Annotated in this window: 43 protein-coding genes and 1 tRNA gene (1 of these 44 running past the window's edge); 19 read left to right on the top strand and 25 right to left on the bottom strand. The window is 58.7% G+C overall.

From position 1 onward, the window contains the following. Positions 1 to 802, top strand: the end of a protein-coding gene (locus VFQ24_16930; GenBank protein ID HET9180041.1) for a trehalase family glycosidase. The gene continues 905 nt to the left of window position 1, outside the view; only the last 802 of its 1,707 coding nucleotides appear in the window; its start codon lies beyond the left edge, outside the window; the stop codon is at positions 800 to 802. 59 nt (positions 803 to 861) lie between these two features. Here VFQ24_16930 and VFQ24_16925 read toward each other — a convergent pair whose 3' ends face one another. The 5 genes from VFQ24_16925 to VFQ24_16905 are packed head-to-tail and all read right to left on the bottom strand — an operon-like array spanning position 862 to position 7,602. Continuing rightward, positions 862 to 1,833 carry a fumarylacetoacetate hydrolase family protein gene (locus tag VFQ24_16925; GenBank protein ID HET9180040.1) on the bottom strand — a complete coding sequence of 324 codons (972 nt, stop codon included), beginning with the start codon at positions 1,831 to 1,833 and terminating at the stop codon, positions 862 to 864. Positions 1,834 to 1,883: 50 nt separating this feature from the next. Next, positions 1,884 to 4,592 carry a family 78 glycoside hydrolase catalytic domain gene (locus VFQ24_16920; GenBank protein HET9180039.1) on the bottom strand — a complete coding sequence of 903 codons (2,709 nt, stop codon included), beginning with the start codon at positions 4,590 to 4,592 and terminating at the stop codon, positions 1,884 to 1,886. A gap of 48 nt (positions 4,593 to 4,640) precedes the next feature. Next, a complete protein-coding gene (locus tag VFQ24_16915; protein ID HET9180038.1) occupies positions 4,641 to 6,089 on the bottom strand; it encodes a LutB/LldF family L-lactate oxidation iron-sulfur protein in 1,449 nt (482 codons plus the stop codon). Then, the gene (locus VFQ24_16910; protein HET9180037.1) at positions 6,086 to 6,823 is read right to left on the bottom strand and encodes a (Fe-S)-binding protein; all 738 of its coding nucleotides are present in this window, start codon (positions 6,821 to 6,823) and stop codon (positions 6,086 to 6,088) included. The genes VFQ24_16915 and VFQ24_16910 overlap by 4 nt, the downstream gene beginning before the upstream one ends. 20 nt (positions 6,824 to 6,843) lie before the next feature. After that, the gene (locus VFQ24_16905) at positions 6,844 to 7,602 is read right to left on the bottom strand and encodes an SDR family oxidoreductase (GenBank protein HET9180036.1); all 759 of its coding nucleotides are present in this window, start codon (positions 7,600 to 7,602) and stop codon (positions 6,844 to 6,846) included. A gap of 232 nt (positions 7,603 to 7,834) precedes the next feature. Between VFQ24_16905 and VFQ24_16900 the strand changes: the two genes are divergently transcribed. Continuing rightward, a complete protein-coding gene (locus tag VFQ24_16900; GenBank protein HET9180035.1) occupies positions 7,835 to 9,073 on the top strand; it encodes a metallophosphoesterase in 1,239 nt (412 codons plus the stop codon). A 57-nt stretch (positions 9,074 to 9,130) separates the two neighbouring features. On the opposite strand, the gene VFQ24_16895 is transcribed toward VFQ24_16900, so the two are convergent. Continuing rightward, on the bottom strand, positions 9,131 to 10,390 hold the full coding sequence (locus VFQ24_16895; GenBank protein HET9180034.1) for an MFS transporter: 1,260 nt from the start codon (positions 10,388 to 10,390) through the stop codon (positions 9,131 to 9,133). A gap of 446 nt (positions 10,391 to 10,836) precedes the next feature. Here VFQ24_16895 and VFQ24_16890 point away from each other — a divergent pair, with 446 nt between their 5' ends. Further along, positions 10,837 to 12,477 carry a S41 family peptidase gene (locus VFQ24_16890; GenBank protein HET9180033.1) on the top strand — a complete coding sequence of 547 codons (1,641 nt, stop codon included), beginning with the start codon at positions 10,837 to 10,839 and terminating at the stop codon, positions 12,475 to 12,477. 90 nt (positions 12,478 to 12,567) lie between these two features. On the opposite strand, the gene VFQ24_16885 is transcribed toward VFQ24_16890, so the two are convergent. Further along, positions 12,568 to 12,876: a zinc-ribbon domain-containing protein gene (locus VFQ24_16885; protein HET9180032.1), complete on the bottom strand. Its 309-nt coding sequence runs from the start codon at positions 12,874 to 12,876 to the stop codon at positions 12,568 to 12,570. A 106-nt stretch (positions 12,877 to 12,982) separates the two neighbouring features. Then, positions 12,983 to 13,058 (bottom strand) — tRNA-Ala (locus tag VFQ24_16880). A 66-nt stretch (positions 13,059 to 13,124) separates the two neighbouring features. On the opposite strand from VFQ24_16880, the gene VFQ24_16875 reads away from it, so the two are divergent. Beyond that, positions 13,125 to 14,021: a Cof-type HAD-IIB family hydrolase gene (locus VFQ24_16875; protein HET9180031.1), complete on the top strand. Its 897-nt coding sequence runs from the start codon at positions 13,125 to 13,127 to the stop codon at positions 14,019 to 14,021. Positions 14,022 to 14,241: 220 nt separating this feature from the next. On the opposite strand, the gene VFQ24_16870 is transcribed toward VFQ24_16875, so the two are convergent. The 7 genes from VFQ24_16870 to pilB all read right to left on the bottom strand — a co-directional run bounded on the left by VFQ24_16870 (position 14,242) and on the right by pilB (position 24,520). Continuing rightward, the gene (locus VFQ24_16870) at positions 14,242 to 14,955 is read right to left on the bottom strand and encodes an outer membrane lipoprotein carrier protein LolA (GenBank protein ID HET9180030.1); all 714 of its coding nucleotides are present in this window, start codon (positions 14,953 to 14,955) and stop codon (positions 14,242 to 14,244) included. Next, on the bottom strand, positions 14,930 to 16,963 hold the full coding sequence (locus tag VFQ24_16865) for a tetratricopeptide repeat protein (protein ID HET9180029.1): 2,034 nt from the start codon (positions 16,961 to 16,963) through the stop codon (positions 14,930 to 14,932). The genes VFQ24_16870 and VFQ24_16865 overlap by 26 nt, the downstream gene beginning before the upstream one ends. 170 nt (positions 16,964 to 17,133) lie before the next feature. Next, positions 17,134 to 17,640, bottom strand: a complete 507-nt coding sequence (locus VFQ24_16860; protein HET9180028.1) for a prepilin-type N-terminal cleavage/methylation domain-containing protein — start codon at positions 17,638 to 17,640, stop codon at positions 17,134 to 17,136. Positions 17,641 to 17,968: 328 nt separating this feature from the next. Next, a complete protein-coding gene (locus VFQ24_16855; protein HET9180027.1) occupies positions 17,969 to 19,807 on the bottom strand; it encodes a tetratricopeptide repeat protein in 1,839 nt (612 codons plus the stop codon). 518 nt (positions 19,808 to 20,325) lie between these two features. After that, a complete protein-coding gene (locus VFQ24_16850) occupies positions 20,326 to 21,537 on the bottom strand; it encodes a type II secretion system F family protein (protein HET9180026.1) in 1,212 nt (403 codons plus the stop codon). Between the two features lie 71 nt (positions 21,538 to 21,608). Beyond that, positions 21,609 to 22,739, bottom strand: coding sequence for a type IV pilus twitching motility protein PilT (locus VFQ24_16845; GenBank protein HET9180025.1), 1,131 nt, complete (start codon positions 22,737 to 22,739; stop codon positions 21,609 to 21,611). Positions 22,740 to 22,789: 50 nt separating this feature from the next. Continuing rightward, a complete protein-coding gene (gene pilB / locus VFQ24_16840) occupies positions 22,790 to 24,520 on the bottom strand; it encodes a type IV-A pilus assembly ATPase PilB (protein ID HET9180024.1) in 1,731 nt (576 codons plus the stop codon). A gap of 231 nt (positions 24,521 to 24,751) precedes the next feature. On the opposite strand from pilB, the gene VFQ24_16835 reads away from it, so the two are divergent. From VFQ24_16835 to VFQ24_16825, 3 genes are all read left to right on the top strand, one after another. Continuing rightward, complete coding sequence (locus VFQ24_16835; GenBank protein ID HET9180023.1) at positions 24,752 to 25,537, top strand: endonuclease III domain-containing protein; 786 nt, start codon at positions 24,752 to 24,754, stop codon at positions 25,535 to 25,537. Then, positions 25,524 to 27,782, top strand: a complete 2,259-nt coding sequence (locus VFQ24_16830) for an ATP-binding protein (protein ID HET9180022.1) — start codon at positions 25,524 to 25,526, stop codon at positions 27,780 to 27,782. Before VFQ24_16835 ends, VFQ24_16830 begins: the two co-directional genes overlap by 14 nt. A 122-nt stretch (positions 27,783 to 27,904) precedes the next feature. After that, the gene (locus tag VFQ24_16825) at positions 27,905 to 29,275 is read left to right on the top strand and encodes a sigma-54 dependent transcriptional regulator (GenBank protein ID HET9180021.1); all 1,371 of its coding nucleotides are present in this window, start codon (positions 27,905 to 27,907) and stop codon (positions 29,273 to 29,275) included. 135 nt (positions 29,276 to 29,410) lie between these two features. On the opposite strand, the gene era is transcribed toward VFQ24_16825, so the two are convergent. From era to VFQ24_16805, 4 genes are read right to left on the bottom strand one after another with little or no spacing between them, the layout of a single operon-like run. Further along, on the bottom strand, positions 29,411 to 30,316 hold the full coding sequence (gene era, locus VFQ24_16820; protein ID HET9180020.1) for a GTPase Era: 906 nt from the start codon (positions 30,314 to 30,316) through the stop codon (positions 29,411 to 29,413). Next, positions 30,291 to 31,583: a hemolysin family protein gene (locus VFQ24_16815; GenBank protein HET9180019.1), complete on the bottom strand. Its 1,293-nt coding sequence runs from the start codon at positions 31,581 to 31,583 to the stop codon at positions 30,291 to 30,293. The genes era and VFQ24_16815 overlap by 26 nt, the downstream gene beginning before the upstream one ends. An 8-nt stretch (positions 31,584 to 31,591) precedes the next feature. After that, positions 31,592 to 32,083: an rRNA maturation RNase YbeY gene (gene ybeY, locus VFQ24_16810; protein HET9180018.1), complete on the bottom strand. Its 492-nt coding sequence runs from the start codon at positions 32,081 to 32,083 to the stop codon at positions 31,592 to 31,594. Between the two features lie 57 nt (positions 32,084 to 32,140). Next, positions 32,141 to 33,118: a PhoH family protein gene (locus tag VFQ24_16805; protein HET9180017.1), complete on the bottom strand. Its 978-nt coding sequence runs from the start codon at positions 33,116 to 33,118 to the stop codon at positions 32,141 to 32,143. A gap of 319 nt (positions 33,119 to 33,437) precedes the next feature. On the opposite strand from VFQ24_16805, the gene VFQ24_16800 reads away from it, so the two are divergent. The 9 genes from VFQ24_16800 to VFQ24_16760 all read left to right on the top strand — a co-directional run bounded on the left by VFQ24_16800 (position 33,438) and on the right by VFQ24_16760 (position 38,753). Then, on the top strand, positions 33,438 to 33,860 hold the full coding sequence (locus tag VFQ24_16800; protein HET9180016.1) for a helix-turn-helix domain-containing protein: 423 nt from the start codon (positions 33,438 to 33,440) through the stop codon (positions 33,858 to 33,860). Positions 33,861 to 33,942: 82 nt separating this feature from the next. Then, positions 33,943 to 34,353 carry a VOC family protein gene (locus tag VFQ24_16795; GenBank protein HET9180015.1) on the top strand — a complete coding sequence of 137 codons (411 nt, stop codon included), beginning with the start codon at positions 33,943 to 33,945 and terminating at the stop codon, positions 34,351 to 34,353. A gap of 170 nt (positions 34,354 to 34,523) precedes the next feature. Next, positions 34,524 to 34,958 carry a YciI family protein gene (locus VFQ24_16790; GenBank protein ID HET9180014.1) on the top strand — a complete coding sequence of 145 codons (435 nt, stop codon included), beginning with the start codon at positions 34,524 to 34,526 and terminating at the stop codon, positions 34,956 to 34,958. 162 nt (positions 34,959 to 35,120) lie between these two features. Continuing rightward, complete coding sequence (locus tag VFQ24_16785) at positions 35,121 to 35,549, top strand: hypothetical protein (GenBank protein ID HET9180013.1); 429 nt, start codon at positions 35,121 to 35,123, stop codon at positions 35,547 to 35,549. A gap of 154 nt (positions 35,550 to 35,703) precedes the next feature. Continuing rightward, positions 35,704 to 36,213, top strand: coding sequence for a DinB family protein (locus tag VFQ24_16780; GenBank protein HET9180012.1), 510 nt, complete (start codon positions 35,704 to 35,706; stop codon positions 36,211 to 36,213). An 88-nt stretch (positions 36,214 to 36,301) separates the two neighbouring features. Further along, a complete protein-coding gene (locus VFQ24_16775) occupies positions 36,302 to 37,480 on the top strand; it encodes an exo-alpha-sialidase (protein HET9180011.1) in 1,179 nt (392 codons plus the stop codon). A 79-nt stretch (positions 37,481 to 37,559) separates the two neighbouring features. Further along, positions 37,560 to 37,793, top strand: a complete 234-nt coding sequence (locus VFQ24_16770; GenBank protein ID HET9180010.1) for a CopG family transcriptional regulator — start codon at positions 37,560 to 37,562, stop codon at positions 37,791 to 37,793. A 240-nt stretch (positions 37,794 to 38,033) separates the two neighbouring features. Further along, positions 38,034 to 38,390 carry a VOC family protein gene (locus VFQ24_16765; GenBank protein ID HET9180009.1) on the top strand — a complete coding sequence of 119 codons (357 nt, stop codon included), beginning with the start codon at positions 38,034 to 38,036 and terminating at the stop codon, positions 38,388 to 38,390. Between the two features lie 66 nt (positions 38,391 to 38,456). Then, positions 38,457 to 38,753, top strand: coding sequence for a MoaD/ThiS family protein (locus tag VFQ24_16760; GenBank protein ID HET9180008.1), 297 nt, complete (start codon positions 38,457 to 38,459; stop codon positions 38,751 to 38,753). Positions 38,754 to 38,932: 179 nt separating this feature from the next. Here VFQ24_16760 and truA read toward each other — a convergent pair whose 3' ends face one another. Next, the gene (gene truA, locus VFQ24_16755; protein ID HET9180007.1) at positions 38,933 to 39,694 is read right to left on the bottom strand and encodes a tRNA pseudouridine(38-40) synthase TruA; all 762 of its coding nucleotides are present in this window, start codon (positions 39,692 to 39,694) and stop codon (positions 38,933 to 38,935) included. A gap of 126 nt (positions 39,695 to 39,820) precedes the next feature. Beyond that, a complete protein-coding gene (locus tag VFQ24_16750; GenBank protein ID HET9180006.1) occupies positions 39,821 to 41,881 on the bottom strand; it encodes a glycoside hydrolase family 36 protein in 2,061 nt (686 codons plus the stop codon). 823 nt (positions 41,882 to 42,704) lie between these two features. Between VFQ24_16750 and VFQ24_16745 the strand changes: the two genes are divergently transcribed. The 3 genes from VFQ24_16745 to VFQ24_16735 all read left to right on the top strand — a co-directional run bounded on the left by VFQ24_16745 (position 42,705) and on the right by VFQ24_16735 (position 47,596). Further along, positions 42,705 to 44,624, top strand: coding sequence for a TolC family protein (locus VFQ24_16745; GenBank protein HET9180005.1), 1,920 nt, complete (start codon positions 42,705 to 42,707; stop codon positions 44,622 to 44,624). 524 nt (positions 44,625 to 45,148) lie between these two features. Continuing rightward, complete coding sequence (locus VFQ24_16740; protein HET9180004.1) at positions 45,149 to 45,730, top strand: winged helix-turn-helix domain-containing protein; 582 nt, start codon at positions 45,149 to 45,151, stop codon at positions 45,728 to 45,730. A 195-nt stretch (positions 45,731 to 45,925) separates the two neighbouring features. Beyond that, positions 45,926 to 47,596, top strand: coding sequence for a carboxylesterase family protein (locus tag VFQ24_16735; GenBank protein HET9180003.1), 1,671 nt, complete (start codon positions 45,926 to 45,928; stop codon positions 47,594 to 47,596). A 62-nt stretch (positions 47,597 to 47,658) separates the two neighbouring features. Here VFQ24_16735 and VFQ24_16730 read toward each other — a convergent pair whose 3' ends face one another. The 4 genes from VFQ24_16730 to VFQ24_16715 form a co-directional block, all read right to left on the bottom strand. After that, positions 47,659 to 49,296, bottom strand: a complete 1,638-nt coding sequence (locus VFQ24_16730; GenBank protein ID HET9180002.1) for a hypothetical protein — start codon at positions 49,294 to 49,296, stop codon at positions 47,659 to 47,661. A gap of 82 nt (positions 49,297 to 49,378) precedes the next feature. Beyond that, positions 49,379 to 52,654 (bottom strand): DUF5107 domain-containing protein, encoded by a 3,276-nt coding sequence (locus tag VFQ24_16725; protein ID HET9180001.1) that lies wholly within the window; start codon positions 52,652 to 52,654, stop codon positions 49,379 to 49,381. 298 nt (positions 52,655 to 52,952) lie between these two features. Beyond that, positions 52,953 to 55,709 (bottom strand): CehA/McbA family metallohydrolase, encoded by a 2,757-nt coding sequence (locus VFQ24_16720; GenBank protein HET9180000.1) that lies wholly within the window; start codon positions 55,707 to 55,709, stop codon positions 52,953 to 52,955. Between the two features lie 209 nt (positions 55,710 to 55,918). Beyond that, a complete protein-coding gene (locus VFQ24_16715; protein HET9179999.1) occupies positions 55,919 to 57,307 on the bottom strand; it encodes a DUF4832 domain-containing protein in 1,389 nt (462 codons plus the stop codon). Positions 57,308 to 57,671 lie beyond the last annotated feature (364 nt).

The following is a 57,671-nucleotide window of genomic DNA, read 5'->3' as shown; positions in this document are numbered from 1 at the left end:
CCTGGACTTCACGCTCAACGAGCCGGGCGCCAGGCAGCAGGACGAAACCCTGGACAAATTTGCTCTGACGCCCAGGTTTTACAAGGGCGATCGCAGCATGCGCGAATCGGGATTCGATGTGTCTTTCCGCTTTGGCCCGTTTGGGGCCGGCACCCCGGATTTTGCAGCCGTTGGGCTAAACTGTCTGCTTTACAAATCTGAACAGGACCTGGAGTGGATGAGCGCTGAGCTTGGTCTGAAAGAAGCTTCCATGGAATGGCGTCAACGGGCGGCAACCCGGCGCCAGAAAATCGATAAATATCTTTGGAGCTCTGAATACGGTCTTTATTACGATTACGATTTTACCAGCGGGACCCAATCCCGATATTCCTACGCCACCACGTTTTATCCTCTCTGGGTCGGTCTGGCTTCTCCCGAGCAGGCAAAAGCCGTTTTCAAGAATCTTGCAGCCTTTGACCGGCCGGGTGGAATCGTGATGAGCATGGTGAACACAGGCGCGCAGTGGGACGCGCCGTACGGCTGGGCGCCGATCCAACTGATCGCCATCGAGGGGCTGCGACGTTATGGCTATGCCGCTGAAGCCAACGGCATTTCACTCCAGTTCCTTTCCATGGTGCTTGACAACTTCCTGAAGGACGGAACGATCCGCGAAAAATACAACGTGGATACGAGGTCTTCCGAAACCAACATTCAGGTGGGATACAAGACGAACGTGGTGGGGTTTGGATGGACGAATGGCGCCTTCGTGGCCCTTTACAACGCCCTCCCCAAAGCCGCCCAGGAGCGATTGGCTCAAGAGTAATGATCCATCCTTTCTCAGGAACGCCGCGCCCGGCCGTCGGCTCCAATCGGCAAACATCTTTAAGGGCCGGCGACTGTATTCGTCAGCGTCCCCAAGCCCTCAACTGTAACGCTGACGGTATCTCCTGCCTTCAGGAACACCGGAGGCTTGCGAAAAACACCGACCCCGGGTGGCGTGCCGGTGGAAATCACATCGCCTACTTCCCACCTGGCAGACTGCGACAGGTAACTGATCAGATAAGGCACGCTGAAAATCAGGTTGGAAGTGTTCGAATCCTGCATGACCTCGCCATTTAGCGTGAGAGAAATCCGCAATTTGTGCGGGTCCTTGATTTCGTCCCGCGTAACGATCCAGGGGCCGCTTGGGGCAAAAGTGTCACAGCTTTTGCCGCGAAACCACTGGCCGTCAGAGAACTGCAGATCGCGCGCGCTGACGTCATGCAGGACCATATAGCCGGCAACGTGATCGTATGCGTCCCCTTCGGAAATGCGGCTCCCTCCCTTCCCAATGACCACGGCAAACTCCGCTTCGTAGTCCACCTGGGAAGAATTCGGCGGCAGTTGAATCGGGTCGCCCGGGCCGCAAATCGTATTACCGGACTTGAGAAAAAAGATTGGCGACTTCGGAGGCTCATGCCCCTGCTCGCGGGCATGGTCGGCATAGTTCAGCCCCACACAGGTGATCTTGCCCGGCTTCGGGATGGGAGCGAGCAGGCGTGCATCGGCGAGAGGAGTAAAAAGGCCTCGCGGCGCTTTGGCGGGATCAATCCCTTTTGCCAGTGCTGAGGTGACCACAGCAAGCGCTTTGCCCCAGGCCTGCCCCCGCCCGAGCAGTTCGATCATGTCTTTCGGAGCCGCGCCGGCGTCGAGGAGGCGGCGCGCCGCATTCTTGAAGTTCGCGCCTCCCGCCAGTGCTCGCGGCACCCGCTTTTTCTGCAACAGATGGATCGCCGGACCGACGCCGACGATCCAGTCTTTTACCACGACTCCCAGGGCAGGTTGCTTCCCCGATTCATAAGAGACCAGTTTCACAGTTCGTCCTTTCGTCAAAGCAAGAGTAAGAGCACTTCTCACACCGCAAGTCATTCTCCGGTCAGGAGAAAATGATAATAGCCTGAGCCTGCGCTGAACTCAATGGCGTGTTCCCGCAACGTGGCGCCGGTAATCCCGGGGTCGCCGGGAACGAACTTGCCGTTTTGCCACACCACGTGGTCGCCTTCGCGGACTATCACCTTCGTCATCTCCTCTTCTGGCGGAACCACGATTTTGGCGTCGCTATTGGCCGGAACAACCACCTCCATGGAAACGGCCCCAGCCTTTTTCTGCCAGGAGCAGGACACCTGGCCACGCGGGGTTTCCATCGAAGCGCTTGTCCAGTCGAGGTCCTCAACCATATTGGGTTTTATCACGATGTGCCGGTAGCCTTCGCCGTCAGGGCCAAGATTGATGCCCCCGAGGGCGCGATAAAACCACGCGCCAAGGCTTCCCATCATGATGTGGTTGTGGGAATTCATGGAAGGGCCGATCTTGGACTGCCACAGTTCCCACAAGGTGGTTGCTCCCTCCGCGATCATGTATCCCCAACTGGGATAGGTTGTCTGGGTGGCCAGTTCATACGCCAGGTCAGAGTGTCCATCGCGGGTCAGCACGGGAAGAAGATATTTGACCCCGATAAAGCCAGTGGTGACGTGTGTGTTATTTTCATAGACAATGTTGTTGTAGAGCTTGCCCATCACTCCGCCACGCTCTTTTTCCGGGACCAGATCCAGGAACAACGGCATGACCTGGGCGGTCTGGGCGCCGTTCGCATATTCGCCGGTGTCAGCTTTGAAGAACGCATTGTTGAACGCAGCCTTGATTTGATCGGCAAGCGCTGCATAGGCATCCGTGTCCCCGGTTTTGCCAAGGACCTTTGCAATGTCAGACAGAATGCGCGTGTCGTAATAAAAGTATGCATCCGAAACCAGCGCGCCGGGTGTAGGCTTGATGGCCACCCAGTCACCGTAGTAGCTGTACCGCAGAACATTGTCCTTGGCCCTGGTGCGCAGGAATTCCAGGTACTTCTTCAGTCCGTCGTAATTCTCCTCCAGGATGCGCCTGTCGCCATACTGCTGCCACATGTACCAGCACAGCAGCGGATAGGCCGTGCCCCAGGCCGGGTCCGCAGGATACCTGCCGTACTTGTGCGGCACGGTATCAGGAATTTCACCGTCCGGCATCTGCGCGTCGCGGATGTCGCGGACGAAGTTGGTGTAGAACGCCGCCATGTCAAAATTCATCATGGCTTCTTCCGCTGTAACCTGGGCGTCACCCATCCAGCCCTGGCGTTCATTACGCTGATCACAGTCAGTGGGAATACTGTAAAGATTGGAGAGCTGGCCCCAGCGGATGAGATGCTGGATATCGTTCAAGATCTGTTTTGACGCAACAAAGCTGCCGGTGGTCTCGACGGCGCTGTTGACCACCCGGCCGCGAATCGAATCCAGGCTCGGCGTGCCGGGGTAGCCCGTTACTTCCACGTAGCGGAACCCGTGGTAGGTAAAGCGCGGCTCATACTTTTCAAGCCCGCTTCCGCGCAGGACGTAAATGTCGCGGGCCTTGGCGCTGCGGATGTTCTGGCGATTGATCGTGCCATTCGGATAGATCAGTTCGCTGAACCGCAGCCTGACCTTTGCCCCGCGCGGCCCGCGAACAACCAGCCGCGCCCAGCCGGCAAAGTTCTGTCCAAAATCGTAAACGTAGACTCCCGGCTCAGGGTTCGTCATGGAGTGCGGCACGAGAGTATCCGTCACGCGGATTGGCGGCATCATCTCAGCCGAGATTTCTCCCGCCGTGCCCTGCTCCTCGTGTGCAGCCGCCCACGCCGAATCATCAAAGCCAGATCGGTCCCATCCAGCCTGCTCCTCCCGCGCATCGTAGACCTCTCCATCGTAAACGCTGTCGCTCACCACAGGTCCGGCGGCCGTTTTCCAGGAAGTGTCGCTTGAGACGCTGACCGTTTTCCCGTCCGCAAGCTCGATGTTCATCTGGAAGAGCAGGGCCGGCGCCTTGTAATAGGCAGGACCACCCGCCTGCTGGGTCGCCCAGCCACCGCCGAGCATCACGCCGATGGCGTTCGCGCCGTCTTTGAGGGCAGAAGTGACGTCATAGGTGGAATAAAGCACCCGCTTTGGATAGACGGTCCAGGCGGGGTCAAGCACTTTCTCGCCGATCTTCTTACCGTTGAGGTGCAGTTCATAGTAGCCAAGGGCTGTAACGTAGGCTCGCGCACGGACCACTTTGCCCGCCAGGCTGAATCCCTTGCGCAGCAGGCCACCCCCGCCAATCCACTGGCCTTTCCAGTCCTGCCGTTCCAGCAGCCCCATTCCAAACTTTGCGGGCGCGCTGTAGTCACTCTCGTTCCCCTGGCCGTCCCAGGTGCGGACTTTCCAGTAGTAGACGCGGTCGCTTACCAGCGGCTTACCGCTATACGCGATTTGGCTTGAGTCGCCGGACATGACTTTCCCGCTGTCCCACAGGTCGCCGCGGTTACCGGCCAACCCCGCGGTGCTTGAGGCAACAAGAATCTGGTATGCCGTTTGCATCACTCCGCGGCGTGAATTGTCCAGCACCCACTGAAACCGCGGCTGGCGCACGTCAATTCCCGCTGGATTCTTGAGGTATTCGCAGCGTAGATGCCCGGGCGCGACTGCACCATTCTCCGCGAAGCCCGGAGTGACGAAAATGAAACCGGAAATAAGGAGCACTATCGAGGTCAGGACAAACCGCGGGAACTTCGTGGATGCGCGCATCACGGCACCTCTACGTCTGAATTGCCAGGAAGGCTTGAGGAGTCCAGCCTAGCTGGAAAGCTTTTTCCATCGCTCGCGGAAAGGCACGGGGTCGGGCTCCGGGAAGTCGCGTCCCTTCGTCCAGTTTGAAAAGGGGTAGAATGGGAGCCGCGTAATCCACTTCGAACCCTGTCCGCCGGACGAGGGAAGCCAGCGAATTCCGAGCCGGACCGCAGCGCCACCCAGAGAGAACACCCAGGGGCGCTTCATCGCCCAGGCCCACAGACGCATGCCTTTTCGTTCTGAAACAACTTCCCCCGCATGGGGTGTCGCAGGAGTCCGTTCCTGGGCCTCGCCGCGCAGGTGAAGCAGCAGGTCCGGAATATTGATTTTGACTGGGCAGACTTCCCGGCACGCCCCACACAGCGAAGAAGCAAAAGGCAGTTCACGGGCCTGGTTGAGGCCGACAAACTGCGGTGTGATGAGAGCGCCGATGGGGCCGCTGTAAACCCATCCGTAGGCGTGCCCGCCGATTTTTCGATAAACCGGGCACGTGTTAAGGCAGGCGCCACAGCGGATACAGTAAAGGGCCTCGCGCATCTTCTCGTCGGCCAGCGCTCCGGTGCGGCCGTTGTCAATCAGGACAACGTGCATCTCATCCGGACCGTCTTCACCTGGGCGGCGCGGCCCGGTGAGTATGGAGGTGTAGGAAGTCAGCTTCTGGCCGGTGGCCGAACGCCCCAGCAGCCGCAAAAAGACGCCCAGGTCCGAAAACCGGGGAATGATCTTTTCAATGCCGACCAGCGCCACGTGGACCCGCGGAGCCGTGGTACAGAGGCGGATGTTGCCCTCGTTTTCAATCGTAACGACGCTGCCCGTCTCCGCCACGGCAAAATTGGCGCCGCTCATGCCCACTTCGGCCCGGGCGAATATTTCCCGCAAGGTTTTCCGCGCGATGGCGGTAAGTTGCTCCGGGTCTTCGGTCCGCGTGGAGTGGAGCTTTTCAACAAAAAGGTCCGAGACGTCGTGGCGGGTTTTATGGATGGCAGGGGCGACGATGTGCGCAGGTCTCTCGCCGGAAAGCTGCACTATCATTTCGCCCAGGTCAGTTTCAATGGCGTCGATGCCGGCAGCCTCGAGGGCATGGTTCAGTTCAATCTCTTCGCCCACCATGCTCTTGCCTTTGACAACTTCATTGGCGCCAGCGTTCCGGACAATCTCCTTGACGATGGCGCAGGCATCTTCCGCGGTGCGCGCCCAGTGGACCTTGCCTCCCTCTCGTTCCACGCTGTCGGCAAACTGCGCGAGGTAATAGTCCAGGTGGTTCATCACCTCTCGCTTCAACTCGCGGGCGCGTTCGCGCAGCGGCTCAAAGCCCGGCACCTGGCCAATCGCACCCATGCGATGCGAGTAAAGCCGAAGCGTAGAGGAACGGTAAGCCTCCTGAAGATGGGCGTCACCCATCGCCTTCTGTGCCCGTTCGTGGATGGCCGAGCTGTGAACTCCCGTTTCGCTCATTCGTGTTTTTCCAGTAACTCCGCCAGGTGCAGTGTTTGGACCGGCAGTTTCTCCCGATGGATGTACCCCGCAAGATGCATCAGGCAGCCGGCATCGTTCGCCACCAGAAATTCCGCGCCGGCATCGGCAGCCGCGCGAAGCTTGTCCCGCGCCATTGCTACAGACACATCGGGAAACTTTACGGCGAAGGTGCCGCCAAAGCCACAGCAAACCTTGTTGTCCTGCAGTTCAACGAGTTCCAATCGTTTAACTGCCTTGATCAGCTTGCGTGGTTCTGTCTCAATCCCCAGCTCGCGCAGCAGGTGGCAGGAATCATGGTAGGCGACCCGATGCGGGAAACTGGCGCCCAGGTCTTCCGTCTTCATCACTTTCACCAGAAATTCCGAGAACTCGTAAAAGCGTTGCCGCAGCCTTTCGACCTTCTGCAGCAGTTCGGGTTTTTCGGCAAACAGTTCCGGATAAAACACCCGGAACATCGTGGAGCACGACCCTGACGGCGCCACAATGTAATCGGCGTCGTCAAAAAGGTCGAGATTGCGGGCGGCAACCTCGCGCGCTTCCTCGCGGTAGCCCGTGTTGAAGGCTGGTTGCCCGCAGCAGGTCTGCTGAGGGTTGAAAGTGACTGTGGCCCCAACTCGCCGCAAAATTCTTACAACGGACTCGCCAACCTGCGGATAGAACTGGTCACCCAGACAGGTGATAAAAAGTGCAACCTTGGGGGAATTATTTGCCATCCGGAACCATCATCCTGCGCCTATTGCGCAGAATAGCCTCCATCCACCATCAGGTGACTGCCGGTGATGTAACTTGCCTCGTCTGAGGCCAGGAACAGAATGGCGGCAGCCACTTCGCGAGGCTTGCCGGCCCTGCCCACAAACGTCTTGGCGCCTTCCTGGGCGTCAAATTCTTCAAGCGTCATGCCCACCTTTTCCATGTGCCGGTAGGATGCCGCTGTAATGATCGAGCCCGGACAGACGGCGTTGACGCGAATCTTATACGGACCCAGATCCATGGCCATGTTGCGGCATAGCTGCACCACGGCGGCTTTTGTGGCGCTGTAAGCGAAGAAATCGGGCTGGGCCAGAAAGCTGGAGATCGAGCCGAGAATGACGATGGCGCCACCCTTCTTCTTCATATGCTCAACGGCATACTTTGTGACCAGCGCTGTCCCGATGACGTTGACGCCGAGTGAATGCTGCCAGTCTTCGACGGAGGCTTCGAAACCCTTCAGAACAAACGTCGCGGCGTTGTTCACCAGGATGTCGATCCCGCCATACACCTTTACGGCTTCGTCTGAAATCTTCTTCGCATCCGGTTCCTGGGAAATATCGGCCTGGACGAAGTGGCCGGTATCTCCGTTTTCGCGAATGGCGCTGACCGTTTCATTGCCGCCTTTGGGATCAACGTCGGCGACGAGGACCTTTGCACCTTCTTCCGCGAGAAGTTCCGCCGTCGCGCGGCCGATGCCGGAGCCGCCGCCCGTTACGATGGCGACCTTGTCTTTGGCTCTCATGATTACTCCATTCTATCGCGCGCCTCTCCCTGCTGAAAACGTTCCAAAGCCCGGCGCCGCAACGTGCCCGCGCGCACTGAACGGGCGACTGACTCAGCGAATTGACCAGAAGTGCTCAACCGTACGAGAATTTTGTATTGAAGTCAAGCAGCCAGCATGGGGTAGAACCATCGGCCCTTGACAATTTGGCGCAGGAACAAACATCCTTAAGATAGTTTGAGTGCGGGGTGCCATGGGTCGACAGGCGTTTTTTCTGGTCTTTGTTTTCTTCTTCTTCGCCAGCCAGATTTTCTGGATCATCGTGATCGGCAAGCTCGGTGCAAAACTCATCCCTGGCAAGACCCTGCGGCGCTGGATTGGCGCAATCGGGCTGGGCGTGTATGTCTTTCTGCTGGCCTACAACTTCCTATCGGCTCGCTCCGTGGCCGCCACCAGCCTCACCCTGAAAATCGCGCTTCTGCAGGCCCCGGTACAATGGTGGGCTTTCGGATCGGTGGCTGGATTCATCCTGGCCTTGCCCTTCGTGCTGACGAACTTCCTCTGGGACCGCGCTCAGGGGCTCAGGCCAAAGTCCAATTTCGAGACAGGTCCCGACCCTTCATTCTCACTGGCACGGCGAAAGTTTCTTTCCAACACCGCGATTGCAGCCGGAGCGTTGCCTCTGGCGGGCGCAGGTTATGGATTTCTATTCGGCCGCGTCAAGTTTGAGAAATCATTTGTTCGCTTAAAGCTCTCCCGGCTTCCGAGAGAATTCCACGGTTTCCGCATCGCACAGCTTTCGGACATACACATTGGGCCTTTCATGCCGTCCTCGGACATTCGCCGTGTGGTTGATATGACCAACGCGCTGAAACCTGACCTGATCGTGCTGACCGGCGATTACGTTACCTGGGACCCGGACACGCAGGGAGCCGCCGTCGATTCACTGACCGGCCTAAAGGCGCCTCTGGGCATTTATGGTTGCCTTGGCAATCACGAGATCATGACGCACACGGAAGCGTCAATCACCAGGCTCTTTGCCGAGCACCACGTCAGGATCCTGCGTTATGAGAGCGCGCCCATTGAGGTCGGTAAGGAAAGCCTGAACCTGATCGGCGTGGATTATGAAAACCGCCGGCGCAGAGGATATCTTGGCGAACATCACGTGCGGCGCTACCTGGAGGGTGTGGACCGGCTCATGCAACCCGGTCAGGTCAACATCCTGCTGAGCCACAATCCCAACACTTTTGATCGGGCCGCTGAACTGGGAATTGACCTGAGCCTGTCAGGCCACACCCACGGCGGCCAGATTTCTCTTGATTTCCTCAGTCCTGACCTTTCGATCGCGCGCCTGATGACACCCTACGTCAAAGGCCATTTCCAGAAGCCCGGCGGCCAACTCTACGTCAACCGCGGCATCGGGACGATCGCCGTGCCCATCCGTTTCGATGCCCCACCGGAAATCACATTGTTTGAGCTTGAGCGGGCGTGAGCCGTCCGCCGATGCGTAGACCAGCGGTCCCGGCGACTCGTGTTTCTCATCCCCTGCTCATCCAGATTCCTCAACTGCGGGCTTGGCTGGCGCCAGGAAGTCTTTGCCCTTCTGCTCGCGTCCAAAGGCGATGACGATTCCGCCGATCACAATGACGGCTATTTCAAATCCAGCCATGGCCCAGGCATAGCCGACATGATCGCGCAGGGCGTATTCGATCGTATTGGTCGGTGCGGCGATCAGGATCCCCATGTGGTACGACAGTCCCGGAAGGAGACCCCTGACCGAATCGGGAGACAACTCGTTAAGATGTGCTGGGATGATCCCCCAGGCGCCCTGCACCCCCATCTGCATCAGGAAGGCTCCGGCCGCCAAAACCCCTATCGAGCCGCCGAACGCCCAGAACGGCACCACGACGAGCGCCAGGCCGAAAGCTCCCAGCATGCTGCGCCTGCGGCCGACGCGCTCGGAAAGGTAACCAAAAAGGATGGAACCGACGATGGCCCCAATATTGTAGAGAACGGCCAGGTCAGAGACAGTGCTCGCTTTGATGTTATGGGCGGTTTTGAGGAAATCAGGATAGAGGTCCTGCGTGCCGTGCGAAAGGAACATCATCATGGTCATCATCAGCACGAGGTAAAGAAAGCTTTTCCAGTGCCGGCCCACGGTCCGAAAAATCGCCCGGACGTCTGGCTCGCGATGCGTAAGCCAGGCCTTGGATTCCGGAACGCCAGCCCGGATGTAAAGGGCCAGCAGCGCGGGCGCTGCTCCCAGAAAAAACATGGCCCGCCAACCCCAAATCGGTAAAACGAACCGCGCTGCTACCGCCGCCAGCAGATATCCAACCGGATAGCCGCTTTGAAGAACCCCGGAGAGAATTCCGCGCCAGCGCCTCGGAACGCTTTCCATAGCCAGCGAGGCGCCGATGCCCCATTCCCCACCCATGCCAAGTCCGTAGAGGGCCCGCAGGAGAATAAACACGGTGAAGGAAGGGGCGAAACCGCATAGCACTTCCACCACTGAATAAAAAAGAACATTCGCCATCAGCGACAATCGGCGGCCATAGCGGTCCGCAAGTATGCCGAATATGAAGGCCCCGGCAGGCCGGGTGGCCAGCGTAACGGTAAGAGTCAGAATGATGTCCGCCTTGGACACACGGAAACTCTCCGCCAGCGTTCCGACCATAAACACCACGACAAAGAAGTCGAAGGCATCGAGCATCCAGCCCAGGAAGCACGCCAGGACGGTATGCCAGTGCGAGCCGCTGAAGAACATGCCTTGAGGTTTGCGACGATCTGTTAAAGACTGAGCCGACATTCGCGATGGTGGTTTCTCGAAACGAGAAGGTCCCGCAAAGCCCTTCCGAGCAGCAGCCTGGCGATTCTGCCACTCCAGGTTATAGCCGGATAAAGACCCGGGCGGTCAAAATACTAGGAATCTCTCGTGGCTGTCAAATACCGCCTCCAACTGCGGTTGGGAAGGGTACACCGTTGCCGCCTGCGCAGGTGAACTGTGTGGGTCGGAAGGGGAGCAGGAGATGACGACAGCCCCCCTCGCGGGAAACAGGCGATCGGCACACTGGCATGCCTTGGCGCCGCCTGCCCGTCAGGCCGTTCTTGCCCTCGGTCCACCCTCACTTAAACGTACCGCAAGGCCGGAGGAAAGCGTTCTGCCAGGTCCCGAAACTGACCCTGTTAGGGAACTTCAGGCCATCGGTAGGGCGTGCTATAATTCCAAGAGCAGGGCAAAGGAGCTGCAATAGGATGAAGCAAAGCCGACGTGCGGGATGGTTTATCTTCGCTACACTGTTCGTGTGCGCCATGCTCGGTGGGTTGTACGGCCCGCAAGTTGAAGCCACCACGGCTAACGACAACGACTCCTCCTTTCAGTCCAGCCTGCGGGAGTTTACGAGCGTCTACGACACAATCCAGGAAAATTACGCCAGCCCCGTGGACCCTAATGACGCCATTTACGGCCCGACAAACAGTAATTTTCTGGGAGCCATTCCCGGAATGTTGCGGACACTGGACCCCCACTCCAACTTTTTCGATCCGCGCGCCTTTGCCATGCTGCGCGAAGACCAGGAAGGAAGATATTTCGGGGTTGGCATGAGCATCCAGTCACGGCCGAGCAAGATGGGCAAGTTGGTAACTTATGTGGTTGCACCCATTCCCGGCTCGCCGGCGTTCAAAGCCGGACTCCGCCCCGGCGATGTTATCCAGGAAGTCAACGGAAAAACCGCCGCCGGTCTTGACGATTCGCTTTTGGGTCAGACCGACAAGGTGGCCAAGCTGCTGAAGGGTCCGCGAGGCACCGTCGTGCACGTCGCTGTCCAGCGCGAAGGGGCCGCCAAGCCCCTCGAGTTCACGATTACGCGGGGCGAGATTACGCAGCCCAGCGTGGATGATGTCTTCATGGTAAAACCTCGGGTGGGATACATCCACATTTCGCGCTTTAATGAAACCACCAATACAGAACTTTCTCAGGCGCTGAAAAAGCTGGACTCTGAACATATGGAAGGCCTGGTGCTTGACCTGCGCGGAAATCCGGGCGGGCTTCTGCAGGAGGCCGTCGAAGTTTCCGACCATTTCCTGAAGAAGGGGCAGTTGATCGTCTATCACTACGGACGGTCTTCGCCCAAAAAGATGTATTATGCAACCCATGGTGACCGGGGCAACCAGTATCCCATTGTTATCCTCATCAACCGGATGACGGCAAGCGCGGCTGAAATTGTGACGGGCGCCCTGCAGGACCATGATCGCGCTCTGGTAATGGGCGAGACCAGCTTCGGCAAAGGCCTCGTTCAGACGGTTTACCCGTTGAGCGACGAGACAGGCCTGGCGCTGACCACGGCCCGATACTACACGCCGAGCGGCCGCCTGATCCAGCGGGACTATGACGCCGTGTCGCTGTACGATTATTACTACCACCCCGGGACTACTCCAGAACCCCATACGGACATGAAGGTAACCGACGGCGGCCGAAAGGTTTACGGCGGCGGAGGAATCACCCCGGACGTCAAGGTGGAACCCGACAAGCTGAACGATGTTGAGCGCACGCTGGTGCAGAACGGGGCGTTCTTCAGCTTTGCTCAAAAATATCTGGGAGTTCACAAAACGATCCCGGAAAACTTCCAGGTGTCGGACGCAGACATGGCAGAATTTAAGAAGTTCCTGACGGACCAGCAGATTCCAGTCTCGGACGCCGATTTGCAGGCCAACATGGCTTTTATTAAGCTGCAGATCCGGGAGAAGCTGATTGAGGACATCTACGGCACGAACGTTGCCGACCGGATCAAGCTGGAAAACGATCCGCTGGTGGACAGCGCCGCCGCGCACCTGCCGCAGGCGCAACAGCTTCTGGAAAATGCCCAGAAGTACATGGCCGCCACCGAAAGCAAATAAGACATTACTCGGCTTCGCTCCTTCGGCCGAACGCCGGCAAATTTGTATCGTCTTTCGGCCGGAATAAATCTGTGCAGATCGGCTTTTCCTTCAGCCGGCATCCTTCGATTGCCTCAGGTATTTGAGGAGCGACCACCCCCCAGTAATCGGCAAAAGGACGATCTGCCGCAGAACCTCACTCCGGCCATTCCTGCGCCGCCGTTCCTGCTCCACCGCCGCCTTCCCCTGGAACATCAGCATTGTTGCGTACTTCGCGAAATCCAGGCCGCACTGGTCGCACTGCCCGCCATGGCCCTGGACCCGTTTGCACGACGGGCAGGTGAAATGCACAGGATGGTGACAGCGTGAACAGAACTGGTTCGTCTCCGGGTTTTCCTCGCCGCACTTCGCACATCGCATGAGGGGCCCTCCGTGGCTGACAGCGTCCCTATCGGCAAAAGGCAGCTCGAACTTGAGCTGCGACGGGCGTAGTCGCGGTGGTTGAACCAATTACTGGATGAAGGGCTGGTGGACGCGAAGGGATTCGAACCCTCGACCTCAGCGTTGCGAACGCCGCGCTCTCCCAACTGAGCTACGCGCCCATTTTGGCTGTAACCTGGCTAATATAGCACGCTCGATTCCAGCCTGACAATTTGGGAACACGCCCAATGCCGGCCAGCGTCCGAGTGGGCCGATCATGCTACAATTCAAGCAGGATGCCCATTCGCCTGATCGCAGTTGACCTTGATGGAACCCTGCTGAACAACAATTCCGAAATTTCGCCGGCCAATCGCCAGGCCCTGGCCGAGGCCTCGGAGCGCGGCATCCGGATTGTGATCATCACAGGACGCAGATACCACTCGGCCCGGCCGAAGCTCGAATCGCTTCCCTGCCCGGTCACTCTGGTCAGTTCCAACGGCGCCGTCGTCCGGTCGCTCGGTGGCGAGCTGCTTCACCACAATTTCCTGCCCCAGAGGATTGCCGTTCAGGTGCTCGAAGCCGCCCTCGACTTTCGGCCTTATGCCGTGGTAATTTTTGACCAGCCCAGCCGCGGGCAGGTGATGATGCAGCAGAACGCGTCCCCCGACGGTCCTCTTCGCTGGTATCAGCAAACGGCGCGCGAGTACCTGATGCAAGTGATGGACCTTTCCGCCGCGCTGCCCGAGGATCCCATACAGATCATGTTCGGCGGCGCACCGGCGTTTCTGGAACCTCTGGAGCATCTGCTTCGCGCCTCTGACGCCGGACGGCACGTCCATTTGACCTGGACCAAGTATTTCGAACGGGACATCTCCCTGCTGGATGTTATGAACCGGGGCTGCTCCAAGGCCAGCGGCCTCAAGTGGCTGCTGGAACAGATGGATTGCGAGGCAAGCGAAGTGATGGCCATCGGCGACAACTACAATGACCTCGAGATGCTTCAACTGGCCGGCTGCCCGGTGGTCATGGGCAATTGCTGCCCCGGCCTCGCAGACGATGGGTGGCACATCACGCAGTCCAACGACGAAGACGGCGTGGCCGCCGCGATTCACTCTCTTGCCCTGAATGGACGCCGCGGGATGTAGCGTTCCGCCCGCCTCCTTACTGAGGATTGCAAAATATGGTGACAAGCTCGTTTGTAGCGCCGCCGTCCCGGCGGCACTTTTCAGGGCCGGTCCCGCCTGGCGGGACCGGCGGTACGGAAGTCCGTCACTCGATTATACAATCCTCATTAAGTCGCGGATTCCAATACACTCATGGATAAAGTCGAAGGGCTCAATACGAGCGCCTCGATGCCGCGACGGATCACTCGTGGTTGATGATTTGGGTTCCCGCCGGTGGGGTCAGCTCGAACATGGCAGCCGTCAGCGTGGGATTCCGGTCAATGTGGCTGAAGCTGAATTTCATCTCGGTGCTGTTGGTGTAGACAATTTCGAGCCGTCGAATGTCCATCTGCGGATCAAATTCCATGACAACGTGTTTGTAACCCATCTTATCCGCATTCTTAGGATACCCGATGATCACTCGGTCTCCGGGTGGGTGCTGAAACTGGTTGTCGGCGTCTTCAAACCTGGAGAACACCTTCCTCAGGTCGAGCCGGGAAAGCAGCAGGCGAAACGGAACGCGAAAGTCCTCGCTCTGCTTAACCGACGAGCGGTTAAGCTGGCCCTCGGCGGGCAAGTAGAGCAGGACCTCCTTTTTATTGGAGAGAAAGACCTTCTTCTCCGGCTCGCGATAATCCCATCGCATGCGGCCGCCGCGCGCAAAAACCACCGTCCCGGATTCCACCCGGGCGGCGCCGCCCGTGTCATAGGTCTGAGTGAAGTCGGCCCGGATGGCCTCCACTTCACGATAGCTGGTCTGCACCTCGGTGATGAATTTATCGAGCGGCAGGCTGGCGTCCGAGACTTGGCCCGCCAGGCAACAAGGGAGTAATGTCATCGCTATAAAAGCCGCGCACACACCCGCCAGGAACTGGAACCCGCCCCGCAGGCTATGGTTCTGAATTTTCTGGTTCATAATTTCCATTTGCCCTTAAAACTTCGGCGGCGATTTTTGCCTCGGGATTGTTTGGGTCCGTTTCAAACCCTCGCGCATATTCCGCCAGCGCCACTTTCCGGTGACCCTCAAGGGATGCGATCCGCGCCAGTCCGAAATGAGCGCGGCTATCATACGGGTTGATCTCCGCTGCCGCCGCAAATGCTCGCGCGGCCCGCTTCAGATCCTCCTGCTGCAGATCAGCGTCGCCAAGGCCGTCATAGCCTTCAAAGTTCGGCGCCGCCCGCACCGATTGCAAAAACTGTCCCTCCGCTTCGGCGAGGCGCCCTTCTTTAAGATACAACTTCCCGAGCTCATTATGGCAATCTGGAACCAGGGGTGAAAGCGCGGCCGCGGCCCGTAGCTGCCGTTCTGCCCCCTCAAACCGGCCCAGGTCCATCATCATGCTGCCGAGATTGAGGTGCGGATCGGTATACTCCGGCTTGCGCAGCATCGCTTCGCGGAAATAATGCTCCGCCTGCCCGTACTGTTTTCTCTTGGCAGAAACCAGGCCAAGATTAGTGAGTGTGATCGGAGAGTCAGGATTCAGCTTCAGCGCGATGCTCCATTCCTTTTCTGCCTCGTCAATCCTCCCGTGATTCCACGCCACCACGCCCAGGTTTTCGCGGATGTTGGTGGCTCTGGGCGAGACCTTCAGCGTCTGGCTGTAAAGTGCCTCGTCACTGCGCCAGTCGCGGTTGCGAGCGACCACCCGAATCGCCATCAGCAGACCTATCGCGCAGGAGGTTGCCAGCAGGGCATATCTCCAGGCGCGGCGCCGCGCGGACAGCGACTTCCACAGCTTTACACCGGCCCATCCCGTCAGCCAGCAGAAACCCACCGACGGCAGGTAGAGATATCGTTCCGCGAAAACGTTCCCTGCCAGATAACGGATGTCGAGCACCGGAGCCAAAGTCAAAAAGAACCAGACAAATCCAAACGAGGCTGCCCGATTTCGCCGGAACAGCAGGACAAAAATCATCAGGCAGGCAGCGAGCGCTGCGATGCCTGCCAGCACCCCCGCATCGAACACTGAGGTTCTCTTATGGAAGACGTAGTAGGCGCAGAGTTGGACCGGCCACAGAATTTTTTCGAGATACTGTCCCACCAGCGCCAGCGCCGACAGAACGCTGGGGCGCCAGCCCAGGCGCGATAATTGGACCTGTGGCGCGAAGGCTCCCAGGTGCTCTACCCTGAACAGCACGTACGCCACATCCATCAGCCAGAACTCCCCATACCGGCGCGCCTTCTGCCAAAAGCTGGTTTGAGCGCGGTCATCGCGAAAGAAATGCTCATAGATCATGGCCAGCAGGGGAAAAACCAGGGCCTGTTCCTTGGAAAAAATCGTCAGCGCAAAACTCACTACTGCAGCCAGCTTCATCCACGGGGAAATCTCGCCGTTCGGGCGCGCCATACTGAGAAACAGCCAGAAAGTCAGCAGGAAGAAAAACGTGACTTCAAGGCTGGTGACCGCCGCCACCCAGGCAACGGCTTCAGTGTGGATGGGGTGAACAGCAAAGAGACAGGCGGCCACAAACGCAATCGCCCTGTCCTTAAACAGTCTGCTTGCCACCAAAAATACGAGCAGGACGACACCTGCGTGCAGCAAGACATTCACCAGGTGGAAGCCGTAGGCCAGGGGACCAAACAGGTGGTAGCACACCGCATACCCGAAGGTCATCATGGGGCGATAGTAGTTGGAGACGCCCTGCGTGCCCACAAACGACCAAACCGTGGTGCCAAACATCTGCGGAAGGAAATGGAAATTCTTCAGGTAAGGATTGTCGAGCACCTGCCGGTTGTCGTCATAGACAAACCCGTTGAGCAGGGTATTGAGGTAAGGAAGCGCCGCACAGAGAATGAGCGCTGCGATCAGGAAGGCGTCGAATTCCCCGGTTTCACGCCTGCTTCCGGCACACACGGCCGTGGCGGGAGATTCCGGACCGTCCTTCCTGCCAAACGAAGTCCTCCCCCTTCTGGTCCGAATCACTCGAAACACACGATAAACACCGCGCCCTCTGATTTCATGGTCCTGTTCTGAGGAACTGGCTGTTCGAGGCATCAACACAGGATGGAAGATCACAAGAAGAAAATGGGGGAACCCCCAAGGTCCCCCCGCGGAGTTGCCGGAGTTACACCCAATCCCGACGCGACTGCAGATCAGTTCGCGAGGGGCGAATCCGCCGAACTTGCCTGAGTGTTGTTCGAGTTCTGGCGAATGACGCCGGACTGGTCCGTGTAATAAGAATTTTGGCCGGTGGTTCCGCGTGTCACCGGATCTGCCCAAAATTCATAGGTGTCAATCCGTCCGCCAACAACCGGTCCCGGCGAATAGGTAAAGCTGTAGCCGCTCTTCACTGCTCCCATGGCCGTTGCCGAGCCTCCCGAAAGCACACTGTCCACGAGCGCGGCAGCCGTGGATGTGGGCATGCTGCCTGCCGCCGGCGGGCCCAGGTCACCCAGAGTTGCGCTGTAGCCGCTGGTATAAGTCGAAGCATAGGTGACTTCGGCCGTACTGTAAGTTCTCAACGATCCAACCGCCGACGCCTGGTTGGCAGCAATCCTCGAGCGCAGCAGGTTCGGGATCGCGATCGCAGCGATAATCAGGATGATCGCTACGACGATCAGCAGTTCAATCAGTGAAAACCCTTTGGAATCTGTCCCCATTCATTCCTCCTTTAAACCTACCTGAATCGTCCGATCTGGCAAGGCCGACTGCCTCGTCCATCTCAGGTTCCACATCGGCTGAAGCTAACCAATCCTTTATAACCCCCTCGGCCCATGAAAATTCAAGGTGTAATAATACCACCGACTGGCGTGCTCTGATACGGAACTGGCAGAAACCGGCCCGCTACCGTTTCTGTCGAATCCCGGGGACAAAAAACCTTCGCTGGCCGCCTCAATCATCGCCCGGTGGAAGCTCTGGATTCCATGAAAAGAGATTTTGCGTCAGCAACTTACAGCACCGCGATCCTACGGCATCGGCTTACCCGCGCTAATTCTTATCAGCTTGGCCCCGGATGGTTCTGATCGCCTCGACCTGCTGTTCCGCGCCCGTTTCACCCGGAAAATTCTTCAGCTCCTCGTTGAATTCGGTCAACGCGCCGGGAATGTCGCCCTTCAGCTTCAGAATCATTCCCATCGCGAAGTGGTAGGCCAGTCCGCCCGGCTGCAGCTTGAGTGCATGCCGCACCGCCTTTTCGGCGTTGTCAACATCGCCGAGCTTCAACCATGTAAGCCCCAGGTAAAAATACTCGTCGCTGTCAACGCCGTTCACTGCGATTGCCCGCTTGAAAAATTCCTCAGCTTCCGGCAGCTTACCCATCCGGTAATACGTATACGCGGTGTTATAAATCGCCAGCCAGAACTGCGGATCGCGTGCCAGCACTTCCCGGTAGAGAGCAAGCGCCTGGGTGTAGCGTCCCTGCTCGCCCATGGCGTTGCCCAGATTGGTCCTGGCAAGCTTGTTTTGCGGGGTGCGCTCGACCCCGCGGGCATAAAGAGTCATATCATTCGCCCAGTAGCGGTCCTCGATGGCCGTTGCCGTCCCAAGCACGAGCGCCAGCAGCAGTACGGCAGCGATTTGAAGTGCAGGAAACCCGAACATCTTCAGCTTTCCAATGCGAATGCGCCGCAGGGCCATGGCCAGCAGAATGGAAAGACCGATTGACGGCAGGTAAAGATAGCGGTCATGCGCGATTTCACCAACCGGCAATACCGAAAGGTCCAGCAAGGGAATAAACGGAATCAGAATCCACGCGCAGCAGAAGACTGCCAGGCGGCCGTCTGGCGGCGAGGTCCTGCCCAGCCTGCGTACCGCAATCGAGACCAGGAATCCTACGGCCACAAGCCCGGCCAGTGGCAGGACAAAAGGCACGAGAGCAGGCGTCTCGACGTAGGGCACGTTGTAAAAGACGCTCAGGCCGAACGGCCAGACAAGGTGACGCAAGTAAAACAGCATCAGGTGCGGCCAGGTATAGATGATGGTTGAGACACTGAGCGGAACCATCATGTGCCCTAACCCCTCGAGTACCTGCCAGCGAACGACAAGATACACAAACGTGAGCAACACGAAAGGCACGATTCGAACAGCGGCAGTCCGTGCACGCGCGAAAGCTGACCGGAACCAGTTATGTCCAACGGGTCGGCGCCAGAGCCATTCATACGCAAAAATGATAATCGGCAGAATCAACGCCGTTTCCTTGGACAGCATGGCAAGGCTATAGAGCGCCAGCGAGATCACCAGCCAGGATCGGCGATGCGCCATCCCTTCTCGCGCGTTGAGATAGCAGAGAAATGCCGGCAGCAGGAACAGAGCAAGCAGCGGATCGGTAACGCCTGAAATCCAGGCCACCGATTCAATGTGCACCGGATCAATTCCAAAGATCAGGGCGGCAATCAGGGCTGTGGGCTGATCGCCCGTCAGCCGCCGTGCCAGCACGTAGACCAAGTACGTAACCCCTGCATGCGCGATGACGCTCACCAGGTGCCAGCCGGCCGCGAAGGGGCCGAAGATCTTGTAGTTGAGAAGCAGGAACAGCAGAAACATGGGGCGGTAGTAGTTGCCCTGAAGTCCCGGATAAGCAAAGCTCCAGACCCTTTCAAGAAAAAAATGAGGAGCGTAGCGCCAGGCGTGGACCTGCACGTTGGCCAGAATCTGGCCGCGATCGTCGTAAACAAAGTCAAACCGCAGCGTGTTGCTGTAGACGAGGAAGACGGCCAGTAGAATCAGGCTGAGCAAGACCCAGCATTCCGAAATCCATGACGTTGTCCGCCGAAGATGAGCGGAAGCCTGGTTGTTCGTGGTGGTTCCCTGGAGCGCACGATCTGTCATTGCAAACATTCTAGCGGCATTCAGACGCCTGCGGATTAAGGTCGTGGCGAAACGACCCACGTCTCATCGGCAACGGGGCTCCGTATTTTCAAGTAAAGCGTTATAAAATCAAAATAAACTGTTTAAATCACGGAGCTTAACTGTATCATCAGAGTAGTAAATCTGATCCAGCATAACTCAGGAAGACAGGCTCACACTGTACCAAAAAATGACACACCCGCCCGGATCGTCAATTGAATGGAAGCTTCTGGTCTTGGCGAAAACGTTCGATGGCATAGGCGATGACAAAGAAAAGAGTGATGATAGCGCAAATCTTTATGACCCAGGAAAGCCAGCTATGGAATTCACCTGTGAATTTCATACTTAGCAGGTGAAAAGCGCATTATAGGGATTGAGCTCTTACCAGACCACAACTCTTGCCGCATAGACGCTCAATCTGCGTATGTTCGTTTACCCCTCCAAAAAGATCCGCTTGCTTCGTCAATGCTCATCATAGCGGAGATGCCCGCATTGGAGAGTTACCCCGCCAGCTTGCCGATGAGTGAGAACAATGGCATATACATGGAAATCACCACCCCTCCCACAACCACTCCCAGGAGGAGAATGATGATGGGTTCGAGGGCGGTCAGAAGGTCGCCCACCGCAGCGTCCACCTCGTCCTCATAGAAATCGGCCACTTTCTGAAGCATGGCGTCCAGTGAGCCGGTTTGCTCGCCTACGCCAATCATCTGGACCACCATGTTAGGAAAGACGCCGGTCTCGCGGAGCGGATCGACGATGGTCTGACCTCCCTCGATGGCTCTGCGGACCTGCGCGATCGCCTTTTCCACCACGGCATTTCCCGAAGTTCGGGCCGTAATGTCCATCGACTCGAGCATGGGGACGCCGCTGGTAATCAGCGTCCCGAGCGTTCGCGAGAACCTCGCCACGGCAATTTTGCGCATCACCGGGCCCAGCACAGGAATTTTCAGAATGAGAGCATCAATTACCATCCGCCCCGAAGGCGTGCGGTAATACCACCGGATACCCAGCCCGACGAGAACAAGCAGGCCGAGGAGAATGGGACCAAAGCTCGCCACAAAATGGCTTAGAGCGATTACGATCCGGGTGGGAAGCGGCAGGGCGACACCTAAGCCCGCAAAAAGGGTGGTGAAGATGGGCACCACCTTCCACAGTAGTAATGCAACGACACCGGCGGCAATCACCACAACGGCCACAGGATAGATCATGGCCGACTGCACGGACCGCTTCAGCTTGACAGCCTTCTCGATATACGTGGACAGGCGTTGCAGGATTGTGTCTAGGATGCCGCCGCTCTCACCGGCTTCCACCATGTTGGTGTAAAGATCATCAAAGCCCTTGGGATGCTGCCGCAAGGCGTTGGCCAGCGAAGATCCCGCTTCCAGCGACCCGCGGACACCGGCCAGCATCCGAGCGAAGGCCTTGTTCTCCTGCTGCGAGGAAAGAATTTCGAGACACTGCACCAGCGGGAGCCCGGCGTCGATCATCACGGAAAACTGGCGGGTGAACACGGCCAGCTCCTTGGCTTTAACTTTTTCGCCCCACTTGAACTTGGGAATGGCGATTTCGCGCCCTTTCTCTACAATCTTGAGAGGGGTAATCGATTCGCGCCGCAAGGCAGAATCCAGTGCCGCGCGGCTGGGCGCGGAGCGGATTCCTGTGATGGTTTCTCCGGTTCGCGACGTTCCTCGAAACTCGAATTGGGACATTGCCCGCTACCTCCGTTCGGGGCGCGCCTTGTTCCCCTTGATGCCCTGCGGCCAGGCCAGCCTGCCCAGCGCTATCTACGCACGGGCGAGCCCTGCACAAGGCTGCGGGCCGGCCCGGCTGATGCTCCGCGGTTGATCATGTCCTGCAGCTCTTCCTTATTGCTTGACCGGCCCAGGGCTGTTTCCAGGTCAATCAGCTTTTGCTGGTAAAGCGTGTAAAGCGACTGATTAAACGTTTGCATGCCATAGCGCTCCTGGCCGGTCTGCATGGTGGAATAAATCTGGTGAATCTTGTCTTCACGAACCAGATTGCGGATGGCGGCGTTTGGAACCAGGATTTCCATCGCCATCACACGCCCTTTCCCATCACTGCGCGGCAGCAGTGACTGGCAGACGATGCCCTCCATCACCATGGAAAGTTGTGCGCGAATCTGCGCCTGCTGGTGCGCCGGGAAAACATCAATGATGCGGTTAATTGTGGAAGCGGCCGAATTCGTGTGCAAGGTGCCGAAAGTCAGGTGGCCCGTCTCAGCAATCCGCAGAGCGGACTCGATGGTTTCCAGGTCGCGCAGTTCGCCAATGAGCACCACGTCCGGGTCTTCGCGCAGCGCCGCGCGCAGGGAATTCGCAAAAGAATGCGTGTCCGAATTCACCTCGCGCTGGTTCACCAGGCACTTCTTGTGGGGATGTATGAACTCAATCGGGTCCTCAATGGTAATCATGTGCTCATGGCGGGTGGAATTGATCAGATCCAGCATCGTTGCCAGGGTGGTGGATTTCCCGCTTCCCGTCGGCCCGGTCACCAGGACCAGCCCGCGCGGTTTTTCGCACAATTTGCGCAGGATTGCGGGCAGTCCAAGCTGCTCGAATGTCTTGATCTCAAAAGGAATCACGCGGAACACGCCAGCCACGGCGCCGCGCTGGTGAAACAGGTTGCCCCTGAACCGCGCAACATTCTTGATGCCGAAGGAAAAATCGAGCTCCAGGCTTTCCTCAAACCGGTGCTTCTGGGCGTCCGTCAGAATGCTGTAACAGAGCTGCTTGCTGTCGGCGGGGCCCAGCGCTGGCAGGTCTTCGCACGGCTTCAGTTCGCCATGCACGCGAATCCGCGGCGGCGTGTTGGTGGTGATGTGCAGGTCCGACCCTCCAGAATCCACCATGAGGCGGAGCAAATCACTCAGCGGCGGTATCGACGTGGACATCCAGCCTCCCTGCCTGGCAAATTGGCCTGGCGCACTGACGGCCTTTCGATTCAGAGCACGGTTTCGCGGATCACCTCTTCCAGCGTGGTGATTCCTTCAGCAACCTTGAACAGGCCGCTTCGCCGCAGCGTAGTCATTCCCTGTTCAACGGCTTTTTTTCTGAGGTCAAGCGCCGAAGCCCCCGCCAGAACCATCTCGCGCAATTCGTCGGTGACTTCGAGGACTTCGTAAAGTCCCACCCGGCCTTTGAACCCTCTGTTGTTGCACGCCTGGCAGCCCTCTCCGCGGTAAACCTTGAGGGTCATGACCTCCTCCGGCGCGAACCCAGCATCCACCAGGACCTGATGGCGGACTTTTTCCTCGGTTTTACATTGCTGGCAGATGCGGCGGGTCAGACGCTGGGCGCAAATCAGGTGCACCGAGGTGGCCACGAGAAAGGGTTCGATTCCCATGTTCATCAGCCGCGAGATCGTGGAGGGCGCGTCATTCGTGTGCAGCGTAGACAGCACCAGATGGCCGGTCAGCGCCGCTTTGATGGCGATTTCGGCCGTTTCAAAATCCCGAATTTCTCCCACCATGATGATGTTGGGATCCTGGCGAAGGAATGAGCGCAGCGCCGCCGCAAAATTAAGCCCAATCTGCTCTTTCATCTGGACCTGGTTGATACCCGGCAACTGGAATTCCACCGGGTCCTCGGCGGTCATGATGTTTATATCAGGCTTATTGAGCTGGGCGATGGAAGAATAGAGCGTGTTGGTTTTGCCGCTGCCGGTGGGTCCCGTCACCAGCACCATGCCATAGGGCTTAAAGATGGCCCGCTGAAACTTTTCCAGCGACTCCTTTTCAAATCCCAGTCGAGCCATATCCAGGCGCAGGTTCTCCTTGTCCAGCAGCCGCATGACAATCTTTTCGCCGTGGAGGGTTGGGAGCACCGAAACGCGAAAATCGAGCTGTTTCCTGCGGTTGTTATGGACCATCCGGACCATGATGCGGCCATCCTGGGGCAGCCGCTTTTCAGAAATATCGAGTTTGGCCATGATTTTGATACGGCTGATGATGGCGTCTCGCAGCTTGAAGGGTGGCTGCATAACGTTCTGCAACACGCCGTCAATCCGGTAGCGGACCCGGTATTCCTTCTCGTAGGGCTCCAGGTGAATATCGCTGGCTCCGCGCTCGACGGCGTCTGTCAGAAGATAATTGACCAGCCGGATGACCGGGGCTTCTTCCGCGGCTTTTTCGAGCGCCGCCAGGTTCAGCGTAGATTCATTCTCGGCCTCCACCTCCACGCTGTCGGTCTCCCCTTCATGAATAAAGCTGACCAGGTCTTCGAATTCCTTCTTCCTGTCCTGTTCCTCGATGGAGCCGTAATTCTTTTTAATGGCTTCTGTGATCGACAACTCCGAAGCCACCACCGGCTCGATATTGAGGCCCGTCATGAACTTGATGTCGTCCATGGCATAGACGTTGGCAGGATCAGCCATCGCCAGAGTCAGGGATGACCCTACCCTGCTGATAGGCACCACCTGATATTTAACGGCGGTCTCCATCGGGACCAGCCGGGTGACGCTTGGCTCGGCCTCAAAATAATCCAGATTGATGGAGGGGATGCCGTACTGCCGCGAGAGGACACTGGTGATCTGGTCGGAGGTTAAAAATCCCAGTTTTACGAGACTGCTGCCCAGACGGCCACCGTGGTTCTTCTGATGTTCCAGCGCCTGCTTGAGGTGGTCCTGGGTAATCAGGCTCTCGCGAATCAGGAGTTCGCCTAATTTCCCGGACATGCCAAATCCACGCTGGTTTTCAGAAGCGTCGGCTGCCGGTTGCGTTCCCATGGTTACCTTCTACTTGATCGTCAGAATCTATGGCCAAATTCGCCGAGTCGTACCAGTCCGAACTCACCGCGCGGCTGGTGGTAGGAGCGGCGCGCGGACTTCCACGAAGGCCCTTATTTTTCATCGGTAATCCGGGGCTGAACTTGACTTTATCGACAGCGCCGTATTAACTTCAAACCTATGCAACGCGCGGCTCAGCCGTTTGGAGTTGAGCCGGGTGAAGTGCTGGAAACGTACTACGAAGAACTCCTTCGGCAGTTCGGTCCCCAGGGTTGGTGGCCGGCACGCACCCGCCTGGAGGTCATCCTCGGCGCCATCCTCACCCAGAACACCGCCTGGCAGAATGCTGCCCACGCCATTTCCAGGCTACGCGACGCCGGGTTGCTGAGATGGTCTGGATTGCGGCAGGCCCATCCGTCCAGAGTCGAAGCGTGTGTCCGGCCGGCGGGGTATTTCCGGCAGAAAGCCCGCACCATCCGCACTTTTGTTGCCTGGCTGGATGCGGTACACCATGGATCGCTCGACGCCCTGTTTCGTCAACCTCCGGGCGTGACTCGCGCCCAGTTGCTGGCCCTTCGCGGCATGGGACCAGAGACTGCGGACGCGGTTCTGCTCTATGCTGGCAAGCTGCCGTTTTTTGTAGCTGATGCTTATACCCGCCGTGTCCTGGCACGGCACCGCCTGATTTCTCACGCGGACGGGTATTCTGCCGCACAGCAGTTTCTTCACCGGAATCTGCCGCCGAATCAGAGGCTCTTTAATGAGTTTCACGCTCTGCTGGTCGAGACCGGAAAGCGGCACTGCAAACGGCAGGCGCCCGCGTGTCAGGGCTGCCCGCTTCAGCCTTACCTGCCTGCCAACGGAAATCCGCCGCGCGCCCTGCCGCCAAACCTCCGCAGGGCCGGCAGGCGCCTTCAACTTCACGCAGGAAAGGAGGTCCGCGTAAAAGCCGATGGGGTCCAATAGCAACCCGAATCCTCCCCGGCGGGCCTTTCTGATCTTCCTGCTCATCGTCGTGCCGTTCCTTTTGTTCATTGGCTGGAGCCAGGCTTCGCTGAACCTGTCATTCATTCACCCCAAAAGCGCCCCGCAAACCATTTTGCTGGTGGTGGTTTCGGCAATCATCTTCCTGGCCTTCCTGATCTTTGCCCTCATCCTGCTGCGCATCCTGCTGAAGCTTTATGTCGAAAGGCGGAGCCACAAACTCGGGTCGCGTTTTAAGACCAAGATGGTGGTGGCGTTTCTGGCCTTGACCCTGGTGCCGGCATGTTTTCTATTTGCCTTTTCCTACGGGCTGCTCAACCGAAGCATCGACAAATGGTTCGGTATACCGTTTGACGTGGTACAGACGGATGCGGCAGAAGTGGTCCGTCAGCTTGCGATTCAGGCAGAAAACCGCGCGCGCCACCTGGCCGTCCACTTAACCACGGACCCTCAGCTTGCGGAGGCTGCGTCGATGGGCAGCCGCGCCGCGCTGAATCGCGTTTTGCAGCGCGAAGTTGCCGATCTGAGCTCGGAATCCGCTATGTTTTTCAATCCGGACGGCGCCCTGCTGGCAGCGGCCGGTCCGATGAAATTGGACGGAGAAGCCATCCGTGAACTGTTGCCCCGGCACAGCTTCAGAAATCTCCCTCCGAAGGGCCTCTCATTCCAGAAAAGGTCCAACGGCGAGGATATATTCCTTTCCGTGAGACCGCTGAATTTTGCCAGCGGCGGGGCGTCAGGCGCGGTGGTTGCCATAACGCGGCTGCCCCTGAACATCGCCCGCATTGCCGCGCAGATCCAAAGCGAAGCGGTCAAATATAACCAGCTCAGCAACCAGCGGAGGGCGGTCCGGCGCGTCTATCTCATGTCTCTTTCGCTGCTGACCGTGCTCATCCTGTTTGTCGCTTCCTGGTTTGCGCTCTTCTTCTCCAAACAGGTGACCGTGCCCATCCAGGCGCTTGCCGACGCCACCCACGAGGTATCCCGTGGAAACCTTGACTATCGCATTCCCGCCCGCGCGGACGACGAATTGGGCAGCCTGATCCGGTCATTCAATGATATGACCCGGCAATTGAAGGAGAACCGTCTGGCGCTGGAACGCGCCGCACAGGAAATCCAGAAGGTCAACCAGGAACTGGAAGAGCGCGGCAACATCATGGAAACCATTCTCGAAAATATCCCCACGGCCGTGGTTTCTTTCGATCCCCAGGGACGAATCATGCGGAAAAACTCCACCGCCGAGCGGATGTTCGGGCACGATGCCATTCGGAACGCGCACCGGATTATCGATCTTTTCGAGCCGGATGAAGCCCGGGAGGTTGGACGGCTGTTTCGCCGCGCACAGCGCCAGGGAGTCGTCACCCGGCAGATGGAAGTGACCCTGGGCGGACGACGGGCCTTCGTCGCCCTGACGCTCTCGTCCATTCGCGCCCGCCACGGTGCCGTGGGATCACTGCTGGTGCTCGAAGATCTCACCGAGCTTCTGCAGGCCCAGAAAGCCGCGGCGTGGCAGGAAGTGGCCCAGCGCATCGCCCACGAAATCAAGAACCCTCTCACGCCGATCCAGCTCTCCGCAGAACGCATTCGCCGCTGGATTGGCCGGGCGGACCGCAAATCGGCGGGCAGCGATCTTGTGACGGCCGTCGAGCAGAGTTCTGCGCTGATCGAGCGCGAAGTGGCGACCCTGAAAACCCTGGTGGACGAGTTCTCGCACTTCGCGCGTTTTCCCGCTTCACGGCCGGTCTACGCTGAACTGAATGGCATCGTGGCAAAGGCGGTGCAGGTGTTTGACGGCCGCCTGGATGGGATTGCCCTGCGGTGTGAACTGGCGGAAAGCTTACCAGCCATTCATGCCGATCCGGACCAGATGAAGCGCGTGCTGGTCAATCTGATCGACAACGCCGCGGAAGCTCTGGAGCATTCCGCGGTCAGGGAAATCTGGGTGCGCACGCTCCTCGATTCGGAACGGGACGCGGTTGTCCTGGTGGTAGCCGACAGCGGTCCCGGGATTTCCCAGGAAGCTAAAGAGAGGTTGTTTGTCCCGTTTTTCTCCACCAAGCGGCGCGGCACTGGCCTGGGCCTGGCTATCGCCAGCCGAATCATTACGGAGCATAAAGGGAACATCCGGGTGGAGGAAAATCACCCGCTTGGATCAAAGTTTATAATCGAGTTGCCCATCGAGCATGCGCCGGCCGCCACGGCCCAGTCCGCCCAGCAGCAGGCGTAGAGGGCAATAGCGCGGTTTGCGTTTTATAAGCTCAACGAACGGGGGCCGGTGCAAAAGCAGTTTTTAAGGCCGGCAAGACGCCGGCGCTACGTTTTGTGACAGCCGGACTCACGGAGCTGAGATTGAAAAATTATTCGGTGCTGGTGGTTGATGATGAAGCCGGCATCCGCCAGTCTTTGACGGACGTTCTGCAGGACGAAGGCTACCGCGTGACGGCGGTCGAGAGCGGTGAGGAATGCCTGGATTTCCTCGGCCAGGGAAAAACTGACGTTGTGTTGCTGGACGTCTGGCTGCCGGGCATTGATGGCCTCGAAACGCTGGCCATGATCCGGCAGCGCGAGGACCCGCCCGTTGTGGTGATGATTTCCGGCCACGGCAACGTCGAGACTGCCGTCCGCGCCACCAAGAAGGGCGCCTTTGATTTTATTGAAAAGCCGCTTTCGATTGAGAAGACGCTGCTGACCCTCAGGCACGCCATCGAGGAACTCTCGCTTTCGGACCAGAACCGCCAACTGCGCCGCAAACTCGAGGGCGACTACCGCATTATCGGGAACAGCGTTCCCATGAAAGCCCTGCGGCAGCAACTCAGCCTTGCCGCTCCCACCAACGGCCGGGTCCTGGTTTATGGCGAAAGTGGGACCGGGAAAGAACTGGTGGCCCATGCCCTGCACCGCCTGAGCTTGCGCCGCGACAATCCTTTCGTGGAAGTCAATTGCGCTGCCATACCCGAGGAATTGATCGAAAGCGAGCTTTTCGGCCACGTTAAAGGCTCCTTCACCGGGGCCGTGGAAGATAAGATTGGCAAGTTTGAACAGGCCGACGAGGGCACGCTGTTTCTCGACGAAATCGGCGACATGAGTCTCCGCACGCAATCCAAAGTGTTGCGCGTGATTGAACAGCAACGGTTTTCGCCCCTCGGCTCGAAAAAGGAAATGGCGGTCGACGTTCGAGTGGTTGCCGCCACCAACAAGGACCTGGAAGAAGAAATCCAGAAGGGAAATTTCCGCGAAGACCTCTTTTTCCGCCTCAACGTGATCCCCTTCTACGTCCCTCCACTGCGCGAGCACGCGGAAGATGTACCGGAACTGCTGAGTTTCTTTTTGGGAACATTCGCCGCAGCCTATGGCCGCCGGCCCAAGCATTTTTCCGAGCCGGTGCTGGAAGTCCTTTGCCGTTACCGCTGGCCGGGGAATGTCCGCGAACTGAGGAACCTGGTGGAACGCATGGTCATCATGGTTTCGGGCGACCGGATCGAGCGCCGGCATCTTCCCCAGACCCTTACCAACCACCGCGCACCGTCAGCACAGCCACGGGGCACAGCCCGCGGATTTTCCAGCCTGCACGAGGCGCGCGCAGCCTACGAGCGCGACTACATCCTTCGCAAGCTTGACGAAAACCACGGCAACGTCAGCCGCACGGCCGAAATCCTGGGCCTCGAGCGGAGCCATCTGTACCGCAAGATGAAAGCCCTGGGCATCAGCGCTACAGATTAGCTGAACTTCGATTCGCGCTTTGGCGCCCGACGGCCAGGTCCTTCCCGACCGCTCCGCCATCAGAACCGGCATCGTGATGGAATGGAGTACCGAGGACCTTCCGCGAGCGGAGAAGCTTGCTGCCGGCCATCGCCGTCACCCTTCGTGCCGGTAATCCAGGCTGGCAAGCAACGGCCTGGAATCACGCCAGTTGGGTTCCACGCGCACAAAAAGCTGAAGAAAAACTTTAGGAGGGAAAACTTTCTCGAGCTCCTGCCGGGCCTCGGTGCCGATCTGCTTAATGCGGCTTCCGCCGGCGCCAATGATGATAGGCTTCTGCGATTCCCTTTCCACCAGAATGGCGGCATGAATTCGCGTGAGGGTCTCCGACTCCTCGAAGCGCTCCATCTGGACCGCACTGACGTGGGGCAGCTCCTGATGGGTGTTGCGGATCACCTGTTCGCGGATGATTTCAGAGGCCAGAAACTTTTCCGGCTGGTCGGTGTAAATGTCGGGCGGGAAATAGGCCGGCCCTTCGGGGAGCCTTGCGATGATGGCCTCCATCACCTCATCCAGTTGTAAGCCCTTCAGCGCGGAAATTGGAAAAATCTCTTCAAAATTGTGCAGCTTGGAGTAGCGGTCAATCAGCGGCAGCAGCTTTGGCTTATGGACCCGGTCGATTTTGTTCAGCAAAAGGATGGCGCGCGGCGCATGTTCGGCAACAAGCCGCACGGCGAATTCATCTCCCTTGCCGAGGGGCGCCGACGCATCGGCGATCAGCAGCGTCAGGTCGCGCTCCCCCAGAGCTTCGCGTACAAAGGCCATCATCTGCTCGTTGAGGCGTGATAGCGGCCGGTGAATGCCCGGCGTATCCATCAGCGCGACCTGGGCGTCCGGGCGGTGAACGATTCCGAGAATACGGTTGCGGGTGGTCTGGGCCACGGGAGTGACAATCGACACCTTGGCGCCCACCAGAGCGTTCACCAGCGTGCTTTTTCCGGCGTTGGGCCTGCCCACAACTGCGACAAAGCCAGATTTAAATGCTACTTTGGGTTCCGGCATGGCTGGCTTGTGTTTCGGAATTTGGAACTGGAAGGATAAGCCGAATCTTCAGGACCGTCCGGCGGTTAACTTCCAAGACCTCAAAGGTCAAACCGTTGGCCTCCACCTTCTCGTGGACAACCGGCATGTGGCCCAGTTTGGCCAGCACCAGCCCGGAGACTGTGGAGTAATCACCGTTTTCAATCTCCAGATCGAGCTCATCGGCAAGATGAGCCATCTCCGTGTGCCCGGCCACGATGTATGAGGTGGCGGATTCCCTCATGATGTCTCTCTCGTGCGGCTCGACCTCGTCGCGGATCTCGCCTACCAGTTCTTCCACCAGGTCCTCGATGGTCACCAGGCCCGACACGCTTCCGTACTCGTCAATCGCTACGGCCAGTTGCAGGGTGGTTTTCTGCAATTCCTTCAGCACGTCACGAATGGGCTTGGTCTCCGGCACAAATCGTACAGGCTTCATCAGCGTCCGCAAGGTGGCGTATTTCTGGTCTTCGGGCGACAGCGCCATCAGGTCGCGCACATTAACGACGCCCTGGACCTGATCGAGCACCTTGCTGTACACCGGGTAACGGGTGTAGCGCTTTTGCCGGAACAGGCTTCGCAATTCATCGATGGGCATGTCCATTTCGACTGCGGCGACCTCCGGCCTCGGAGTCATCACTTCCCGCACGACCTTGCCTCCAAATTCCACTACCGATTGCAGCAACTCGCGCTCGCCCTTTTCAATCAGGCCCGCCTCCTCGCCGCTGTCGATCAATTCCTGCAATCCTCTCTCGGGGGCGGCCGGCTGTTCCTCCCCCTCAGGGAATTCCAGCAGCCGGGCTATGGTGGTCGAAATCAGGATCGGGAAGGTGACCGGCAAAGCCAGGTAAACCGCCGCGCGCAGCAGCGGCAGCCAATGCCGAAGGATGGCTTCCGGCTCGTCATGGCGCGCGACCAGCACAAACGGGATCAACTGGTCAAACACCGCGATGGTGGCCATCACCACCAGCACCGCCGCGCCGAGGCTTTCCCACACGACCGCCGAACGGTGAAGAATGAAGAGCCAGGCCACTCCCGTGGAATAAAGCGCCATGGCCACGCCATGCAGCGCAGAAATCGAAACACCCACGCGCTCCCGGTCGGCGCGGGTCCGCCGCGGGTCGTCCGGCTTGAACAGCGCCCGGACGCCGACCGGCGTCAGCCGCCGCATCAACAGCCGCAGGTAGGAAGCCACCGAACTGGCGACCACCAGCAGCGCGAGCACAACAATCCAGAGAATAATGGCCATCTTGAACTTCAGCCTGGCTGGCCTGCCGACCGTACGCGCTTTCCGGCGGGGCCCGCATCGGGCGGATTCAGCCGTTCACGCAACGACAGTTCCAGGGATTTCATTTCTCCATGGTCGGTCTCGTGATCATAACCCATCAGGTGCAGAAGGCCGTGAAGGATCAGCATGCGGACCTCTTCATCAGTAGAGTGGCCCTGGGCCGTGGCATTCCGGCTCGCGGTGGCCACAGAAATCACGATGTCACCCAGGAAATTTTGGAATTCTCTCGCAATGAATTCCTCAAGGCCGCTTTCCCCTTCACCCTCCCACGGGAATGACAGAACGTCCGTAGGCGCTGCCTTGCCCCGGTAAACCGAGTTCATCCTGCTGATTTCTTCGTCGCTCACAAAGCAAACGTTGAAGTCGCGCTGGCCCAGGCCCACAGTACTGCTTACCTGGCGCTCATACGCGCGCAAAGATGGCAGGTCGAGGGAAAACTGGCTTTGCCGGTTGATGATCATGGCGCAACTCCCCTGCTTCAAATTTCGAATTTTGTACCAGGCCGCGCCTGTAACCCGTTAGGAACCTCTCCGCACTGTTTCCGCGGACGCCCGCTGCTGATCGTACTCCTCGTAGGCGCGAATGATGCGCTGCACAAGCTGGTGCCGAACAACGTCCCGCTCCGTGAAGTACACGAAGCTGATTCCGAGCACCCGCTTTACCACGTCCACAGCCTCCATCAGTCCCGACCGGCGGCCTTCCGGCAGGTCCACCTGCGTGATGTCGCCCGTGATCACCGCCTTCGAGTTGAATCCCAGCCGCGTCAGGAACATCTTCATCTGTTCGCTGGTGGTGTTCTGCGCTTCATCGAGAATCACAAATGCGTCGTTCAGCGTGCGGCCGCGCATAAAGGCGATCGGCGCAATTTCAATGGTTCCTTTTTCAATCATCCGCTCCGTCCGCTCAGGGTCCAGCACATCATAGAGCGCGTCATAGAGCGGGCGGAGATATGGGTCAACTTTCTCCTGCAACGTTCCAGGCAGAAATCCCAGCCGCTCGCCAGCCTCGACCGCGGGCCGGGCCAGAATAATGCGCGTCACGGCCCGAGTGAGGAGCGCATCCACCGCCATCGCAACCGCCAGATAGGTCTTGCCGGTGCCGGAAGGGCCAACGCCGAACACCATGTCATGCCGCTTGATCGCGTCCACGTAGAGCCGCTGGTTCAGGCTCTTGGGCGAAATGGTTTTCTTCCCCAAAGTACGCGGACGCCCGGCGTCCGCCAACCCTTTCAGGGTGACCGTCGGGTCCTCCGCAATAATTTTCAAGAAAGCCTGCAACTCAGCGCCGTCGATGTGAACACCGCTGTCCACCAGTTCAGCATATTCCTCAACCAGCCGCTGTGCCCGCGCCACGTTCAGTTCTCCACCCTCAATTTCCAGATGGTCGTCGTTCAGGTGGGTCGAAACCTGCAGGTATTGTTCCAGCAGCTTTAGATTTGCATCATAAGTCCCGAAAAGCTCTTCAATGCCTTTCTCAATCTTGACGCTTGCCTTCATAGAGAGCGCGAAGCCCTTTCACACTTAAATTGAGCAGTGGAGAAATCCGGCGATTGGGTCGGAATCTGTCACGTTGATATTGCGGGGAAGAACTCTTCTATCCACTCTCACATTAGCAGAAAGCAGCCCGTCAGTCAATTCGGCGTGGCGTGTCCGCCGCTCGAAAATCGTCGCGGGGCCCTCACCACGAGCTGAAATCAAAGGGTTTATTAGAAAACGGGTGAATCACATCGAATGTAACTTGCAATATACAAGTTATTTTGATACCTTTCCCGAGGTGCCTGGAAAGCCCAAGTCAAAACATCGGTCTGGCTGTCCGGTGAGCATTTCGCTCGAAGCCGTTGGCGACCGCTGGTCGCTGCTCATCATCCGCGACCTTATGGTGCGCGGTTACCGGACCTTCAAGGAGTTCGAGCAATCCGGCGAGGGTATCGCCACAAATATTCTTTCTGACCGGCTCAGAAACCTCCAGGCAAGCGGGATCATCACAACAGAAGCCGACCCGGCAGACGGGCGCAAGCGGAACTACCATCTGACGGAAAAAGGCATCGACCTGGCGCCGGTGCTTCTGGAACTGCTCATCTGGGGCGCTCGCCACGAGGACACCGGGTCGCCCTGTGCTACGATTGAGGAATTGGCTAAAAATCGCGAGGCGGTGCTGGCCGAAGTGAGGCGGCGGTGGTGGGACCGCGACCCGAAACCATTCCTGCCACGCTTCGGAGGCAAAGTTGGCCGGGATTAGGAGATCAGGCGGGCGCCAGAGAAAATCTTCAGTTTAGGGCGCATATCAGAAAAAATCTGTCCACCAACGAAAGGGGTGCGTGATGCAAATTAATTCTTATCTGCTTTTCACTGGAGACTGTGAGCAGGCGTTCAAGTCTTACGAAAAGCTGCTGGGCGGCAAAATTCAGGCGATGATGACCCATGAGGGTACGCCGGCCGAAAGCGGCGTGCCGGCTGAGTGGCGAAAGAAGATTCTCCATGCCAGGATGACTACTCCCGGCGGAGTTCTGATGGGGTCGGACGCCCCTCCGGGTCGCCAGTCGAAACCGCAGGGATTTTCCGTGTCCATCACTGTGGACGACCCCGCAGAGGCCGACCGCATTTACAACGGGCTGGCGGAAGGCGCCGCGGCAGTAACTATGCCCATCCAGGAGACCTTCTGGGCCAGGCGGTTCGGCATGCTCACTGACCGGTTCGGCATCCCGTGGATGGTTAACTGCGAGAAGAAGTAGCCTGCGGTGGCCGGCACGGGGGTGAGCGCGATAAGTCAAATTCAATAAAAAATTACCAGGATTGTCGATAAGTCGTAATCTTGCGCGTCGTATGAAGGGGAGGGCCTGGCCGGCAGGTGGGAACAACCTGCTGCCTGGACACTTAACCAAATTCAAAAGGAGGCGCAAAGATGCGCGTCATCGTTTTTGTTAAGGCCAACCAAGATTCAGAAGCGGGCGTCCTGCCCGACAAGAAAATATTTGAAGCGATGGGGAAATACAACGAGGAACTGGTGAAGGCCGGCGTCATGCTGGCCGGCGACGGCCTGGCCCCGAGTTCGAGGGGCAAACGGGTCCGGTTCTCCGGGAAAGACCGTAAGGTGATCGACGGCCCATTCGCCGAAACCAAGGAACTGGTTGCAGGTTTCTGGGTCTGGAAGGTCAAGTCAATGGAAGACGCCGTTCAGTGGCTGAAGCGCGCTCCGTTCGACGGCGGTGTGGAAATCGAAATCCGCCCGATTATGGAGCTTGAGGACTTCGGAGAGCAACTTTCGCCCGAACTCGTCGAACAGGAGAAGCGTCTGCGCGCACAGAGTGAAAAGCTTGCGCAAGGCGCCAAGAAGTGAGATGTTGGTTCCCTGGGCGGAATGCGGGGGCAAACCGATAACCATAAGGGTGCAACAGTCCTGACGGCGCCAGGAACACGCGGGCTTGACCCATATGTCTAAAGGAAGGATCTGGTTTCTCACGCCGGCTGGTGAGGGAGTAGGCACGAAGGTGATTTGGCAATGAGGGATGTGAACCACCAGCAACGGATCGCTCGCTCGGTCATTGCTATTCTCGCGGGTGCGATTGTGGGCATTGTGCTCTCCCTCAGCACCGACATCGCGCTGCATATGTCGGGATTCTTTCCGCCTCTGGGCGAGAGCGTGCCCGATGGAGCGCTGATGGTGGCAACGGCCTACCGAACGGCGTATGGAGTTCTGGGCAGCTACGTCACGGCGCGGCTGGCGCCTGATCGTCCCATGCAGCATGCACTCCTGCTCGGCGGCCTTGGGATGGCCGTGAGCACGCTCGGGGCCCTGGCAACTTGGAACCGGGGGGCGGCTTTTGGCCCCCACTGGTACCCCGTTGCGCTCATCGTGCTCGCACTGCCGTCCGCGTGGCTCGGCGGCTGGCTTCGCGTTCGCCAGTCACAGGCCAAGGCGAGCGCATAACGCCTTGCGAATTTCAGTCTGGCCTTAGCGGCTTAAATTCCGCGGCTCGCGCGTTGAATTTGGGTGAGGCGTCGGTGAGTTTCTGAAGCTCCAAACTCGTCTGCCAGTCCAGAGGCATGGCAAACATTCGGACTTAACCTTCGAGGGAGAATTTATGACGATGAACGAAATGTTCCTTGGGCAACTGGAAGCAGAAGCCGGCCGGACCCGCCGTTCTCTGGAACGCATGCCTGAAGGTCGTGATGACTGGAAGCCACACGAGAAGTCGATGCCGTTCGGCCGGCTGGCCATGCTGGTGGCGGGGATGCCTTCATGGCTGCTCATGATCATCAATCAGGACGATCTGGACCTGAACCCGCCGGGTGGCTCAAACTACAGCCAGCCTCCGCTGCGCACGAGCGCTGAATTGGTGCAATCGCTCGACAAAGGCGTCGCGGCAGCTCGCGAAGCTCTTCGGGGTACTACCGAGGAGCACTTGAAGAAACCGTGGAGACTGCTTCTTGCCGGCAAAGTCGTCGATGAGAAACCGCGGCACATTGTGATACGCGACACGTTCGCACACCTTGCGCATCATCGCGGTCAATTGACGGTCTACCTGCGTCTGAACAACGTGCCAGTACCCGCAATTTATGGCCCGTCGGCCGACGACGCAAGGTTTGAATAGAAGATCTCGGGGTTTCTCGAATGTAGGACCTCAAATGACCGCCAATTAAAGCGGTTGGCATTTCACGGAATGTAAAAAGGAGGAATGCATGAGTGGAGTACGGCTGTTGGTGGGAACAGTGAAAGGCGCGTTCATTCTCGAGTCGGATGGAACGCGCAAAAAGTGGAAAGTCAACGGTCCCCATTTTACCGGGTGGGAGGTTTACCACCTGAAGGGCTCACCGGCCGATCCCAATCGCATCTACTGCTCGCAGACGAGCGGCTGGTTCGGGCAGGTGCTGCAGCGCTCGAATGACGGCGGCAAGACCTGGGAAGCGCCCGGCGGAGGCGTTACGATGACACCGCAAGGCATGCCGCAGGGCGAAAGCAACCGGTTTGTTTACGATACGTCTTCGGAAACCGGCAAGCCGCTCACCACGCACCAGTGGTACGACGGCACCCAGCACCCCTGGGAATTCAAACGCGTCTGGCATCTTGAACCGTCGCTCACCGATCCGGATACGGCATATGCCGGGGTGGAAGACGCTGCCATATTCCGCACGGTGGATGGCGGGCACACCTGGCAGGAGCTCTCCGGGCTGCGCGGCCACGGCACCGGTCCCAAGTGGCAGCCGGGCGCGGGCGGCATGTGCCTGCACACCATCATTCTCGACCCGGCCGATCCCAATCGCATCTTCGTCGCCATCTCGGCGGCGGGCGCCTTCCGCACCGACGATGGAGGCAAAACCTGGAAACCCATCAACCAGGGTCTGCGGTCGCAATACATCCCCGACCCCGCCGCCGAAGTCGGCCACTGCGTCCACCGCATCGCCCAGCACAGCTCCAAGCCCAACGTGCTTTTCATGCAGAAACACTGGGACGTGATGCGCAGCGACGACGCAGGCGACAACTGGCACGAGGTCAGCGGCAATCTGCCCACCGATTTCGGCTTTGTTATCGACGTCAATGCCAACGATCCTGAGACCATCTACGTGGTGCCCATCAAGAGCGATTCCGAGCACTTTCCGCTGGATGGCAGGCTGAAAGTATTCCGCAGCCGCGCGGGCGGCAATGAGTGGGAACCGCTGACCAAAGGACTGCCGCAGCGCAACTGCTTTGTCAACGTCCTGCGCGACTCGATGTCGGTGGACAAGCTCGACCCTTGCGGCATCTATTTTGGAACCACCAGCGGACAGGTTTACGGTTCGGCTGACGCCGGGGATACATGGAAGCCAATCGTCGAACACCTTCCGCGCGTGCTCTCAGTCGAGGCGCAGACGCTGGCATAAATTGCAGCCAGCGTCCGCCCCTGGCGCCGCCTGATAGAAAAATTGGTTGTGGAATAAGGTGTGGAGTAGAATCCACAGCATGAAAACCATTCAAGTTGCGCTGGATTCTGCACTTCTCAAGGCAACCGACAGCGCCGCCCGTCGCGCCGGGATGAATCGCTCAGCGTTTGTCCGAGAGGCCCTTCGCCAACACTTGCGGCGCCTCAACGTCAAGGAGCTGGAAGCACGCGAGCGCCGTGCCTATCAGAAGCAGCCCCAGGACGTTGAAGAAGTTGAGTGCTGGGCGCGGGTGGCAGTGTGGCCGGAACGATAACTCGCAGGGATATTCGCCCCTGCCCCTTTCCCCGCCTGGATAATCCAAGGCCCGTTCTGGTCCTCGCATAGCGGATGGCGAGCGGATCCTGGCGCAGTCACAGCGTCGTTTGCCACGTTAGCGATTTGTGAAACACTGGCGGAGGGGGCCTAGGGCGGCGAAACTATATAGAGTCTATGGCCGCCAATATGCGAATTGCGGTCAGTGCATCTTCCCCAACTGCTCGAAAGGATTTTCAAATTGCCGCTGAGTATCAGGGACTTTAAAGTCTACATGCCGGCGAGAGACTTCGAGCTGTCCAAGCGATTCTACACAGCCTTGGGCTTTAAGATGTCTGAGGGCTGGGGCGGCACCGCTGACTTTGAGCTCAATGGCAAGCAGTTTCGACTCCAGAACTATTACGTCAAAGACTGGGCCGACAACTTTATGGTCGTTATCGCGGTAGATGACGTCGGGGCCTGGCACCAGCATGTGAGAACGATCTCGGAGGGCGGACAGTTCCCCGGCGTCCGCTTTAAGCCGCCGGAACCCGTCAACGGCTCGCGGGTCTTCCATGTCTGGGACCCATCCGGCGTCCTGCTCGTCTTCGTTCAATGAAGAGGAGCATGATCAAATTGGCTGGGCAAGCCTAACTTTGGTTCGCAATGAGAGGTGATTGGTCCTATGATTCGAGTCGTACTTCCCTTCCATCTTCGGACCCTGGCAAAGGTTGACGACGAGGCCACGCTCGACGTTCAGGGTGAAGTCACGCAACGCGCGGTGCTGGACGCCTTGGAAGCGAAATATCCTGTGCTGCGCGGCACCATTCGGGACCACGATACCGGCAAGCGCCGGGCCTTCATCCGATTCTTCGCCTGCGAGGAAGACCTGTCGCACGAGCCGCCCGACGCTCCTCTGCCGGAGGATGTTGCCAGCGGCAAGGAGCCCTTCTGCGTGATCGGCGCTATCGCCGGCGGGTGATCAAAAGCGCATCACGCAAAGACGCAAGGGAAGAAGTAAAACGCCTGCAGCGGCACTGGGCAGGCCAAACAACAGCACCGCACGTCCCGTGGCAGTTTCCATTTCTCATAATGATTTTCTTTGCGCCTCTGCGCCTTTGCGTGAGATTGCTTTTCAGCGCCTTTGCGTGAAGTTGCTTTTCAGTATTCCACCCTGACCAGCCACAATCCAGATGCCGGCGCAGTTGCTCCAGCTTTACTTCGGTCACGCGCTTTGAGAATCACAAGTATGTCTTTCGGAGAAAGTTTTCCGCTGCCGGCTTCGAGCAGAGTTCCCACAATGTTTCGCACCATATGGTGCAGAAATCCAGAGCCGCGAATCTCGTAAACAATCATCTGCAATTTTTCCCGTGCCGCGATGCGGGAATGAAACACCTTCCGAACGTTTGGGCCCTCCTGCCGTTCAGTTTCCTTGCGCGCGGGGTCGCGGCCCGCAAACGATGTAAAATCGTGCTCGCCTTCCAGCAGCCGCGCTGCCTTTGCCATACGGTGGCAATCGAGCGGATAAGGATGGTGATAGACGTAGCGTGCCAGATACGGCGGGCAGATCGGCGCCTGCAGAATGCGGTAGCGATAGGTTTTTGCCTTTGCGCTGTGACGCGCGTGGAAGTCGGCGGGAGCTTCATGCGCTTCGCGCACCCGGATGGAAACGGGAAGAATATCGTTGAGCGCCTTCTGGAGGCTGGCGCACGGGATGGAACATTCCGTCCTGAAATTCGCCACCTGCCCGGCGGCGTGGACGCCCGAGTCCGTACGCCCTGACCCGTAAAGCGTGACCGCAGCGCCGGTGATTTTTGCGATGCGCGCTTCAAGCGCCTCCTGAATGGTGGGCGCCTGAGGCTGGCGCTGCCAGCCGTGGAAATCCGTGCCGTCGTAGGCGATGGTGAGGCGAATGTTCCGCATGCTCACACAGAGTATTGCGGCAGCGGGCTAACGCGCAACCCCATATGCGTGTGCGTTTGAAGTGAAAAACGCAGGGGGCAGTCAGAATTGAGGGGCCGGGAAAACCGAATTGAGGCTGGATTCGCCCTACTCGGCCTTTGCCTCCAGCATGAGATGTTTCTCAAACTGGGCGGGCCAAGTGGCCGTGGGGCCGCGAACCGTTCCCAATGTCTCCCCGGTCTCATAGTCGATCAGGTGATAAGATCGCTTCTCCAAACCTCTCAACTGAAGCTTGCCGCTCCACTGCGGAGCGTAGAAGGCGTAGTACATGTTTCCATCTTTGCGGATGGCGTGAGCTTCCGGTTTATCGAAGCCGATGTCATACAAGGTTCCCATGTACTGGCCACGCGGGAGCATTTCGGCCTTATAAATTTTGATCCATTTGTCCCAGATCTGTTCCTTCGCAGGCGTCAGATCCAGCGTGGCTCGCCCTCGCCGCCTGGCCGGGCCCGAACCTACCGGCCAGGTGAAATTAGTGCCGACCACGCCGCCCACTCCAACCGTCGAGGCGAAATCGTCGCCGCCATCGCTCATGTCCACATGGTCACCGAAGTAAGCGACGGAATCGCCCATCAGGGCCTTGAGCGTCTTCCCCTTCAGGCGGACCTGCCAGGAACTCCTGGGGTCAGAGGCCACCGACATGTTCATGAAAGGCATGGTGTAGAAAGAGTAAGCGGTCCCGCACGGGCAGAACTCAACCAGCGCGTCGGGCTTGACGCTGAGCGCCGTATCGTAGATGGCCTTAAAGAATTGGGGCATTGCTTCCACTGACGCCTCGGGCGAAGCGTGATGGTGCGCAGGGTTGTAACAGCGAGGCGCGGCATTCATGAATTGTCCATCGAGCTTTAAACCGTCGAAGCCCCAATCCACCAGGATTTTCCTGACCAGCGCCTTATGGTACGCCACGACGCCGGGATCAGCGGGACAGAGATACCAGGCGTTCCAATAGGAAATCTTATGCTTCGACCCATCGGCATTGAGGAGCAGATAATTCGGGTGCTGCGTAATGAGTTTCGTGTCCGGAGAAACCGATAAAGGCGCCCACCAGAGCTGGGCTTTGAAACCCTCCGCGTGAATTCGGTCCACCAGCGCCTTCATGTCGCGGTCGCCATTGGGGAATTTCTCCGGGTTCAGGAACCAATCCCCCTCGGCGGTCTGCCACCCATCATCCAGCGTCACCCACCGGAAACCCAGCTTCTTTACCACCGGCAGAGCGTTGTAGACCTGCGACGGGGTGAAGGTCCTGCCAAAGCCCCACGCGCACCAGATGGGACCGAAGGCATCATCCGGCGACGGCTTGAATTCCACGCCTTCTTTGAGCATCACCCGCCGATAGTCCCTCAGGCTTCGGAAATAGTCGCCCTGATGGACGGCGACGAAGGTCCGGAACGTCTTGAGGGTTTCTCCCGGTTTCAGTTCCTTATTCACCTGGAAATGCACTGCCACTGTGGCGTGCTGCTGGTCTGGCATGGCGACGGGAAGTGACACCAGCTTGGGGCTCAGCTCCAGGTGACCTACGGCGATGCCAACATCTCTCCGCCAAACGTCCACCACCGGCGTGCCCCCTCCGTAATCGGTGGCGTTCATCCCCAGATAATTTTCCTGGGTGAATCCCGTCTTCAACGGCAGCACCCAGTCAGGCCGCTTCTCATAAGAACCGCTCTGGTATGACCAGAACGCCGGCTCGCCGTTGCCCTGCCCGGCCGAAATGGAGTAATCCTGATTCGTCCAGCTATCCACGGAAAGGTTGGAGTTGCCCGTATTTGTGTACTGCACTTCGAAAACGGCCATCTGCGGAAAATCGTCATAGGTCGTCACGGCAACGGTCTTCTTGAGCGACGGCGCGATCCCGGTCAGGGTCACGCGCTGCCCGGCGCCCAGGTTGTCCTTGACGCGCCCGCGCTTCACGCTCTGCAAGGCGAAGTCGCGGATTTCCTTTCCCGCAACCGTTACCGTCTCCGAGGGCGCGAAGTCGCCGATGGCGATTTCCCTGCCTCCGAATTTGGCCACCACACGGCTTTGCAGATTGCTATTGAACTCGATGCGGATGTTCCTGCCATCCACTCGAGCTTGTCGCGACGGAGAGGGACTGGACGCACTCACCAGCCAAACCGCGAGGCCCACCACAAGCAGTTTTGATGATTTCATTAGCATGACCCACCAAAATACCCCGCGCCGTTGTCGATTGCAATTTTTAATTGGGCGTGCAGCTCCTTGCGTTCGTCCAGTTTGCCTCCTGCACTTGAATGGTTCAGCCCGTTTCTGGCGGAGTTCCGGAATGTGGCAGACGTCCGGCGCCTACCCGTATGTGCCAGAAAAATAGAAGGATAGGCAGGAGTCGGAAATCTCTGTATTTATTTACTTGACAGTAACGTATTTAGGTATTAATTATGAGCCAACAGCAATTCAGTTTTCGACTGAACGGGGGAAGAAGTCGCTTGATGGAAAAAGTTTCAGGAACACCGGATTTTTCAGCCTGACTCCGCCGCCCGGCCACACGCCGACGCCGGGCAATGACATTTTACAGGTGGTTTGGTTCGGTCAAAACATCGGCCAAACCAACGAGGCCCCCCTCCCGCGGCGGACGGAACGCTCGCATGTTCCGTCCGCTGCACCTCGTACGATCCCCGCATCGACTCGACCCGACTAGAGATGAAAGGTCTTCAGCATTCTGCCGAATGGACCCAGGCCATTGCCAGAAAGGCCCGCTGAATGTTACATTGAGCCTCTAGCACCATCGAAACCAGGCCTGCCACATCGGCGCCGGCCGGTCTGCGGCAAACTCGACTGAGACTCCCACGAGGGGCGGAAAATCACCATCGACTTCACAAGATCAGCCCTGCGTTTGTTCGGCCGAGGCCGGTATTTTCTCCCACCTCTGTGAAACTAAGCATCTAAAGTGTTCGTATGTAATTTATCAGGCCATAAAATACAGATATTTAATCCTGGAGTGAGAGGTTACGAGATGCGAATGGAAAAAATGTACGGTGTGGCCGCGCTGGCGGCCCTTTTTTTCTTCGGGGCGGCAATGGCCCTGCCAGTGAACGCTGATGCCCAGCAGCCAGCCGCCCAGCAGTCAGCCACCCAGCAACAAGCGAATAGCGGCGCTTTCAGTTATTCAAACGGCCCGTCCATGTTCAAAGCTTACTCTTATCCGTACGTACCCGCTCCCTCGCTGGCCAACACTCCGCAGTTGAACCAGTTGATCCAGGACAACAAGCTGATGCTCTCGCTGGACGCGGCCATCGAACTGGCGCTCCAGAACAATCTGGACATTGCGGTGGCCCATTTTGAGCGTCCCCTCGCCCAGCTCGACCTTCTCAGATCGAAGAGCGGCGGGGCGGCGCGCGGCATCCAGGGCGCTACCGTTTCAAATGCACTGTTTGCGGGCGCGATCGGCGCTGGCCTGGGCAATCTGGGCGGGGTTGGCGGGACGGGTGGCGGCGGCTTCACCGGCGGCGGCGTCACCAGCACGAGCGCCGTGAGTTGCTGCGACCCCTTCACCGGCTTCAGCTTCGGATGGAACAACAGTTCAACGCCTCTCAATTTTGAATCCCTCACCGGCGTCCCGGTTGAAGGAAGCCACACGGCAAACTACTCCACGTTTTTCGGCATGGGCTGGCTTACGGGAACCAGCTTTCTGACCTCGGTCAGCGGCACGAGGAACAGCACCAACTCCACCAGCACGCTGTTCAATCCCTCGATTCCGACCACGCTGACCGTCGGCTTGAACCAGCATCTGCTCAACGGCTTCGGCCGCCGGGCGAATGCGGTGTTCATCCGCATTGCGCGGAACAACCTGAACGTGGCTGACAGCGTGTTCCGCCAGCAGGTGATCACCACCATGACGGCCGTGCTGAACGCCTACTACACTCTTCTCGCGGACCGCGATCAGGTGCGGGTGGCCCAGTCCGCCGTGGATTACTCGCAGCGGCTCGTCGAGGATGACAAAAAGCAGGTCCAGATCGGAACGCTCGCGCCTCTTGACGTCGTCCAGGCTGAATCCGAACTCGCCACTGATCAGCAGAGCCTGATCGTCGCCCAAACCACCTTCCTGCAACAGCAGGAGATCCTCAAGACCCTGATCTCGAAGCGCGTAACTCCAGAGCTGGCGAACGTCGAAATCAACGCCACGGACTCGCTCCCGGAACCCCGGACCAATGACATACCCACACTTCAGGAGGCCATAAACGAGGCGATCAAGAACCGTCCCGAGCTCCTTCAGGACCAACTCAACCTGCGCAACCAGGATTACACGATTCAAGCCGACCGCAACGGCTTGCTGCCCACCCTCGACGCCTTTGCCACCTACCAGTCCAACGGCCTGTCCGGCGTGCCGTTCGGGGCCTTCGTCGCCCAGCCTGGCGGGTTCGGTGATTCGATCGGCCAGGTCTTCAGCGGCAAATATCCCAGCTATTCCGTCGGCCTCAGCCTTCGCATCCCGATTCGCAATCGCAATGAGCAGGCCAATGCGGCCCAGGCCGTCGTCGAACTCCACCGGATGCAAGCCAGCATGCAGCGCGACAAAAATACGGTGGAGCAGGATGTCCGCAACGCCGAAATCGCCGTGACTCAGGCCAAGGCCCAGATCAATGCCGCACTGAAGGCAAGCGATTACGCCAAGCAGGCATTGGACGCGGAGATCAAGAAGCTGCACCTGGGCGTTTCCACCACCCTGAACGTCATCCTGCTGCAGCGCGACCTGATAACGGCAGAGGGCAATCTTGCCAGGGCCCGACAGGTCTACGCGCAGGCGCTGGTACAATTCCATCAGGCGACAGGCACTACGCTCGACGCGCACAACATCGTAGTGACGAACCCGGAAACCGGCGAGTACGGCCGGCAGACAAACATCCCCGGAGCGCCTTCCCAGCCATCCGGCCAGCCCTGAAGACGAATTTTCTATTACGGTAAGCCTCGCGAGCAGACGCTAAGACCACGGGGAGCCTTCCTCGTCTGTTACAGGGCCGCGGGAGGGGGCCCTGATGCCGGTCTGCTTGACCGGCCGCATTCATCTTCTGTCAATCTCGTATCTTCTGGCAAACCAACATAGTTATTGGTTTTCCCGATCATCGGAGAAGGCAGGAATCTCGTCCGATGGCATGGAGAAGTTCGCTATGTTCGGCCTGCCCAGGCGCGAAGCTCTGGGAAATCTGACCGGCTTTAGATGGAGAGCACTTAATTTTTTAGTAACTGCCAGGCTCGTATTGGTGTAAATTATCTGGTGCGTCGTAAGAGCTGGCGGAACCAGAAGCTCTGCGATACAATGCAGCGCCCGGGCAGGGGATGCAGGTTGATCGAAAGCTGCTGGGAAAAGGTGGGGATAGGGGGAGTATCGGTTGGGCCGTGTTCGCGCCCGCGCCATGACCGTTCGGAAATACAATGGAACTGCGAGTGAATAAAGGAGGCCGTAAGATGGTTGACAAAGATCCCACCACTGTTCAGGCAGCATTTGAAATCCTGCTGGAAGAGATGGAAACGGAGATTGAAGTTATTAATCAGTCAGGAGCAAAAGCTTTTGCGGCGCGCAATTATGACGCGGCAAGAGCTGTCCTGGAGCGCGCAGACCAGATTACTGCGCTTCGCGAAAAGCTTGCTGGCCTGCGCAATGAATGGGAAAAGCTCGTTCCGGTAGCGGGAGCCAACGGCGCCGGTTCCAAAAAGAACGGGAGCCATGATCTCAGCCGCCTGCACCGGGGAATCAGGACCCGGGAAGTGGCTTATTTCAAACCAATCCTGCAGGTCCTGAACCAGATGGGTGGCTTCGGTGACATGGCGGACGTTCTGGAACGTCTTCCGAAGTTGATGAAGGGAACGCTGACAGACCTCGATTTTGAGCCTCTGGCCGCCAACTCGGAAGTGCCGCGCTGGTGGAACACCGCGCAGTGGGCGCAAAGCGCCATGGTAGCGGCAGGTCTGTTGAAATCAGACTCGCCGCGCGGCATCTGGGAAATGACGGAAGCCGGGCATAAGCTGATCGCGGAATTTGCCACCTAGCTCCGTTGGCGGCAAAGGCATCGTAGAGTCTCAGAGGCAGCACGTCCATCATTCCTGCCGCGATGGCCCAAAACCCACAGGGCACATCCGACAGCCAGTTGTGACTGGCGCAAATTCAAATTGCCCGTGTTAAGGTTTCGAGAATCCACTCAGGCTTCCAGGATTCGTGTGTCTCCGTCCGCCTGGGGTGATAGCATGGGATGGATTTTGCAGCCGCATCCTGCAAACGATCTGGCAGCCATGGGGGAGGAATTCATGATGAGGGACTGGAAACACGCCTTACTGCCCACGAGACCATCCTTTCTGCTGGCTCTTGTGCTCGCTGTTTCGCAAGTTGCCGCTGCGCGCGCCGCTGACCAGGTCAAGATCGCTTCAGGCACGCTCGAGGGCATGGCGCTGGACCACTCAAACGTCCGCGCGTTTCTTGGAATCCCCTTCGCTGCCCCGCCCATCGGCAAACTGCGCTGGCAGCCACCCCAGCCAGTCGAGACATGGCAAGGCGTGCGCAAGGCCCTTGCCTTTGGCCCCCGTTGCATGCAGCGAAATATTTATTCCGACATGGTCTTCCGCGACAGCGGACCCAGCGAGGATTGCCTCTACCTCAACGTGTGGACCCCGGCAGGGTCCGCCTCAGAAAGTCTTCCAGTGATGTTCTGGATCTATGGCGGGGGATTCCAGGCCGGCGGAACTTCCGAGCCGCGGCAGGAAGGCATGAACCTGGCGAAAAAGGGCGTGGTGGTGGTCAGTTGCAATTATCGTCTCGGAATTTTCGGGTTCTTTTCCCACCCCGCGCTTACCAGGGAATCGCCTCATCACGCTTCCGGCAACTATGGGCTGATGGACCAGATTGCAGCGCTTCGATGGGTGAAGCAGAACATTGCTGCCTTCGGAGGCAATCCAAACAACGTCACGATTTTTGGCGAGTCCGCGGGATCGTTTTCGGTCAGCTTCCTGATGGCATCTCCGCTGGCCCAAGGGCTATTCCAGAAAGCCATCGGCGAAAGCGGCGCCTCGTTCGGCGCGGGACCGAATTTGCATTCAGCCGAAACGCTGACCCAAACCGAGAAGGCTGGGGAAAAGTTTGCCCAATCCATAGGAGCAACATCACTCGCCTCTTTGCGCGCCATTCCTGCCCGCAAGCTGTCGGAGGAATCGGCAAAGGGACACTTCTGGCCGAACATCGACGGCTACCTTCTGCCCCAGGATGTCAACACCATCTTTGTTGAAGGCAGGCAGAGCCACGTGCCGCTGCTGGCCGGTTGGAATAAAGATGAAGAGGCGGGAGTGCTCTATTCCAAAAAGACTCCTCCCACGGCCGAAAATCTCGTCAAGAGCCTGAAGGAGCGCTTTGGCCCGGACGCTGACCAGGCGCTCAAGTATTATCCGCATTCCACCGCCGCAGAGACGCGGCAATCCACTGAAAACCTCGCCAGCGATTTCTTCACCGTCTACGGCACCTGGAAATGGCTCGAGATGCAGAATAAGACCGGCGATTCGCCCGTCTATCGCTACCTCTTCACGCGCACTCCGCCGGAGCCGCTGAGCGAGACAGATGATGGAATTCCCCTGGTCAAACTGGGCGCCCGGCACTCGGCCGAAATTGAATACGTCTTCGGAGTTCTGAAATGGAAAAAAATTCCGTGGCAGCCGGTAGACTTCAAAGTCTCAGACGCCATGATGAGATACTGGTCGAATTTCGCGAAGACTGGTAATCCTAATGGATCGGGCCTTCCCCACTGGCCGCGCTATTCGCCGCAGGGCCGCCAGGTGATGGTCCTCGGGGAAAGCATCCACTCGCAGCCCGCCACAGACCAGAAGCGCTTTGAGTTCATCGATTCGTCTGTCGCCCGTTACCGCGACAAGTAGCGAAGGGGTCAGACCCCGAGTCACCCTGGGCCGTGTTCAGAGCTTACCGAGATGTAATCAAATTAATTCCTGGAGATTGCGCCGCTTACCGTGAGGCTGTGGGCCGTTCGAAGCAGTGCGGGTTTAAGGGTCCAGGCCTGCAACCTTGCAAGGTCAAGGAGGTGCTGTCCGTTGAAACTCGGACGGAAGATGGGCCAGGACCAGACCTGCGGCGTATTCTTCGCTACGTACTTCGATGCATCCAACTGCGCCGGGGCCAGCGTGACCTCCTGCGGAGGCTGATTGCCCTCTAGCAGACCGCCGGCGACTTTGGCCAGCGCAACCAGATAGCTGGCGGGCGAGTAGGGATTGCCGCCAACCCAGACAACCGTCGGGACCTGCGCGTTCTCCCGAAGGGCTTCATCAACTTCCTGGACAGCCCACTGGAATTGGTACCATGGAACTTTGGCTTCGCCAGACATGACCACGCTCGTGGAATCTGAACTGGGCCCAAGAGGTGTCCCCTGAAGTTCGACGAACTGGCTGGGCGCCTTATCGACGACACGCGAGACGTAGGTGTTCAGCAGCCAGAGGACCTCGCTGGCGGACAGGTCATAATCCTCATAAACCTGAAACGAAACCGCAGGCCGGACGTTCCGTGCGATTTCAGACAGCTCCTGCCGTGAAAACGGCCGCGCCTGCGCATGGTCCGGATAGAGCTTTAACGTCTCGGGCGCCGTAACAAAGTGGACCGGCAAGGTCTTCATGTACTCGACGAATTTCTCAAGGAAAGCAAACGACCTGGCCTGTTCCTCCGGAGTCTTCACCGGCGGCAGCTTCCATTCGGAGCGCGGAGGCTCTGCTCCGTGCGAGAAATTTACCGCGTCCCAGAATTCCCTATGGATAAATTCGCAGGGATGGAAATAAATGCTGATCAGGCCTCCGCCACTCTGGCTCAGCGCGGTATAGGCCTTCTTGAAGTTTGCTTTGACTTCTTCGACGTTCGTCCAGTCGTTGTTCGGCCTGAAGTCGTCGATATACTTCATGTGAAAAATGTTCAGGACCCCGCCGTACCAGAACGGCTTGCCGTCAAGGCCGATCTGCTCACCGTCGTCCAGATAAACATGGATTCCCATTTTGCGCATGGCTGGTTGGGCCTCAGGACACCAGGAACTCCCCGGCTGGCCATAGGCGGTCGGAATCCTCCCGAATATCCGCTGGATGTCATCAATGCCCGGCTGCTCACGCCTGATGAACTCCGCCACACCGTCCTGCCAATCAAGCGGCTCTTCAAATTCTGCAGGGCTTGCGTGCCAACTGTGGTAATTCGAGTGATAGGCAATGGCGTGCTTGTCAAGCGCGGCAATCACGTCCTCGCGGTGGCGCCGCTCAAGCGTCCTTGCCTTTTCTCCAACCACCTTAAACGTGGCATGGACCCCTTGCGAGGTCAAAAACTCTGCGATCCGCTTGGCAGCGTCATCGCTCTGCGGCAGAACATAGTCCTCTGTATCAAACCAAAGGACGACGTAAACGGGTCCGGTATTGCGAACTTCGGATGCAGTCTGCGGCGCCGGAGGACTTCCCGCCTGAGCCAGCACAGCGCCAGCAAAAATCAAGGCTGCCATGACACCCGTGGCAGCCGCATGGCTCGTTCGGCAAAATGAAATCCCTGCAAGCCGCGCCAGCCGGCCCCTTCCTTCTCGAACTTTATCTGATCTCATGGTGTCCCCTCGAAAAGCAATCACGCCCGCGGCTAATAGCTATCGGCACAAGTTCGCGTGAAACCAAGCACGTTATTTTGATCTATTCCGAGTCGCTCTTGCGCTCGAGTTCCAGGCGCGCCTGCCAGAAGCCTGGGTTCAGCTCAAGCGCGCGACGGAAATCCGCCGCTGCCTGGCCATCCTGCTTGCGGTAGTTTTTGACCAGCCCTGCAATGTAATAGTCGTAAGCTGACTCCCGGCCGGTCGCCGGTTCGCTTGCCAGTCCGTCCAGAATACGCGAGGCCTCTTCGGAGCGTCCCAGGCGAACCAGCGCCAGCGCTCCATAAAAGCTTGACGGCCCGCCGCGCCCTTCGCTCTCATCCGCCGACGGACGCATCTCGTCGGCCGCCTGTTGCCACGCGCTGCGTGCCTGGGACTTCTGGCCCTGCTCATCGAGCGCGCGACCCAGCCAGTAGAGCGCTTCCTCATCCTGAGGATATTCGGGCTTGCCGACTCCCAGATTTTCGGGATATTCAAGTCCGGCGCGGAAAGCGTCTTCCGCCTCCTTGAATTCTCCAGCCTCGAAGTCCTGGCGGCCCTTTTCCAGATTGGCCAGCACAAACAGCTCGCGAATGCTGCGCCCGCCCTCCCACGGCTTGAAGTTGTGCCCTTTAAGCGCATCCAGGGCCTGATCGTACCGGCGCTCTTCGACATTCAGTAGCACTCGGCGCGCGCGCACGGCATCATGGCCCAGGACTTCGGCCGGGGCGCCGGCAAACAATTTTTCGCGATCGCTCGTTTTTCCGAGCTGGGTGTAAATCTCATCCAAGTCCACATACAGCCGGAAATCTCCAGGGCTCTGCTTGATGGCTCTGGCATAAAACGCGGCGGCGGTGGTTGGATCATTCTGCACCCGCATCGCGTACACGCCAAGGTTCCGGTAGAGCACCGCATAGTGGAACCCTGCGCCTTCAGCATGCTTCCATAAGTCCGCGGCTTCTGAATAACGTGAGTGGGCAAAGAGGAAGTTTCCGAGAAAATATTTCGCGTGCGCGTCGGAGGAGTTGTGCGCCAGCACTTCACGCAGGACCTGAGCATCCTCCGGCCGGTTGGGAAAAACGGCTTCGACGTTGGCCTTCTCCGCCGTATTGGCATCGGCGGAGGCCTGCTGGGCGTTGCCTTCATCCCAGGCATTCGCCGCCAGGTAGTAGTAGATCAGCGGAGAGACGTCTTTTGCCGCAAGGTTTTTTGTCCCCACCCGCAACACAGCATCCGAGGAGGCCAGATCGCCCAGCCGCCGATACCACGCTCCGGCTTCCAGGTAACCCTGCGAACGGAATCCGACTGTGTTCTTAAAAACCACGTCGTGCTGGGCAGAAGCACTGCCGCCGAGCGCCAACTCGACGCGCCATTGCTCGGCCAGCGCGTAAGGCAGAATCGGCATCTTCTCAACTGCCCTATTCGCCACCTCAGAAGCTTCTTTCAAATTTCCACCCAGCCTCAACGCCACCGCGAGGTCACTCAGCGCCACGCCATCGTCGGGATTATGTTGTAAGGCCCTGCGCAACAGCCTTTCCGCCTCGGTATATTCTTTTTGCTGAATGGCAATCTCGCCCAGTTGGACGAACGCCGGCGCCTCTGCACCGCCGAACCGGAGTGATGTCCAGAAGGCGTCCTGGGCCAGGTCCGTCTTCCCTGCCCCCTTGTAGATCACGCCTGAGAGGTAACCCGCCCGCGGGTCCTTGGCATCGCGCGCCCGGGCTCGAGCCATCAGGGCTTCGGCGCCGGCAAAATCCGCGGCGTCATAATCCTCTTCCGCCAGCTTCAGCAGCGCCGGCACGTACCCGGAATCCCGCTTCAGCACTTCCTTGTAAATGTCCGTCGCCTGAAGCTGCCTGCCTTCTTTTTCGTCGTTTACGCCGCGCAGGAAAAGCTCCTCCACTGACAATTCGTTGTCCGGTTTTTCATTCACCTGCTGCTCGCCGGGCTTCACCGAGGGATTGGCATTCCCGTCAACCGGGTCTCCAGCATACCAGTGGAGCAGCGTTTTGCCTTCCGCGCTCAGGATGGTAACGTCCAACTGCTTCTTTGCGGCCGCGGCATCGGCAACCGGAATGGTAAACTTTTTTGTCGCCAGCGGCTCGAACGAAACGGGTGCAAAGTCCTTCAGCGTGTCCGAACCCATCTTCACTTCAATCTTTGCTCCATCGAGAGCCACGGCCGGGCTGACCGCGACCACGACTGCGGACTTCCCGGCGCCATCTGATGACGGGTAGATCACGTTGATGGCCATCTGCGGCGTGCCATCCACAAAGCCGCCGTCCAGCCCCGCCACTGGATACCAGTATTCCGTCCACGACTCGACCTGCTGCGGCGGTATGAATTCCTGGCTCAGTTGCGTCTGGAAGCGTCCCGACTGGATCTCGCAATACTGGCCGTCGTTGTCCGTCAGCAGATGGATCCACATTTGGCCATCGCCCGCGTTGCCCCACGTCCAGGTTTTCTTGCCCGGCACCTGGCGGTAGTCGGCCACGTGGATCACGCCGTTGTCGGAGTTGTGGTAATAGGCTCCGAAGAACGCCCGATGGATGTCTACGCCAAACAGCGATGTGGCGTGATGGACATCTTTGTACCAACTATAGTTCACTCCCTTCCACACGGGGAAAGTCCAGATCTCGGTGTGCGAGTGCGGATTGGCCAGCCGCATCGGGTAGATGAACTGCATGTCATCGCGGGCCGGAACGGCGGCGTTTGCCCACCACCAGTAAAGTCCCGTGAGCGGCGTCGAATTGAACAGCGTGACGTGCTGCTCCAGGTGCGCCACGCCGGGCCGCAGGGTCAGCGCGACTTCCCAGTGCATGCCGCTCACCTGGTCCACGTCTCCCACCACCACGGTGGCGCTGCCGTCGGCATTCTGGCGGAAGCGCGAGGCCACGGGCGACACCGTGTCCGTCGTGTGGCCGTTCGGAAAATTAAATTCCACGCCGCCTGAAATCCACGCGCCACGCAGGCCCACCATTCCATACTTGATCACGTTGTTTCGGTAGAAGACTTCGCGTTTGGCCACCTTGTCATAGAGCGAGTAGACTCGGCCGTCCATCTGCGGCAGGATGGTGGCCTTCAGGTACTCGTTTTCCAGGTAGATGGCCCGATAATTTTTGGGTTCGCGATTGTCCGTGAGATCATCCAGTGCCGTGTAGGGATAGATGTTGTGGTCATTCACCAGCGGAAACGGCGGGTTCGTGTCTTCAGGCCCCAGCAGGTAAGTTGGAATGGTGATCGTCCCCTCCCACACCCGCACGTTGGCGGCCTGTGCCGCCTGCACCAGGGCGAGTAAAACCACCAGGCTGAACCCAATCGATATTTTTCTGGATAACATTGCATTGCTCCCGTAAGAGATTACACGAGGTCAATTATCTCATGGCTTCTTAAACTTAATGCCGCACAAAGGGTGTCCAAATCCATCAAGCTATCTCGATAATTATTTTTCCAAGTCATCAAAACTCATCTGGGCTCCCGTTTTATGTGCTACAACTTGCCGGTTCGTGTAGATACAGCGGTTGCATAATAGAATGGCGGGCTTCGATAGCGCCGGTCCCGCCAAGTGGGACCGACCCTGAAAAGTGCCGCCGGGACGGCGGCGCTACAAACGAGTTTGTCACCATATTTTGCGATCCTCAGGAGTGCGAGTGGTCTAATCCTTGCTGATGCATGCGACGGTGCAGTTCTTCGCGCGCCTGCGAATAGAGTTCGAGAATTTTCGCATACTGCCCGGCGTCCGGCCGGATGGCAAGCGTCTTGACGTAGGTTTCGGCAAAGTCAATCAGCTTCATAAAATACGCGGCTGCTGGCGCCGAAAACAGTTCCTGCCCCATCACCCTGACGTACACCGGCGAGGTGTGCGCGGCAATCCTGTATCGCCACACGGTCGTCGGCCCGAGTTGTGAAGAGCAGCGCGCCGCCAGCCAGCCCGGCCCCGGCACCTTCACTTCTTCACTCAGGCTCATGGTGCGCGCTCCGGCGGCGTCTTCATGCGAGGCTACCACGCGGCCGTTCAAAATCACCTCCAGCTTGTGAATGGGGACACGGGACTGGACGTCGGCATGGACTCCGACCGTGCCGCCTCCCGAGCCCAGCGTGATCTCTTCCCCCGGCCGGTGGCCATCGGCATGGAAAAGCAGCAGCGGCCCGGAGGTCACAAACGTGTTGCCGCTGCGGACGCCTTTGGCCCAATTGGCGAAAGTAAATTCATCGTGCCCGATCCAGGTGTAACAGCGGTTGGTTCCGGCGGGCATATAGGCGCCCATCTTGTCGGTGCCGCCAACCGCCGGAACATGGAAGCCGCAATTCAGGTAGTGGTACCAGTCGCGATAGCGGAGCGTGCTGTAATGTTCGATGGCCGACGGGCGCACCTCGACTTCGCTGCGAGGCCAGATCTCGACGGCGTCGATCTTGCCCAGGATGATGTCAGCGGCGATTTCGCCGGTGGGAAACGGGAAATGGGCGCAGACGGCCAGGCCGCCGCGCTGGCGGCAGGTCTCCGCCCACTCGGCCAGGCTCGTCCAGAGCGGATCGCCGATAAAGGCCTCGTCAGGCCCGTCGGCTGAAAAGGGGAACGCTGGCGCGCCGTGCACTCCGCAAAGCGCCAGGTGTCCCAGCACGTGCTGCCGGTTTTCGCTGCCCACCCACACCATCGACTCGCGGTCAGATGAAACCAGCGGCCCGTGCGAAAGGTCGCCCACATTCGTGAACAGCGCGCCCCACTGGGCCGCCAGCAGGTTGATCAGGTTCAGACCCTCCGCCTGCGCTTCCAGCAGCGCGGTGGTGGGCGAAAGAAAGTGTGTATGGGTATCGGCGGTCACCCAGCCCTTGGCGCGCAGGTCGGTGAAGCGCGGAATCTCCACCGTCAGTTCCCGCTGGCCTGGCTTGATCTCGAGGCGTTGCCGCACTGCCTGATACTCAAAGCCCTTGGTCATCTCCAGATAAACTTCGCCGACGGGAAGTTCCACCAGGAATGTCCCGTCAACGTATGCGAATGGCGTATCCATCAGCTTGACGTCGCCGCCATAATCCTGGAAAAAGCCGTCGTTGATGTCCTCGCGATGGCCGTAAGGAGGAATGTAGCGCCCTTCTTTGGAACGAAAAGCCAGGCGAACGGGCGTGGGCTTGTGCGTAGCGGAATCGAGCACTCGTCCGTGGACCCACTGCTTCTCGCGCATCACGAGTTCGATTCGGCTGCCGCCCGGCGTGCCTGCAAGCTCTTCGCCGGGCTTCACGCCGCCAAGCTCGAATTCGTATTTCTGGCCGCTTTTGCCGTCCTCGAGCGACAGCGTTGCGCCGAGGCTGGCAGCTATTTCGGCATAGAGATATCGCGCCCCGGACGGAGGTTTCGCAGACTCGCCCAGCCCCGCGGCAGGCGAGGCCAGCCAGGCTTCCGCGGAAAAATCCGCCGGCACAAATGTTCCGATCACGATGCCCAGATCAACGTCCAGCTTCCAGCGATCCGTGTCCTCGGCCGTTGCCTCCGGCAGGGTCAGGCGATAGAGCGACCGCCTTTCGTAGCGAAAAGGAAACTCCGGCCGCTGATAAAGAGTGACTCCAGCCAGCAGAAGCGGGTCCGCTCCCAGCGCTTCAAACCGCAGGCTGCGGATGTTGCGCTCGGGCGAAGGGTTTTCCAGGGCGCATATCCACAGGTCGCCGAATCCTTCTCCCCCCGAACCTCCGCCTCCCAGGCACTCCTGTAATGGTCCCCAGCCGAGACCCGAGCGAAGCGGATCGCGGATGGTTTTGGCGCGGTCCTTGAAAGGCGGCAGAGAGGCGGCGGATAGGTGCCCCCAGCCTTCCTGGGGAGAGTTGGTCTCAAAGCGCCGTCGAATAAGCGACTCGTGCCGGCTGCCATCTTCATAGAGCAGCACGCAGCGGGCCAGTTCCTGCCCCAGGTTCTCAATGGCGACATCGCCGGGCGGCGGCGTTTCGTTCGGGTCCCAATCGCAAAACGACGCCATGCAAACGTAATGGGCATTCCTGTTGAGTTCGATTTCGACGGCAGGCGTGGTCCAGGAACGGGTCTGGGTGCTGAGGCCGACCCAGGATTTCTGGTCCGCGCCCTCAGGCCCCAGGCGGAACGGAGCTCCCTGCAGCCGGCGATTCCCGCCAGGCGTGCGAACCAGGCCGTCTTTCTCAGCCTCGCCCCCCAGAAACGCCTTGGCGCGGTCGCGCGGACCGAAATCGCGCGGCGACGCATTGAAGTGCGCGCCGAGGTCAATGGGAGTGAATTTGTCGCCTGCGCCTGCCGGTTCCGTGCTGCCGGCCGGCCGCGCGACGGCTGCATTTTCAACCGCCAGGCTCAGCGTCGGCACGCCGGCGCCGACCCGATAGAGGAACTCCCGGCGTGAAAAACCATCGCCGCTGTTGCCAGAGTCATCGGTGGACATCGTTCGCCTCCGAAAATTTGTTAGCAGGTGCTGGAAAATGCATCGGACCGCGTCATTCCGATCCCGCAGAGCGGGAGAGGAATATGCTTTTGCTCTACCCACAAACAAAGCAGATTCCTCGGGCCGAGGAAGAACATCGGTCCTCGAAATGACGGGCGAGGCTTTTTCCAGCGGCCTCTCACTGGTCCGCAAATACCTCGAACACCAGCTCAGCGAACCTCAATCGTGCCCAGATCGTACCAGCCGTCGGGCTGGAGACCCTCGATGGCAAGCTTGATGGCCGGAAGCCCGGTGTACGGATCGAGCAATCCCACCCGGAAATGATACTGGCCGGGCTCGAGAGTTTGCGGAACGAAAAGCGTCCCGTCAAACACGGCATCGCCGGGCAGCCACTTTCGCACGTTGGCCGAGGTCTTGATCACTGCGCTGCCCTCGGATGAAGAGAGTTCGACAGCCAGCGTGTAGTCCCCATACACGGGAGAGACGCCGGCATTGAGAAACCACATGTTGACAGGCATCATCTCGCCGGGCCGGACCTGCTTAGGATACTCGAGGCGCCGAAGAATAAAGCGGTAGCCCATTTTCTTTTCAAATTCTTCGAATTGCTTCTTCCATTCGGGAGGGATGGCTGACGACTTGATGTTGACCGAGCTGACGTGCCAGCGCAGCGCCTGCTGCAGGATGTAGTCCAAATCGTATCCGTGCTTGAGCCAGCTTCCCGGAACTCCGCAGCTCTCAAGGGATACGGGACTTCGTTCCCAGGCGTTCTGAATGCCCGCGCGAACCACCTGTTCGGGATACACGTCGAGCATCGCGCCCCATCCCGGCGTTCTCATGTCGCCCCAGCAGTCAAGGCGCCATCCCGTTCCGTGCGAGACGCCATAAGCCAGCGCCTCCTCCTGATCAAAATTCATCAGCAGCGGAGTCCGCTTGAACGCGTTGAGGTAGATGTCAATCAGGGCCTTCTGATATTGGAACGCCGGCATGTAATGGCTCCAACCTTCACCCCAGTAGCCAATCGAGGAAACGTCCACCATTTCGAGATAGGGATTGCCGTCATAGCGCGCGCCCGCCGCTGCTACGAGATCTCCCCAGTATTTCAGGTAGAGCGGGTCAGTGAAGTCGGGCTGCCAGATTTTGCCGTCCTTGTCGGTGGGCTTGTTGGCGCGATGGGCGCCGGAGTTCAGGTACCACTCGGGAAGCGGGTCCCGCTCGTCATACGGCATCATGCGGATGGCGAGAGTCTGGTGGTGCAACCGCGCCTGCTCGAGCGCCGAGTCAATGATGCCCCAGTTGTACTGACCCTGCTGCGGCTCAAGAACATTCCAGAACCACCGGCAGTAGGAGATGGAGCTTTGAGGAAAGTCAGGCTTTTCCGCCGCCGGCTGCAGAACTTCAGTAGGGCCGCGCTCAGACCATCGCAGCCCGGCATTCAGCGCGTCGCCGTTGAATCGCTGGAACGTTTGGATTCCCATGCCTGGATTCACCAGCACGGTGTCAATCTCCTTGGGACGCACCACAACATTCTGGTTCTGCGCAAACGTCAGCGCCGCTGAAAACGCGAGCGCCACCACGGCGCTCATCATCTTGAAACGCATGTGCCCTCCCCAACGCACCACCTGAAAGAGTTTGGTTCTTCGCAATGGAAAAACGGCTGGGCCATTTTTCACCGAGCGATTGTATCACCGTTCGGCTGCGGGTTGGCGCTGTCGTGGCACGGGCGCTCCGCCCGTGATCCCGTCTGGGCGGGACCAGGACGGCAGAGCCACCAAACAGGCAGGCTTGCACGAACACGGCCAGGAGTGGCCGTGCCACCAGGCAGGCCCTATCAAGCCATTTAAGAAAGTAACTTTGGGTTGTACATGTCGCGCCATCTAAAATGTAACCGAGCTTTGAGACGAATTTGGAGCTTTGGGGCTGAGGCGTCGGTCGGCCAGGGCGTGAATCTGCTCCAGTTTGCGA

This window comes from Terriglobia bacterium (assembly GCA_035712365.1).
Taxonomy (GTDB): domain Bacteria; phylum Acidobacteriota; class Terriglobia; order UBA7540; family UBA7540; genus SCRD01.
The sequence above is the reverse complement of the archived record's forward strand: the minus strand, read 5'-3'. Positions and strand labels throughout refer to the sequence as shown.

Excerpts from the sequence above, each read along its gene's own strand:
- VFQ24_16920 (HET9180039.1), bottom strand. The coding sequence starts at position 4,592 with ATGCGCGCATCCACGAAGTTCCCGCGGTTTGTCCTGACCTCGATAGTG.
- VFQ24_16915 (HET9180038.1), bottom strand. The coding sequence starts at position 6,089 with ATGAGCGAAACGGGAGTTCACAGCTCGGCCATCCACGAACGGGCACAG.
- VFQ24_16910 (HET9180037.1), bottom strand. The coding sequence starts at position 6,823 with ATGGCAAATAATTCCCCCAAGGTTGCACTTTTTATCACCTGTCTGGGT.
- VFQ24_16905 (HET9180036.1), bottom strand. The coding sequence starts at position 7,602 with ATGAGAGCCAAAGACAAGGTCGCCATCGTAACGGGCGGCGGCTCCGGC.
- VFQ24_16900 (HET9180035.1), top strand. The coding sequence starts at position 7,835 with ATGGGTCGACAGGCGTTTTTTCTGGTCTTTGTTTTCTTCTTCTTCGCC.
- VFQ24_16895 (HET9180034.1), bottom strand. The coding sequence starts at position 10,390 with ATGTCGGCTCAGTCTTTAACAGATCGTCGCAAACCTCAAGGCATGTTC.
- VFQ24_16890 (HET9180033.1), top strand. The coding sequence starts at position 10,837 with ATGAAGCAAAGCCGACGTGCGGGATGGTTTATCTTCGCTACACTGTTC.
- VFQ24_16885 (HET9180032.1), bottom strand. The coding sequence starts at position 12,876 with ATGCGATGTGCGAAGTGCGGCGAGGAAAACCCGGAGACGAACCAGTTC.
- VFQ24_16875 (HET9180031.1), top strand. The coding sequence starts at position 13,125 with ATGCCGGCCAGCGTCCGAGTGGGCCGATCATGCTACAATTCAAGCAGG.
- VFQ24_16870 (HET9180030.1), bottom strand. The coding sequence starts at position 14,955 with ATGAACCAGAAAATTCAGAACCATAGCCTGCGGGGCGGGTTCCAGTTC.
- VFQ24_16860 (HET9180028.1), bottom strand. The coding sequence starts at position 17,640 with ATGGGGACAGATTCCAAAGGGTTTTCACTGATTGAACTGCTGATCGTC.
- VFQ24_16855 (HET9180027.1), bottom strand. The coding sequence starts at position 19,807 with ATGACAGATCGTGCGCTCCAGGGAACCACCACGAACAACCAGGCTTCC.
- VFQ24_16850 (HET9180026.1), bottom strand. The coding sequence starts at position 21,537 with ATGTCCCAATTCGAGTTTCGAGGAACGTCGCGAACCGGAGAAACCATC.
- VFQ24_16845 (HET9180025.1), bottom strand. The coding sequence starts at position 22,739 with ATGTCCACGTCGATACCGCCGCTGAGTGATTTGCTCCGCCTCATGGTG.
- pilB (HET9180024.1), bottom strand. The coding sequence starts at position 24,520 with ATGTCCGGGAAATTAGGCGAACTCCTGATTCGCGAGAGCCTGATTACC.
- VFQ24_16835 (HET9180023.1), top strand. The coding sequence starts at position 24,752 with ATGCAACGCGCGGCTCAGCCGTTTGGAGTTGAGCCGGGTGAAGTGCTG.
- VFQ24_16830 (HET9180022.1), top strand. The coding sequence starts at position 25,524 with ATGGGGTCCAATAGCAACCCGAATCCTCCCCGGCGGGCCTTTCTGATC.
- era (HET9180020.1), bottom strand. The coding sequence starts at position 30,316 with ATGCCGGAACCCAAAGTAGCATTTAAATCTGGCTTTGTCGCAGTTGTG.
- VFQ24_16815 (HET9180019.1), bottom strand. The coding sequence starts at position 31,583 with ATGGCCATTATTCTCTGGATTGTTGTGCTCGCGCTGCTGGTGGTCGCC.
- ybeY (HET9180018.1), bottom strand. The coding sequence starts at position 32,083 with ATGATCATCAACCGGCAAAGCCAGTTTTCCCTCGACCTGCCATCTTTG.
- VFQ24_16805 (HET9180017.1), bottom strand. The coding sequence starts at position 33,118 with ATGAAGGCAAGCGTCAAGATTGAGAAAGGCATTGAAGAGCTTTTCGGG.
- VFQ24_16795 (HET9180015.1), top strand. The coding sequence starts at position 33,943 with ATGCAAATTAATTCTTATCTGCTTTTCACTGGAGACTGTGAGCAGGCG.
- VFQ24_16790 (HET9180014.1), top strand. The coding sequence starts at position 34,524 with ATGCGCGTCATCGTTTTTGTTAAGGCCAACCAAGATTCAGAAGCGGGC.
- VFQ24_16785 (HET9180013.1), top strand. The coding sequence starts at position 35,121 with ATGAGGGATGTGAACCACCAGCAACGGATCGCTCGCTCGGTCATTGCT.
- VFQ24_16780 (HET9180012.1), top strand. The coding sequence starts at position 35,704 with ATGACGATGAACGAAATGTTCCTTGGGCAACTGGAAGCAGAAGCCGGC.
- VFQ24_16775 (HET9180011.1), top strand. The coding sequence starts at position 36,302 with ATGAGTGGAGTACGGCTGTTGGTGGGAACAGTGAAAGGCGCGTTCATT.
- VFQ24_16770 (HET9180010.1), top strand. The coding sequence starts at position 37,560 with ATGAAAACCATTCAAGTTGCGCTGGATTCTGCACTTCTCAAGGCAACC.
- VFQ24_16760 (HET9180008.1), top strand. The coding sequence starts at position 38,457 with ATGATTCGAGTCGTACTTCCCTTCCATCTTCGGACCCTGGCAAAGGTT.
- truA (HET9180007.1), bottom strand. The coding sequence starts at position 39,694 with ATGCGGAACATTCGCCTCACCATCGCCTACGACGGCACGGATTTCCAC.
- VFQ24_16750 (HET9180006.1), bottom strand. The coding sequence starts at position 41,881 with ATGAAATCATCAAAACTGCTTGTGGTGGGCCTCGCGGTTTGGCTGGTG.
- VFQ24_16745 (HET9180005.1), top strand. The coding sequence starts at position 42,705 with ATGGAAAAAATGTACGGTGTGGCCGCGCTGGCGGCCCTTTTTTTCTTC.
- VFQ24_16740 (HET9180004.1), top strand. The coding sequence starts at position 45,149 with ATGGTTGACAAAGATCCCACCACTGTTCAGGCAGCATTTGAAATCCTG.
- VFQ24_16735 (HET9180003.1), top strand. The coding sequence starts at position 45,926 with ATGGGATGGATTTTGCAGCCGCATCCTGCAAACGATCTGGCAGCCATG.
- VFQ24_16730 (HET9180002.1), bottom strand. The coding sequence starts at position 49,296 with ATGAGATCAGATAAAGTTCGAGAAGGAAGGGGCCGGCTGGCGCGGCTT.
- VFQ24_16725 (HET9180001.1), bottom strand. The coding sequence starts at position 52,654 with ATGTTATCCAGAAAAATATCGATTGGGTTCAGCCTGGTGGTTTTACTC.
- VFQ24_16720 (HET9180000.1), bottom strand. The coding sequence starts at position 55,709 with ATGTCCACCGATGACTCTGGCAACAGCGGCGATGGTTTTTCACGCCGG.
- VFQ24_16715 (HET9179999.1), bottom strand. The coding sequence starts at position 57,307 with ATGCGTTTCAAGATGATGAGCGCCGTGGTGGCGCTCGCGTTTTCAGCG.